Source organism: Kitasatospora sp. NPDC001683, assembly GCF_053596495.1.
The window spans coordinates 1-55,590 of record NZ_JBSFGK010000040.1 but is presented as its reverse complement, the minus strand read 5'-3'; the positions used below and the strand labels follow the sequence as shown (position 1 = coordinate 55,590).

The window sequence follows — 55,590 nt, the reverse complement described above, 5'->3', positions numbered from 1 at the left end:
CAAGGTGGTCTGGGCGGAGCTGGAACTGCCCTTCGGGGCTGCGTAGCCCCTTTCGTAGCCCCGGGGCGCGAGAACGCCCGTTCCCGATTCGGGAACGGGCGTTCTCCTCTCTTTCCCGCGCGTCCGTTTGGTTCCTATGCGCTCACGCGCTCCGGCCGGGGAGCCTCCTCGACCGGCTCGGCCGCCGTCGGGGCGGGGCGCCCGCGCAGCAGCCACCAGGCCAGTGCGGCCGCGCCGACCAGCAGCGCCCCGGCCAGCAGCCCGGCGCTGTTCATGCCGTGCACGAAGGCGTCCTTCGCGCTCGCCACCAGCGGCCGCGCCAGCTCCGGCGACAGCCCCTCCGCCGTCTCCACGGCCGCGCCCAGCGACTCGCCGGCCCGGGCGGCGACCTCCGGGGAGACCCCGGCCGGGACGGCCAGCCCGCTCGCGTAGATCGAGCCGACCACCGAGCCGACCAGGGCGATGCCGAGCGCGGTGCCCAGCTCGTACGCCGTCTCCGAGACCGCTGAGGCGGCCCCGGCCTTGTCGGCGGGCGCGGCGGTCAGCACCAGGTCGGCGCCGAGCGTGTAGACCACGCCCTCGGCCGTACCCGTCACCAGGAAGGAGACGGCCAGCAGCAGGTAGGTGCTGTCCTGCTGCAGCCAGCCCAGTACGCCCGCGGCCAGGCCCATCGCCAGCAGGCTGGCGGCCAGCGCCCGGCGCGCGCCGAAGCGCCGGGCGATCCGGGCGGTGAGCAGCCCGCCCGCCACCGAGCCGGCGAAGGCCGGCAGCTCCGCCAGGCCCGCCTGCAGCGGCTGGTAGCCGCGCACCAGCTGGAGGTACTGCGAGACCACGAAGATCACGCCGGACAGGCCGACCAGGGAGATCAGCGAGGCCGTGACGGCGGCCGTGAACCGCCGGTCGCGGAACAGCCGGACGTCCAGCAGCGGGGTCTCCAGCCGCAGCTGACGGCGGACGAAGAGGGTGAGCGCGGCGGCGCCCAGCAGGAAGGTGACCGGGACTTCCCAGCGGGCGACACCGTGCGCGGCGCCCTCCTTGATCGCGTACACCACGCCGATCACGCCGGCCATCGACAGCCCGACGCTCAGCACGTCCCAGCGCCCCGGCTTCGGATCCCTGGACCCGGGCAGCAGCCAGGCACCGGACACCAGCAGCAGGACCAGCACCGGGATGTTCAGCAGGAACACCGACCCCCACCAGAAGTGCTCCAGCAGCAGCCCGCTGATCACCGGCCCGAGCGCCGCACCGGCGGTGGCGGCCGCGCCCCAGACACCGATCGCGGTGGCGCGCTCCCGGTCGTCCGGGAAGAGGCCGCGGATCAGCGACAGGGTGGAGGGCATGATCGTCGCCCCGGCGACGCCGAGCAGCGCCCGGGCCAGGATCAGCCAGCCCGGTCCCGGCGCGTACGCGGCCAGCAGCGAGGCGGCGCCGAAGGCGGTGGCGCCGGTCAGCAGCAGCTTCTTGCGGCCGATCCGGTCGCTCAGCGCGCCCATGCTGACCAGCAGACCGGCCAGTACGAAGGAGTAGGAATCGCCGATCCAGAGCAGCTGGGTGCCGCTGGGGCGCAGCGTCTCGCTGATCGAGGGGAGGGCGAGGGAGAGCACGGTCGCGTCCAGGGCGACCACGGTGACGGCCAGCACCAGGACGGCGAGGCCGGTCCAGCGCTGGCGGGCCGTCAGGGCGGGAGTACTGCTCATGCGCCCACCTCGCTGCGCTCGGCAGACGCTTCGCTCAATGCGCTGCCCTTTGATGATTCGCTTGCTCACGGGATATCGGTTTCCGGTTTCCGGTCCGAGGAGCGATGGGTCAAAAGGGAGGCGTCCCGGCGCAGCGCGCCGCCGAGGAACAGCTCGGCGAGCGAGAAGGCGGCGTCGCGCGGGGCGAGCCGGCCGTCCTGGATGGCCCAGCCGATGCCGGCCACCAGGTCGAGGAAGGCCTCGCTCAACCACGCGGCACTCAGCTCGATCCGGAAGACGCCCTCGCGCTGCCCGCGCAGGAAGAGTGCGTGCAGCCGGTCGAGCTGGACCTCCCAGAGGTCGTTGATGTCGTCGTGGCCGTAGAGCTGGTTCTCGCCGGCCAGGAAGGCGCAGAGCATGGCGTCGGGGACGGCGGCGTCCACCAGCCGGCGCAGCGCCGCCTCGGTGTCGCCCTCCTCGACGGCGGCGGTGTCCAGGGCGGTGGCGAAGCGCTGCAGTCCGAGCCGGCCGACTTCGCGGATCAGCGCGTCGCGGCCCGGGAACAGCCGGTGCAGGGTGGCCCGGCTGATGCCCGCGGCGCGGGCGATCTCGTCCAGGTGGGCGGTGGGACGGCGGGACAGCACGCCGACGGCGGCTTCCAGAACGGTGTCGCGGTCGGTGGCCATGACTCGAGTGTAGGCCAGATGAGACGTGGAAGTCTCAGATTTGTCCTTGGAATCTCATCTGCGTCATCGGCGAAAGGCATTCGGACGGCAAAAACCGGGGACGGCTGGTGTGCCGCCCCCGGTGGGGTGCTACGCGCTGCGCTCCGGTCAGCTCTGGTTGTAGAACCCGGTGTCGTCGAGCGGGCGGTCGATCACCATCACCTCGACGTCCGCCGGGGTGAGCAGGAAGACCCGGCGGGCGATCCGCTCGATGCCGCCCCGGGTGCCGAAGACCAGCCCGGAGGCGAAGTCGACCATGCGCTTGGCCTCGGCCTCGTCCATCTCGGTGAGGTCCATGACCACCGGGGTGCTCGCCCGGATGTGCTCGCCGACCGTGCGGGCCGCCTCGAAGCCCGTCGGCCGCAGGGAGACGATCTTCGCGGGCGCGGGGACGGCGGGAACCGTCTCCTGATCCACCCACTCGTCGTCGTACACCGCGGCCGGGTAGTTCCCGGAGGGCATCAGCCACCCGTTGTGGTGCTCGTCGCGAAGTGCTCCCATGCCGCGCCTCCCTGCCTCGTCCCGTCTGGTCCCCCGGGGACGCGTGTCCGTTTTTGACACGTCATCCACTCGTCGGAACTGTCCGAGTATCGCACTGTTCACCGGTCCCGTGCCCGCTCGCGGCCCCCGTACGAGTCGCGCCGCACCCGGAAACCCGGGCGGACCCGGGCAAAGAGAGCGACGCGGCGGAGCTCCGTACGGTTGCGCGCGTAGACCATATCGGTCGCGGTCGCCGCGCAATTGACCTTCTGTCAACAATGCGGAAACGATTTCACTCGTCGGTCGAACCGTCCACCAGTTCGTGCAACGAATCCGCGTGGCCGTTGTGTCGCGCGTACTCCTCGATCATCGGATATCAAGCCGGGGATGCCCCCATCTTCGGCCCGGCGGAGGAACCGGCCTTTCCGCGATCGGGGCTCCCCCGGTCGGACCGCCGCGCCGCCCACCGTAGTGAAGCCGGTACGATGGGTGAGCCTCGGTCGGCGATGACCGAACTGACCGGGCCCACCGCCGGGCTGGCGGGAAGTCAGGTCTGTGGAGCCTGTGTAGGACCGATGGGCGGTGCACCGTCCCTCGCTGGTAACCCCAGGTCGGCGACGGGCTGTGAAGCAGAAAGCTCAACCCGCGAGGGAAGAGTCGCTCGCTTCGGTTGGGGAGATGGCAAGTGGACCAGGATCCAGCAGAGCGCACCTCCTGGCCGCGGCGCGGCCGCCTGCCGCTGGTGTCCAGTGGCAGGCGGCCGACGCCTGGCGGGTGGCTCACCGAAGCGACCGGTTGTCAGCCGGCCCTCAGGCCCGGCGGCGGGCCGCGGCCGCCCGCCAGAGCCCGACCAGGCTGCCCAGCACCAGCAGGGCGATCACCCCGGCCGACACCAGGAACGCCGCCGAGCCCGGCTGGTCCGCGCTGGCCGCGGCGGTGACGTACACGGCGGTGGTGGGCACCACGCCGATCGCGGTGGCGAACAGGAAGGGGAGGAAGCGGACCCCGGAGAAGGCCGCGCCGTAGTTGCCCGCCTGGAACGGCAGACCGGGCAGCAGTCGCAGCACCAGGACGCTGCGGAAGCCCTGGTCGGTGAAGCGCCGGTCGAGGGCGCCGAGCACCTTGCCGCGCAGGTACGGCTTCAGCGCCTCGCGGCCCAGTCCCCGGCCGAGCGCGAAGGCCATGGCCGCGCCCAGGGTGGTGCCGAGCACGGCGAGCAGCACCCCCTGCTGGATGCCCAGCAGCAGCCCGGCCACGGCGTTCAGCGCGGGGCGCGGCACGAAGGCGAGCGTGCCGACCGCGTAGACGAGGGTGAACAGCGGCGCGAACCAGTACCCGGGCATCCGGTCCGCCAGGCCGCCGGAGAGCAGGTCCGTCGGGCTCCACAGCAACAGCGAGCCGGCGCAGGCACCCAGCAGCAGCACCAGCAGGCCGAACCGCCACCAGGCCGCGCGGGCCGGGCCGCCCGCGCGCTGCCCGGCGCGGTCGTCGGCGGGCTCGTCGGCGGTCGGGGTGGGGGAGGTCGTCAGGGCGGCGGGCACGGCCAGAGCCTAACCGGTCCCCGGCGCGGGTCGGTCGGGGGTGACGCTCGACGCCGGTGATCGTGATCGGCATGATGGCGGGGTGTCCGGCTGGGCCCACGACCGGGTGGGGCTGGCCACACTCCTGGCCCGGATCAGGGCGGGCGGGGGCTCCGCGCGGTGCACAGTGGGTGCACCGACGGAAGGTGGGGAAGGGCCGTGAGGCGTGTGGGGGCATGGGCGGCGGCAGCCGTGGTGGGGTTCGTCCGGGCGTGCGCGGTCGCGGCGGTGACCCTGCTGGTCCCGGCGGTGTGGGCGGGCGCGGTGGCGCTGGGGTGGTCCTGGGGGCCGGCCAACCCGTGGTCGTGGCTGCTGCCGGTGCTGCTGGTGGGTGCGGGCAGCCTGGTGCTGACCCGCCCGGTGTGCCGGGCGGTGCGCGCCCTGGTCGCGCGCTGGGGCGGCCGTGCCCTACCGGCGGGATACCGGCAGGCCCCGCCGGTGGTCCGGATGTCCACCGGCTTCTGGTGGAACGGCTTCAGCTACGAGAGGACCCGCCGCGACGCCCTGATGGACCAGCACTGGCGGATCCGCTGGCGCGACCCCGCCAACCTGCGCGACCTGCGGTTCGTCGCGGTCGCCGGGTTCACCGCGGGCCCCGTCGCCGCCCTGCCGCCGCTCGCGCTGGCCGCGGCCGCGCTCGGGCTCGCCCGGCCGGAGGCCCCCGCCCGGCTGCTCGGGGCGCTCGGGCTGCTGCTGGCCGTCGGCAGCGCGCCGTACGCCTGGCGGGTGGTGATACCGGTGGCCGAGCGCTTCCTTCGGCCGTCGCGGGCGATGGCGCTGGCCGAGCGGGTGGCGGAGCTGACCGCGCAGCGGGCGGACGCCACCGTCGCCCAGGCCGCCGAGATCCGCCGGATCGAACGGGACCTGCACGACGGCGCGCAGGCCCGGCTGGTGGCGCTCGGGCTCTCGCTGACGACCGCCCAGCTCCTGGTGGAGCGCGACCCGGAGCGGGCCAAGGCGCTGATGCGGGACGCGCAGGACGGGGCGAAGGCCTCGCTGGCCGAGCTGCGCGGACTGATCCAGGGCATCAGTCCGCCGGTGCTGACCGAACGCGGCCTGGTGGACGCGGTCCGCGCCCTCGCCCTGGACCTGCGGCTGAACGTGAGCGTCGAGACCGAGACCCCGGTACGGGCGGACGCGCCGATCGAGTCCGCCGTCTACTTCGGCGTCGCCGAGCTGCTCACCAATGCCGTCAAGCACGGCGGCGCGACCCGGGCCGGGGTCACCTTCCGCCAGGACGACCACGGGCTCGTCGTCGAGGTCGGGGACGACGGTTCGGGCGGCGTCCGGGAACGGCCCGGCGGCGGGCTCGCCGGCCTGCGCCGTCGCCTCGACGCCTTCGACGGCTCCCTCGAGATCACCAGTCCGCCCGGCGGACCGACCCACGTCAGGATGACGGTGCCATGCGAATACTCGTAGCCGAAGACCTCTACCTGCTGCGCGAGGGGATGGTCCACCTGATCGAGGCCTGCGGGCACGAGGTGGTGGCCACCGCCGCCACCGGGCCCGAGACGCTCGACGCACTGCTGGCCCACCGCCCGGACGTGTCCGTGGTCGACGTCCGGATGCCGCCGACCCAGTCGGACGAGGGCCTTCGGGCGGCGCTCGCGGCCCGCCGCGCGCTTCCCGGCCTACCGATCCTGATCCTCTCCCAGCACGTCGAGCAGCTGTACGCCCGGGAGCTGCTCGCCGACGGCTCCGGCGGGGTCGGCTACCTGCTGAAGGAGAGCGTGTTCGACGCCGACCAGTTCATCGGCTCACTGGAACGGGTCGCGGCCGGCGGGACGGCGATGGACCCGGCGGTGATCGCCAAGCTGCTGTCCGCGAGCCCGCCCGAGCGGGGACTGAGCCAGCTCACCGAGCGCGAGTACCAGGTGCTCGGGCTGATGGCGGAGGGCCTGTCCAACCAGGCGATCGGACGGCGGCTGTTCCTCAGCGACAGCGCGATCAGCAAGTACACCACCTCGATGTTCGGCAGGCTCGGCATCGCCGATGACGACGACACCAACCGCCGCGTCCGGGCCGTGCTCACGTACCTGAACCAGCCCTGACGGCCAAGGGACTCCGGCCCCGCGTGGAGAGTTCAGGCCGCCGCGTCGAGGAAGGCCAGCAGGCGGTGCCACGCGTCCCGGGCCGCGGCCGCGTGGTCGACGGCCGACTGTTTGAAGAAGTTGTGCGGGGCGCCCGGGTAGGTGACGAACTCGTGGGGGCAGCCGGCCGCGGTGAGGGCCGCGTCGAAGGCGTCGACGGTGGCGGGCGGGATGTGTTCGTCGGCGCCGCCCCACAGGGCGAGGATCGGGGCGGTGAGGCCGACGGCGAGCTGGGTGGGGCCGGGGGCGCCGTTGATCGCGTCCGGGTAGCCGTAGAAGCCGACCGCGCCGGTGAGGCCGAAGCGGGGTGCGGCGGTGCGGAAGGCCTGGCGGCCGCCGAAGCAGAAGCCGAGGGCGACCACCTCGGCCGGGCCGAGGGTGCGCAGCCGGGTGAGGGCGGCGGTGATGTCGGCGTCCAGGGCTTCCGGGGTGAGGGCGAGGAGGTGGGGGAGCAGGTTCGGGAGTTCGCCGAATTCCGGCGGACGGTTTTCCGGGGTGGTTCCGGCGGTGCGGCCGTAGTAGTCGAGGACGAGGGCCGGGTGGCCCTGTTCGGCGAGCCGGGCGGCGGTGTGGCGGTAGAACGCGGAAAGGCCCTTGTTGTCCGGCAGGACGAGCACGCCGACTCCGGTGGGCGATTCCGGGCGGGCCAGGAAGGCGGCGAATTCGGTGCCGTCGGTTGAAGTGAGGGTCAGGTCGGCGGCCTCGGCCAGGAGTTGGCGGGCGGGGCCGAAAGCGGGCGGTGCGGCGGCCGGGTCGTAGCACATTTCTCGGAATTCCCCTCACGGATCGCGAAAACCGTCGGGCGCTGGAGCGCGCCCGACGGTCGGTGATGCTAGCGGGGAATTCGGTTATTGGTTCGCCATCATATCGTGGAGAGATCTTTTTCAGAAGAGCTTTCCGGTGACATTGCGGTCACGTTGTCGTCGGTGGAATTCGGTTCGGCCCGGCGCAGTGCCCCGGCGCTCAGCAGCAGGGCGAAGGCGAGCAGGGTGACCAGTCCGAAGGAGACGGTGAGCGAGGTGGCCTGGGCGAGGGTGCCGATCACGGCGGGGGCGATCAGGCCGGAGGTGTAGGTGACGGTGGCGACGCCCGCGATGGCCTGGCTGGGGTTGTTGCCGATCCGTCCGGCGGCCGCGAAGGCGAGCGGCACGATCACCGCGACGCCGACGCCGATCAGGGCGAAGCCGGGGATGGCCAGCGCCGGGTGGTCGGCGGCCACCACCAGCAAACCGCCGAGGGTGGCGATCGCCCCGCCCAGCCGGGTGGCGCGGACGGCGCCGAGGCGGCGGATCACCGCGTCGCCGGCCAGTCGGCTGACCGCCATGGTGAGCGAGAAGGCGGTGTACGAGGCGGCGGCGACGGTGGCCGAGGCGCCGGTGACGTCCCTGAGGTAGACGCCGCTCCAGTCCATCGAGGCGCCCTCGCCGAACACCGCGCAGAAGCCGACCAGTCCGATCACCAGCGAACTGCGCGGCGGCAGGGCGAACCGTGCCGGCGCCTCCGCCTCCTCGGGTGCCCGCAGGTCGGGCAGGCCCCGGCCGACCGGCTGGGCGAGGGCGAGCAACACCAGTGCCGTGAGCGCGAGTTGGAGCCGGGCGTCGAGATCGAGATGGGCGGCCAGGATGCCGAAGCCGGAGGCCAGCAGGCCGCCCGCGCTCCACATCCCGTGCAGCCCGGACATGATCGAGCGGCCGAGGCGCTGCTCGATTTCCACGCCCTGGGCGTTCATCGCGACGTCCGCCATGCCGGCCGTGGCGCCGTACACCAGCAGCACCGCGCACAGGGCCGGCAGCGAGGGGGCGAGCGCGGGCAGCGTGAGGGCCAGGCACCAGAGCGAGAGCAGCCCGCGCACCGCCGCCCGGCCGCCGTAGCGGTGGACGAAGCGACCGGCGAGCGGCATCGCCAGGGAGGAGCCGATCGCGGGCATCACCAGGGCCAGGCCGAGCTGGCCGGGGGAGAGGTCCAGCCGGTGCTGGATCCACGGGATGCGGGTGACGAAGGTGCCGCCGACGGCGCCGTGCACGCCGAAGACCAGCGCGATGCTCAGCCGGGAGCGGCGTGGGTCGGCGAGTGGTTCGGGGGTGGTGACTGTCATCCGGCGTTCCCTCCCGGTCGCGCGGTGCGGGGCGCGACGGTGCCCTGTGAGTGGTCTACGTGCAGGCCGATCGGTCCGCGCGGCGGGGTGGGCCCTCCGGCGGATGGTGTGGCGGGTGCGATCGGGTCGTTCGGTGCGTTCGGCTCGTTCGCTTCGATAAATTATCAGGAAGGGACCCTGATAGAAACACTCTGGAAGGATGATCGGTCATGACCACCGCGCGTACGGCCACGCCGAGCACCGCCCGGGCGATCAACGACCGGCTGGCGCTCAACCTCCTGCTCGAACAGGGCCCCCTCACCGCGACCGAGCTGCGCGACCTCACCGGCCTGTCCCGGCCGACCGTCGCCGACCTGCTCGACCGCCTCCAGCGCACCGGCCTGGTCGCCGTCGTCGGCGAACGCGGCGAACAGCGGCGCGGTCCCAACGCCCGGCTGTACGCACTGGTCGCCTCGCGCGCGCACATCGCCGCCTTCGACGTCCGCGAGGGCGGCGCCGGCCTGGTCGTCGCCGACCTCGTCGGGCGCACCCTCGCCACCGCCGAGGTGCCGGTCGAGGCGTCGGGCGGGAGCGCTGCCGCCGCGTCGCCCGAGGGCGCCGCCGCCGCGATCGTCCGCACCCTGCTGGAGACCGCGCGCGACGCCGGCGTCGAGCGGCTGCACACCGTCGCGGTCGGCGCCCCCGGCCTGGTCGACCCCGCCACCGGGCGGCTGCACAGCACCGGCAAGCTCCCCGGCTGGCACGCCGAACTCCTCACGGCACTGCGGGAGTTGCCCGGCACGGACGTCATCCTGGAGAACGAGGTCAACCTGGCCGGCCGGGCCGAGTACCGGGTCGGCGCCGCGCGCGACCGCGACACCTTCGTGCTGATGTGGCTCGGCCACAGCGTCGGCGCCGCCGTCATCCTGGACGGGCGGCTGCGCCGCGGCTTCTCCGGCGGCACCGGCGAGATCTGCTTCCTGCCCGTCCCCGGCACGGTCGGACTGCCCAGCGCGGACAGTTGCGAGGGCGGCTTCCACGGCCTGGTCGGCAGCGCCGCCATCTGCGCACTCGCCCGCGCCCACGGGCTGCCCGCCGACCCGGCCGGGGACGCGTCCGCCGCCGAGGCCGCCGTGCGCACCGCACTGGCCGCCGGCCCGGCGGGCGAACCGTTCCTGGACGAGCTGGCCGAGCGGATCGCGCTCGGCGCGGCCGCGCTCTGCGTGGTGCTCGACCCCGGCTGCGTGGTGCTCGGCGGCGAGATCGGCCGGGCCGGCGGCGCCGAGCTGGCCGGGCGGGTCGAACGGCGGCTGGCCGGGCTCTCCCCGCTGCGCACCGAGGTGCGGGCCGGTACGGCCGGCGGCGGCGCGGTGCTCGCCGGGGCGGTGCTCACCGCGGGGGACGCCGTGCGGCGGGACCTGTTCGGCGAGCCGTAGGGCTTGTCCGCCAATTCCCGCCGGCGCGCGACGCGAATTGTCAGACAAGCCCTTGCGCCCGCCTCCGGACCCCGGCCCCGGGGCGTTTTCCGTTGGCGTCCCCGGTACGGCAGGATGGCGGAGGGGGCGCGTACCCCTTACCTCGAACCACCGTCAGGAGTCGCACATGGGCCAGCCCGAGGTGCCGGTCAACCCGTACCGCATCGGTGAGGCGGCGGCGCTGCTCGGCGTCAGCGCGGACACCATGCGGCGCTGGGTGGACGCCGGACGGCTCGCCGCCGTGCGGGACGAGCACGGGCACCGGATCATCCCCGGCGCCGAGCTCGCCGCCTTCGCCCGCGAGCTGGCCCGGCCGGAGACCGCCGAGGCCGAGGGCCGGCCGTCCTCGGCGCGCAACCGCTTCCCCGGGATCATCACCCATGTGGTGCTCGGCGACGTGGCCGCGCAGGTGGAGGTGCAGGCCGGGCCGTTCCGGGTGGTGTCGCTGATCAGTCGGGAGTCGGCGGAGGAGCTGGAGCTGGTGCCGGGCGCACCGGCCACGGCGGTCATCAAGTCGACCAATGTGATGATCGAGCGACGCTAGCCCCTCCTTGTCGGTCCTTACCGACCACGCCGACCATGCCGACCCGGACCTTCCCGCCGTGCACGACCTCACCCCCTGGCTTTCTGGACTGATTCGATGAGCCTCGCCGCACCCGCCCCCGCCGACCGCCGCCCGGTGCTCGCCGTCGCCCACCGCGGCGACCCGTACCGCCACCGCGAGAACACCCTGCCCTCGGTCGAGTCCGCGCTCGCCGCCGGGGCCGACGCCGTCGAGGTGGACGTCCAGCTGACCCGCGACAAGGTGCCGGTGCTGCTGCACGACCCCACCCTGGAGCGGCTGTGGGGCGACCCGCGCGCGATCGGCCGGGTCACCACCGAGCAACTGGACGAGCTGCGCCAGGGCGAACTGGCCGTCCCCACCCTCGCCGAGGCGATCAAGGCCGTGGCGGCCGCGAACGGCCCCCGGCTGCTCATCGACCTGGACGAGCCCGGACCGGCCGCCGCCACCTGGTCCGTCGTCACCGGGCTCGGCGCCGAGCGGGTGGTCGCCTTCTGCGGCCCCGCCACCGCCATGCTCGCCGTGCGCGAGCTCACCCCGGACGCCGAGATCGCGCTCACCTGGAAGCAGCCCCGGATGCCCGCGCCCGCCCTGCTGCGCGACCTGCGCCCGCGCTTCCTCAACCCGCCGTTCGGTCTGGTCACCCCCCGGTTCGTCGAGGCCGCGGCCGACGAGGGGCTCGCCGTCTCCACCTGGACGGCCGACCTGCGCCGCACCATGCGCCGACTGCGCGACACCGGGGCCGCCTCGATCACCACCAACCGGATCTCCGTACTGCGCTCGGTCGTGGACGGCCGCCGGTGACGGTGCTCGGCACCCGGGCGCTGGGCCGGGCACTGCTGGCCCGTCAGCACCTGCTCGCCCGCACCGACCGGACGCCCCTCGAGGTCATCCACCACCTCGGCGGGCTCCAGGCCCAGGCCGTCCCCCAGCCGCCGTACCTCGGGCTGCTCTCCCGGCTGGACGGCTTCACCCCGGAGCGGCTCACCGAGCTGCTCGAACGGCGGGCGGTGGTCCGGATCGCGCTCCAGCGCGGCACCATCCACCTGGTCACCGCCGAGGACTGCCTGACCCTGCGCCCGCTGCTCCAGCCCGTCCTCGACCAGGCGCTGCGCACCACCTACGGCGAACAGCTGGCCGGACTCGACCTGGCCGCGCTGGCCGCCGAGGCCCGCGCGCTGGTCGAGGAGGAGCCGCGCACCTTCCAGCGGCTCGGCGCGCTGCTGGCAGCCACCCGCCCGGACCGCGACCCGGCGGCGCTGGCCCAGGCCGCACGGTGCCTGCTGCCGCTGGTCCAGGTGCCACCGCGCGGGCTGTGGGGGCGCAGCGGCCCGGCCGCCCACACCACCGCCGAGGCCTGGCTCGGCCGCCCGCTCGACCCCGCGCCCTCGCCGGACGGCCTGGTGCTGCGCTACCTCGCCGCCTTCGGCCCGGCGAGCGCGGTGGACCTGACGAAGTGGTGCGGCCTCACCGGCCTCAGTCCGGTGCTGCGGCGGCTGACGCCGCAGCTGCCGACCTTCCGCGACGAGCAGGGCCGGCTGCTGTACGACCTGCCGCAGGCACCCCGCCCGGAACCGGACGCCCCGGCGCCGGTGCGGCTGCTCGCGCCGTTCGACAACCTGCTGCTCTCGCACGCCGACCGGAGCCGGGTGCTGCCGGAGGAGTACCGGGCGCGGGTGATGACCCGGAACGGCCTGGTGCTCGGCACCCTGCTGGTGGACGGGCTGGTCGCCGGAACCTGGCGGCTGACGGCCGACCAGGAGGTGGTCGTCCAGCCCTTCGCCCGCTTGACACGGACGGACCGCGCGGCGACGGAGGCGGAGGCCGAGCGGGTGCGGGCCTTCGCGGGCGCGGGCGCGGACGGGTCGGTACGGATCGAGCCGGCCGGCTAGCTGCCCATAACGGGCAGATCGTCAGATTCTCTGCTGAGATGGGTCGGTTCGGACTCAACGACGACCCTCGGCGGAGGTGGCCGTGTCCGTGGAGCGCCCGCCCGATGGGCGGCCCGACGACCGCAGGCCGTACCTGATGCTGCCGCCGGCCGTGCGGGGGGCGGCGGCCTGGTCGGCGGCGGTGATCCTGTTGATCACCGTCGGCTCGCTGGTGGTCTTCGCGCTGGTCGAGCTGCGGGCCGCGACGGTGCCGTTCGTCCTGGCGCTGCTGGGGACCTCGCTGCTCCACCCGGTGGTGCCCTGGCTGGTCCGGCGGGGCGTGGGCCGGAGCCTGGCGGCCGGGCTGACCTGCCTGGTGCTGGTGGTCGCGGTGATCGGGGTGATCGCCCTGCTGGTCAACTCCCTGGTGCACAGCGCTCCGCAGATCGCCGCCTCGCTGCCGGGCGCCGGGCAGCGGCTGGCCCGGTGGCTCGGGCCCTTCGGGGCGAAGATCCAGCACGCGCTGGAGAACGCCAAGGGCGAGACCAACGCGCTGGTCTCGACCCTCACCCACGGCGTGCTCTCGGGGCTCGGCCTGCTCACCCAGCTGATCACCGGCGCGGTGCTGGCGCTCGCCCTGGTCTTCTTCTTCCTGCGCGACGGCCACCGCACCGGCGAGGCCATCCGCTCCCACCTGCCCGGGCGCGGCGCCGACACCGTGGTCGCCTGCGCCGACCGGGCCTTCGACGCGATGGCCGGCTTCATGCGCGGCACCACCCTGATCGCCCTGATCGACGCGGGCTTCATCACCGTCGGCCTGCTCGCCCTCGGCGTTCCCGGCGCGCCGGGCCTGGGCGCGCTGGTCTTCATGGGGGCGTACATCCCGTTCGTCGGCGCCTTCCTGTCCGGCACGGTGGCGGTGCTGGTCGCGTTGGCCGACGGCGGCCTCGGGACGGCGCTGTGGGCGCTCGGGGTGGTGCTGACGGTCCAGCTGATCGAGGGCAACGTCCTCCAGCCCGTCATCCAGAGCCGCACGGTGGAGCTGCACCCGGCCACCATCATGGTCGCCGTGGTGGCCGGCTCCGGCATCGCGGGCATCATCGGCGCCCTGCTGGCGGTGCCGGTGTGCGCGGCGGGCGCGGGCGTGATCTCGGTGCTCCGGGGGCTGGCGGGCGGCCGGGAGTAAGGCGGTTGCCCTGGGACGGGCAGGTGTGCGAGCATCATTAATGCGACGAGAGTCGCGATAGTAGCTTCGGAGGGGTGCGGGTTGGAACTGTTCGAGGTGGCCGGCGCGGGGGACGGGCCGTACGGGGTTGCGGTGGGGCCGGACGGGGGCGTCTGGTTCACCCTGGTGCACGCCGGGGAGATCGGGCGGCTGGGTGCTGACGGGGTGGTGGAGCGGTTCGGGCTGGGGGCGCCGGAGTGCGGGCCGTCGGTGATCACCGTGGGGCCGGACGGTGCGCTGTGGTTCACCCGGATGCGGGACCACCGGATCGGGCGGATCACGGTGGACGGGGAGGTCTCGTCGTACGGGGTGCCGACCGCGAACGCCGGGCCGTACGGGATCGCCGCCGGGCCGGACGGAGCGCTGTGGTTCACCGAACTGAGCGCCGACCGGGTGGGGCGGATCACCGTGGACGGGGAGGTGACGGAGTACCCGCTGCCCCTGGGCGGGGCGTTCCCGTCGCTGATCACCGCCGGGGCGGACGGCGCACTGTGGTGCACGCTCAACCAGGCGGACGCGATCGCCCGGGTGAGCGTCCAGGGCGAGGTGACCGTCCACCGGCTGCCCACCGGGGGCACCGCGCCGGTCGGGATCACCGCCGGGGTGGACGGGGCGCTCTGGTACGTCGGGATCGGCGGCGGACTGGTCGGACGGATCACGGTCGACGGGCAGGTGACCGAGTACCCGCTGGCCGACCGCGCTTCCAAACCGCACGCGATCGCCACTGGCCCGGACGGCCGGCTGTGGTTCACCGAGTGGGGCGCCGGCCGGATCGGCGTCCTCACCCCGGACGGCCGGCTGGACGGCCACCCGGTCCCCGGCCCCGGCGCCGAACCGCACGGCATCGCCGTCGGCCCAGGCGGGGCGGTGTACGCGGCACTGGAGCGCGGGCAGATCGCCCGGCTGGCGGGCTGAACCGCGGGGCCCGCCTGAGTTGACGGTACGTCAACTCTCCCGGCCGTAACGGCCGGTGGGCCGACCGGGTCGGGAGGTCCCGGGTGGGGACCCGGGAAGTCGGGCCCAGCGGCCCCGGGCGGGCGGGTCCAAGGGCCCTGGGGCGTGCGGGGTGTGCGTTCGGATCATGGATCGCATCCATTCGCACGACGTTCCTAAGGAGTGCGTCCTTGAGCGCCACCCAGGCACAGGGCGACCCCACCCCGCCGCCAACGGCCTTGCCGCCCAGCCCGGTTCGGGCCGGGCGGCGGCCGGGCTCGGCCCTGGTCGGACTGCTGACCACCACCGACCACAAGACGATCGGCACCATGTACCTGGTGTCCTCGTTCGCGTTCTTCCTGATCGGCGGCATCCTCGCCCTGGTCATGCGTGCCGAACTCGCCCGGCCCGGAACGCAGATCCTCTCCAACGAGCAGTTCAACCAGGCCTTCACCATGCACGGTTCGGTGATGCTGCTGCTCTTCGCGATGCCGCTGTTCACCGGCTTCGCGAACTGGATCATGCCACTGCAGATCGGCGCGCCCGACGTGGCGTTCCCGCGCCTGAACATGCTGTCCTACTGGCTGTTCATGTTCGGCTCGCTGATCGCCGCCGCCGGCTTCCTCACCCCGCAGGGCGCCGCCGACTTCGGCTGGTTCGCCTACGCGCCGCTGTCCGACGCCGTCCACTCGCCGGGCGTCGGCTCCGACATGTGGATCATGGGTGTCACGCTGTCCGGCTTCGGCAGCATCTTCGGCGCGGTCAACTTCATCACCACCATCATCTGCATGCGCGCCCCCGGACTGACCATGTTCCGGATGTCCATATTCTGCTGGAACGTGCTGCTCACCTCGGTGCTGGTGCTGCTGGTCTTCCCGGTGCTGGCCGCCGCGCTGCTCGCGCTCGAGTGCGACCGCAAGTTCGGCTCGCACGTCTTCGACCCGGCCAACGGCGGGGCGATGCTCTGGCAGCACCTGTTCTGGTTCTTCGGGCATCCCGAGGTGTACATCCTGGCGCTGCCGTTCTTCGGCATCGTCTCGGAGGTCATCCCGGTGTTCAGCCGCAAGCCGATGTTCGGCTACGCCGGACTGATCGCCGCCACGGTGGCCATCGCCGGGCTGTCGGTGACGGTGTGGGCACACCACATGTACGTCACCGGGCAGGTGCTGCTGCCGTTCTTCTCCTTCATGACCTTCCTGATCGCCGTGCCGACCGGCGTCAAGTTCTTCAACTGGGTCGGCACCATGTGGAGGGGCTCGCTGAGCTTCGAGACGCCGATGCTCTGGACGGTCGGCTTCCTGGTCACCTTCCTGTTCGGCGGTCTGACGGGCGTGCTGCTCGCCGCGCCGCCGCTCGACTTCCACGTCTCCGACTCGTACTTCGTCGTCGCCCACTTCCACTACACGCTGTTCGGCACGGTGGTGTACGCGATGTTCGCCGGCTTCCACTTCTGGTGGCCCAAGATGACCGGCAAGAAGCTCGACGAGCGGCTCGGCCGGATCACCTTCTGGACGCTCACCGTCGGCTTCCACACGACCTTCCTGGTGCAGCACTGGCTCGGCGCCGAGGGCATGCCCCGCCGGTACGCCGACTACCTCGCCTCGGACGGGTTCACCACCCTGAACACCGTGTCGACCATCGGGTCCTTCCTGCTCGGCCTGTCGATCCTGCCGTTCCTCTACAACGTCTGGAAGACCGCCAAGTACGGCGAGCGCGTCACCGGGGACGACCCGTGGGGCTGGGGCCGCTCGCTGGAGTGGGCCACCTCCTGCCCGCCGCCGCGGCACAACTTCGTCAAGCTGCCGCGGATCCGCTCCGAATCCCCGGCTTTCGACCTCCACCACCCGGACATCGCGGCCCGGGACGTGCTGGAGCACACCGGGAAGCCGGCCAAGCACCTGGGCGAGGTCGAGCCGGTGAAGTACGACCGGCCGCTGACCCGGGCCGAGCGGGCGCAGGCGTCGTCCTCGTCCTCGTCCTTGTCCTCGTCCTCCGCCACGGACGGCTGAGCCCCGGCTCCCCCTGAACGCCGTTCCCGCCCGCGCCGCTGCCCCCGAGCGGGCGGGAACGGCCCCACATTTCGTGATCCGCGCGACACCGGAAGGCCGCCCATGACCCACACCGTCCTCGCCATCAGCACCGCCGCCCTCACCGCGAGCGGCTACGTCTGGTACCTGCCCGCCATCGCCGACCTCCAGGCCGGCGCCGACCGGCCGCGCTCCATCCGCACCGCGGCGGCGGCCTGCGTGCTCTGGTGGGCGGCGCTCGCGCTGGCGGGCGGGCTGCTGCTCGCCCTGTCCGACTGGCGGCCGGCCGCACAGGTGGCGCTCGCCGGGCTGGTCGGCGGCGCGGCCCTGCGGGTGCGGGCCCGGTGGGACCGGCGCGGTGAGCAGCGGGAGAGCGCGGCGCGCTGGGCCGCCCTGGACGTCGGCCCGGCCCGGAGGACGGGCCGCCCGACGGCGGTGACGCTGGCGGGGTGGCTGGTCGTGGGCGCGGCGGTGGCCTCGCTCGGGGCGGTCGCGATCCTGTTTTCGGGCGGGGGCGGCGTCGTGCCGAGGGCGGCGCTTGCGGCGGTCAGCGGCGCGGGGGTAGCGCTCGCGTTCCTGCTGATGGGGCTGGGAAACGTACGGCGGCAGGGACGCTGAGCGCGTGCCCGTCCCGACGGCGGCACCGGGAAAGCCCACTCAATGGGGTCGTTGGGCCCTGGGTCCGTGCTGCCGCGCGGGGGATGATGCGGTGGGCCCCGCCGGGAGCGTGCGGGGATGACGAGGGCGGAGCCGTGTGATGGCGACCAAGCCGGAGGGCGCCGGGGGTACGGCGCCGGTCCGGGTGTTCCTGCTGGACGACCACGAGGTGGTGCGCCGCGGGGTGCACGACCTGCTGGACGGCGAGCCGGACCTGGTGGTGGTCGGGGAGGCCGCGACGGCGGAGCAGGCGCTGGTGCGGGTGCCGGCGCTGCGGCCCGACGTGGCGGTGCTGGACGTTCGGCTGGGCGACGGGGACGGGGTGTCGGTCTGCCGGGAGCTGCGGTCGCGGATGCCGGACCTGGCCTGTCTGATGCTGACCTCCTTCGACGACGAGGAGGCGCTGCTGGACGCCGTGATGGCGGGCGCCGCCGGGTACGTGCTGAAGCAGATCAGCGGCACCGACCTGGTCGCCGCGGTCCGGACCGTCGCCTCCGGCCGTTCGATGCTCGACCCCGGCGCGGCCACCCGGCTGCTGAACCGCCTGCGCAGCGACGCCGTGCCCGCGCAGCCGGCGACCACCGGACCGGCGCTGACGGCGCGCGAGCAGGAGGTGCTGGCGCTGATCGGAGAGGGCCTGACCAACCGGCAGATCGGCGAGCGGCTCTACCTCGCCGAGAAGACGGTGAAGAACCACGTCTCCCGGCTGCTCGCCAAGCTCGGCGTGGAGCGCCGGGTGCAGGCGGCACTGATCGCCACCGAGCTGCGGCAGTCCGCCGCCGCCCAGCCTCCCCACTGCGCGCCGGCCGGCGCTGAGGCCCGGGGCGGAGGGTCGGGGCCAGACTCCTCCCGGACGGCGCCGGGAGCCGGCTCACGACTCGAGCGGCGCCTCCCACACCAGGCGGGTTCCGCCGTCCTCGCCGTCCGCCGGGCCGAGGGTGAGGGTGCCGCCGACCCGGTCGGCGCGCTCGGCGAGGTTGCGCAGTCCGCTGCGCCGGCCGCCCTCGGGGATTCCCACCCCGTCGTCCGCGACGGTGAGCACCACCCGCCCCGCCAGGGCGCGCAGGGTCACCTCGACCCGGGTGGCGCGGGCGTGCCGGGCGGCGTTGCTGAGGGCCTCGGCCAGCACGGCGACCACGTGCTCGGCGAGTTCCTGCGGGACGTCGGTGTCCAGCAGGCCCTCCATGCTCAGCCGGGGTGCGAGGCCGAGCGGGCCCTGGGCCTCGGTGACGACCCGGGTGGCGCGGGCGCGCAGGCCGTGGTCGGGTTCGCTGTGGGCGCGCAGACCGAAGATGGTCGAGCGGATGATCTTGATGGTCTCGTCCAGGTCCGCCACCGCGCGGGCGACCCGGTCGGCGGCGGCCGGGCTGTCGATCAGCCGGCCCGCGCTCTGCAGGGTCATCCCGGTGGCGAAGAGGCGCTGGATGGCCAGGTCGTGCAGGTCCCGGGCGATCCGGTCGCGGTCCTCCAGCAGGTTCAACTGTTCGGCGTCGCGCCGCCGTTCGGCCAGTTCCAGGGCGAGCGCCGCCTGGTCGGCGAAGCCCAGCAGCGGGCCGGTCTCCTCCGGTCCGAAGGGCGGCTGCCCCGGCGCCCGGGCCAGCAGCAGCACGCCGCGCCCGTACCCGGCGCCGGTGCCCAGTGGCACCGCGACGGCCGGGCCCAGCCCGTCGAAGCGGCCCGCCGGACCGGCCGCGAAGCGGGCGTCGCCGGCCAGTTCGTCGCTGGTCACCGGCGAACCGGAGGCGTACGCAGCGCCGGAGAGGGTGCCGTCCACCGGCACCGTCACTCCCAGCCGGGCCGAGGGGTCGGCACCGAGCGCGACCTCCACCGCCAGCTCCTCGGCCCGCTCCTCCGGGCCGGCCAGCGCCACCGAGACGTCCGCCAGCTCGGCGCCGGCGATCTCCCGGGCCCGGCGGGCGATCAGCTCGACCACCTCCAGACGCGGCGCGCCGGACAGCAGACTGCGGGTGATCTCGGTGCTCGCCCGCAGCCAGCGCTGGCGCAGCTGCGCCTCCTCGTACAGCCGGGCGTTGTCGATCGCCACCCCGGCCGCGACCGCCAGGGTGGCGATCACCGCCTCGTCGTCCTCGTCGAAGTCCAGTCCGCCGCGCTTGTCGGTCAGGTAGAGGTTGCCGAACACCTCGCCGTGCACCCGCACCGGCACCCCGAGGAAGGTGTGCATCGGCGGGTGGTTGGGCGGGAAGCCGACCGAGGCGGGGTGCTCGGAGAGCACCGGGCAGCGCAGCGGCTGCGGGTGTCGGATCAGCTCGCCGAGGATGCCCCGGCCGGAGGGCGGCGCGCCGATCCCGGCCCTCTCCTCCTCGGACAGACCGACCGTCAGGAACTGTGACAGGGCGTGCCCGTCCGGGCTGATCACGCCCAGCGCGCCGTAGCGGGCGTCGACCAGGTCGACGGCGGCCTCCACGATCCGGTGCAGCGCCTGGGCGAGATCCAGCTCGCGGCCGACCGCGAGCACCGCCTCCAGCAGGTTGTGCACCCGGTTCTGTGTCCCGCGCGCCGCGTCGATCCGCCACTGGAGCTCTTCCAGCAGCTCGTCCAGGCGCAGCCGGGGCATCCGCGCGCCGCCGCCCGCCGCGCTGCCGTCCACTCCGCCCACCGCAGTCCTCCTCGTCCTCGCCCCGACCGCTGTCGACCCGACCGTCGGCCGGGGCGGCTTCGGTGGTGTCCGACCAGCGGGAATGCCGTGTCCACACGGTAGTGCCCGGGTGTCGGCCGGGTGGAGGCCGGGGTCGTCCGTAAGGTTCGGGCGGGTCTTCCGTCCCGTGGGCTGGGGTGCCAAGTGTTGTCAATTTCATCAGCATTCCTCAATAATTCGAGCATTTCGCCCGGCAGTCGGGGGCGGCCGGTACGGTCGCCCGGTGATCGTGACGCAGGCGTACCGTTTCGCGCTCGACCCGACTGCGCGTCAGGTCGGGGTGTTGCTGCGTCATGCCGGTGCGGCCCGGGTGGCCTACAACTGGGGCCTGGCGCAGGTGAAGGCGAACCTGTCCCAGCGGGAGGCGGAGAGGTCCTACGGTATCGCCGACGGCGACCTGACACCGTCGCTGTCGTGGTCGATGCACTCGCTCCGCAAGGCGTGGAACACCGCCAAGGCGGATGTCGCGCCGTGGTGGGCGGAGTGTTCGAAGGAGGTTTACGCCACCGGTCTTGACCGCCTCGCGACCGGACTCAGGAACTGGCAGGACTCCAGGCAGACCTCCGATGACACCCGGCCACCCGCCCTGCTCAGCGCGGGCGCCCGCCCGGCGGCAGGACCCTGGCGATCAGCCGCAGCGGCGGACTGTGCCGGAAGGTGAGGGTGAAGCCCACCCACCGGCCGGGCCGCAGTGGCGGCGGGGCGGCGATCATCAGGTCGGCGTCCTCGGGGGACATCGCCAGTTCGCCCCGGGCGGGGACGGGCAGGGCGGAGACCGGCTCCCAGCGGCCCGCCGCGCCCTGGTGGACGTGGCGCTTCAGAGTGATCGGTCCGCCGAATTCCCAGCCGGCGCCGGTCAGTTCGTCGGGGACGTCGCCCGGGTTGCGGATCGTGAAGAAGGCCGCGGTGGCCGCGGCGGCGCCTTCCGCCGGCAGCAGCATCCAGCCCGCGTCGGCCTCCACCGGGCGGGGGCCGCCGGCTCCGCCGACGGCCGTCCAGCCGGTGAGCAGGACCAGTGCGAGTGCCGCCGCGCCCACCGGCGGGCCCGCCACCCTGAACCGCTCCAGCGCCGGGACCCTGAACCGCCCCGCCGCCTTGGAGCGCCCCGGCCCCCTCACCGCCGGCCCCCCTTCCGCTGCTGCCCGCGCCCCGGCTCCCAGGTGCGCAGCCGCAGGCTGTTGCCCACCACCAGCAGGGAGCTGAGCGACATCGCGACCGCCGCCAGCATCGGGTTCAGCAGCCCGACGGCGGCCAGCGGGATCAGCACGAGGTTGTAGCCGAAGGCCCAGAGCAGGTTGGCCCGGATGGTGGCGAGGGTCTGCCGGGCGAGCCGTACCGCGTCCACCACGGCCTCGATCTCGCCGCGCACCAGGGTCAGTCCGGCCGCGCCGATCGCGGCGTCGCTGCCGGAGGCGAGCGCCACTCCGAGGTCGGCCGAGGCCAGCGCGACCGCGTCGTTGACGCCGTCGCCGACCACCGCCACCGTCCGTCCGGCGGCGCGCAGTTCGGCCACCACCTCGGCCTTGCGCTCGGGCGAGGCGGAGGCGTGCACCCGCTCGATGCCCAGCTCGGTGGCGACGGCCCGCGCCGCTCCCGGGCCGTCGCCGGTCAGCAGGACGGTCTCCAGGCCCATGCCGCGCAGCCGGTGGAGGGCCCGCCAGCTGCCCGAGCGCAGCGTGTCGCCGACCGCGAGCACGGCCGCGCCGTGCCCGTCCAGCTCCACCAGTACGGCGGTGCGGCCCGCCTCGCCGGCGGCAGTGACGGCCCCGGCGAGCGCCGACGGCAAGGAGCCGTCCGGCCGGACGGCCCGGATCGACCGGCCCTCGACGGTGCCGGACACCCCGAGGCCGGTCGTGGCCGCGAAGCCGTCCACCGGCGGCAGGGCGCCGCAGCGCTCCCGGGCGGCCGCCGCGACGGCCCGTCCGATCGGATGCTCCGAGCGGTGCTCGACCGCGCCCGCCAGCCGCAGCACCTCCTCCTCGGTGAAGCCGTCGGCGACCGTCACCGCGGCCAGCTCCATCCGGCCGGTGGTCAGGGTGCCGGTCTTGTCCACCACCACGGTGTCCACCCGGCGCAGGCTCTCCAGCACCTCCGGGCCGCGCACCAGCACGCCCAGCTCGGCACCGCGGCCGGTCGCGGCGAGCAGCGCGGTCGGGGTGGCCAGGCCCAGTGCGCACGGGCAGGCCACCACCAGCACGGCGACCGCCGCCGTCACCGCCGCCTGCGGGGTCGCGCCCGCGCCCAGCCAGAAGCCCAGCACGCACACCGCCACCGTCAGCACACAGGGCACGAACACCCCGGCCACCGCGTCCGCCAGCCGCTGCGCCCGGGCCTTGCCGGCCTGGGCGTCGGCCACCAGCGCGGTGATCCGGGCCAGTTGGGTGTCGGCGCCGACGGCCGTCGCCCGTACCACCAGCGCCCCGCCGACGTTCACCGTCGCCCCAGCCACCCGGTCCCCGGGGCCGACCTCGACGGGCACGCTCTCCCCGGTCAGCAGGCTCAGGTCGAGCGCCGAACCCCCTTCGACCACCACCCCGTCGGTGGCCACCCGCTCGCCCGGCCGTACCACGAACTCCTGCCCGGGCAGCAGGAGTTCGATCGGTACCAGGCGCTCCTCGCCGTCCTCCGCCCGGACGCACACCTGCTTGGCGCCCAGCTCGGCGAGCGCCCGCAGCGCGGACCCGCTGCGCCGCCGGACCCGCCCCTCCAGCAGCCGCCCGGCCAGCACGAACAGCGGCACGCCGACCGCCGCCTCCAGGTACACGTGTGCCGCGCCGCCGCCGTCGGCGGTCAGCGAGAACGGCATCCGCATGCCCAACCGCCCGGCCCCGCCGAGCAACAGCGCGTACGTCGACCAGCCGAAGGAGGCGACGACGCCCAGGCTGACAAGGGTGTCCATGGTCGCCGTGGCGTGCCGCAGCCCCTGGAAGGCCCGCCGGTGGAAGCCCGCCGAACCCCAGGTCACCACCGGGACGGCCAGCGCGAAGCAGACCCACTGCCAGGCGGTGAACTGCAGCGCGGGCACCATCGACAGGACCAGCACCGGGACGGCCAGCAGGGCGGTGACCAGCAGTCGCCACCGCTCGTCCGGCTCCTCCTCCGGCAACCCGACGGGCACCCCGGCCGACGCCAACTCGGCCGTGTAGCCGGCCCGTTCGACCGCCGCGATCAGCTCGTCCACGGACACCCCGGCCGGGTGCAGCACCCGGGCCCGCCCGGTCGCCAGGTTCACCCCGGCCGTCACCCCGGCGATCCGGCCCAGCCGCTTCTCGACCCGGCCCACGCACGCGGCGCAGGTCATCCCGCCGACCGCCAGATCGGTGGACACCAGGGCCCCGGCATCGGCCCCCGCGACCGGGCTCACCGCATCCCGCCCATGTCGTGCCCACCCGCCCCCGGCGACGCCCCGCCGCTCCGGCTCGGCACCAGCCCCGGCGCCACCGGTCCCGCCTGCCGCCCCACCGCGTACGCCACCACGAACACCACCACCAACAGCAGGGCGAACCCCGCCAACACACTCAACGGCCGGACACCCGGCGATTTCGCACTCACCCCCCACCAGTCGGACACCCGGAGCGGTTGGTTCCCGCGCGTTCCGGAAAGGGTCCGGGCATCACCCGCTGTCCGGGCGGGACGGGTTCCACAGCCGGTCGGCCTCGCCGCGGGCGAGATGGTCCTCGTAGATCCGCACCTTCTCCCGCATCACGTCCAGGGTCTCCTGCAACTCCCGGATCCGCGCCGCCACGTGGTCCTGGTGCCGGCGCAGCAGTTCGAGCCGCTCGTGTTCGTTGCCCGTGCCCTGGCGGGCCAGCTCGACGTACTGCCGGATCGCCGCCAGGGGCATGCCGGAGGAACGCAGCTTGGTGCAGATCGCCAGCCACTCCAGGTCCTCCTCGTGATAGACCCGGCGGCCGTTGGACAGCCGGCGCACCGGGTTGGCGAACAGGCCCTCCCGCTCGTAGAAGCGCAACGCGTGCACGCTCAGCCCACTGCGCTGGGCCACCTCACCGATGCTCAGGTCCATGAGCGCCCCCTCCACCCCACGGTTGTTGATCTAGACCCGACTCTAGGACCTAGCGTCGACCCATCGGAACATCCGAACATCCGAACAGGAGAGAACGTGAGCGTTTGGTTCGTCACCGGGGCATCGCGGGGGCTGGGTGCGGAGATCACCCGTGAAGCGCTGGAGCGAGGACACCGGGTGATCGCCACGGCGCGGGACGTGTCGGCCGTGCTCGAGGCGTACCCGCACCAGCCGGACGGGCTGCTGGCAGTGAAAGCGGACGTGACCGAACCGCAGCAGCTGACGGCCGCCGTGGCGGCCGGCCTGGCCAGGTTCGGCCGGATCGACGTCGTGGCCAACAACGCCGGGTACGGCCTGGTCGGCGCCATCGAGGAGACCCCGGACGAGGCAGCTCGAGCCCTGTTCGACGTCAACGTGTTCGGCGTGCTCAACACCCTGCGGGCGACCCTGCCGACCCTGCGCGCCCAGCGCTCCGGGCACGTCCTGAACATCGGCTCCGTGGGCGGCTTCGCCACCGCACCGGCGGTCGGCCTGTACGGCGCGTCGAAGTTCGCCCTCGAAGGCATCACCGAGGCACTGCACGGCGAACTGGCCCCGCTCGGAGTCCGGGTCACGATCATCGAGCCGGGCGGCTTCCGCACGGACTTCCTGAGCGGCTCCAGTCTCCGCACCGAGCCGGCCACCATCGCCGACTACACCGCGGGTGCGGGACCGGTTCGCGAGGGACTGGCCCAGCACGACGGCCGCCAGCCGGGCGACCCGGCGAAGGCCGCCAGGGCCATCGTCGACATCACCGAGGCCGCCGAGCCTCCGCTGCGCCTGCAACTGGGCGCGGACGCCGTCGAGCGCGTCGAGGCGAAGCTGGAGCTGGTGCGGCGCGAACTCGACCAGTGGCGCCACGTGGCACTCTCCACCGCCATTTGACGCCTCGACAGATCGTCGTACGATCGCTTCGTGTGCCGAAGATCGGCACGGATGCATGAACACCACATGGGGGGACGATGATGAAGCGGACCAAGACGCATGCGCTCGCCGCGGCGGCCGGGGTGCTGGGGGCGTCGCTGGCGCTGGTCGGGACGGCGTCGGCGCAGCCGGCCGACACCCGGGGATCGGGCCCGGACGCGCCGATGGGGCAGCCGGGGACAGGCCAGATCCTGCCGCCGACCCCGGACGAGGACACCTTGTTCTCGATTCCGGACTGGATCGGGAACGGCGGCGCGGTGACGGGTGGGGTGCGCGAGGGTCTGCCGATCACCGTCACGGTCGGTTGCCGGGGTGGCGGTTCGGTGCAGGTGCACGTCGGCGGCCAGCGTCCGGCCGACTTCGCGGTGCAGTGCCCGGTGGACGCCGTCGGCGTCGGCTCGGTGGAGATCCCGGCCCGCGAGGGCTGGGGCTTCGAGTTCGCGGTGCACACCTCGGACCCGTCGATCCACTGGGGAATGAACGCCCTCCAGATCCGCTGACCCGCGGCCCGGTCAGCGCCGGACGCTCCGCGGGCCGGTCACCAAGGCGCCCAACTCGCCCACACGGCCGCGCAGTTCGCGGTCGGCGGTGACCACCAGGCAGGCCCGCGCCGGATGTTCGGCGCGGGCCTCGCGGACCAGCTCCACGATCCGGTCGTCGCCACTGCCGCCCGCCGACACCACCCGGACCTCGGGCAGGCCGGTGACGCCCCGGGCCGCGCCCTCGACCACCAGCACCACCTCCAGCGGTCCGGGGTGCTCCGGCACGCCCCGCTCGGCGACGGCGACCAGGGAGTCCCGCAAGCGTTCGGCGGCGCCGCGCCGGTCGCGCCACCACCCGTCCGGCACCGAGCCGACCACGTTCGCGCCGTCCACCACCAGCAGGGGCGGCGGCGCGGCCTCGTTCTGTTCCATGGCCGCCAAGCCTGCCACGGCGGACGGCGGGCGCGGGCATCAGTGGGCCAGGACGTCGGCCTTGATGTTGCCGAAGGTGTCCGGGCGGTTCCCGATGCCCTCGGTGAAGGCCGCCAGGATGCGGTTCTTGAAGTCGGGCCGAGGGGGCGCGGCGACGACGGCGGCCCGCTGCGCGTCGGTGACCGCGTCGTACCCGATGCCCAGGACGTCCGGTTCCACACCCCGGGTCATCAGGGCGATCTCCGGCGCCATGTGCAGCGGGATCTCCGGGGTGGTGTGCAGGGCGATGGCGGTCCAGACCCGTTGGGCGGGCTCCTCGGCGATGCCGTGCGCGGCGAGGAAGCGGCGGGCCTCGTCGGCGCCGTCGATCTCGAACCGCCGGTCGGTACGGGCGAAGCGCTCGGCGAGCCCGCAACCGTGGGGCGGTCAGTCCGCCAGGGTGATCCGGATGCCGAGGGTGCCGCGCTCGCCGCGGCGCAGTCGGCTGCCGAGCAGGGTGAGCACGCCGAGCAGCCCGTACTTCTGCCGCAGCAGGGTGCGGTAGGCGGCGGTGCGCTCGGGGCCGAGGATCTCGGCGGTGCCGGGGTACTGCTCGCCGGTCGGGCGGCCCTTGACGTCGCAGGGGCCGACCAGGACGTCGGCGCGGTTGCGGATCCGCTTGACCTTCCAGGAGTCCGCGACGGTCCAGATGCCGAGTGCCTCCCCGTCGCGCACCACCCACACCGGGGTCGGCACCGGGGTGCCGTCCTTCTTGTAGGTGGTGACGAGCAGGTAGCTGCCGGCGGAGAGGCTGACGATCCGGGCGAGCCGGTCCGAGGCGGCGGGGTCGGGCGTGGTCATGCCCGGATTCTAGGGCCCGACCCCGGACTCGCGCAGGTCAGTCGTCCCGGCTGGGGCGGCGGCCGTGCAGCAGGGAGCGGGCGCGCCGGGCCAGTCGGCGGTGGCTGCGGCCGCCGACGCCGGTGGAGCCGATGCTGGTGCGCCCGGCGCCGCCGGGGCCGCCGACCAGGGTCGGCGCCATCAGCGCGGTGCGCGCGGTGCGGCGGCGGGCGGCGGTGCGGGCGGTGAGCCAGACGGCGAGCACGGTGGCGAGGGCGGCGCCGGACCACAGGGCGGGCGCCACCCCGGAGGCGCCGTGTATGACCGGCGGCCGGGACCAGGGCGGCAGCCCGGCGTCGCCCTCGCCGGTGGGCTCCGGGGAACCGGCGGACGGAGAGCCGCCCGAGTCACCCGCGGTGGGCTTCGGGGCGAGCTCGTCGACCAGCTGCCCGACCGGCTGGACCTTGCCCGCGGCAGCGAAGCCCCAGTCGAGCAGGCTGGCGGCCTCGTCGTACACCTTGCCCTGGGCCGCGGGGTGCATCACCGTCACCAGCAGGGTGCGGCCGTTCCGTTCAGCCGCGCCGGTGAAGGTGGCGCCCGCGTTGGTGGTGTAGCCGTTCTTGACGCCGATCAGGCCCGGGTACTTGCCGAGCAGCCGGTCGGTGTTGGCGATGTCGTAGGTGGTGCGTTGGCCGGTGGTCTTGTCCAGGCCGCCGGGGAAGGGCGCGGTGCGGGTGGAGCAGTAGGAGCGGAAGTCGGCGTTGCGCAGCCCGGCGCGGGCGAACAGGGTGAGGTCGTAGGCGGAGGTGACCTGGCCGTCCATGTCGTAGCCGTCGGGGGAGATCACCTTGGTGTCCCGGGCCTGCAGCGACTGGGCGCGGGCCTGCATCTCGTCGACGGTCTGCTGGACGCCGCCGTTCATGTGCGCCAGGACGTGCACGGCGTCGTTGCCGGAGCTGAGGAAGACGCCGCGCCAGAGGTCCTCGACCCGGTACGGCAGGTTCTCCTTGACGCCGACCAGGCTGCTGCCGACGCCGAGGTTGGCGAGGTCGTCCGCGGTGACCTGGTGTTCCAGGGAGCGGTCGAACTTGGGCAGCACGGTGTCCGCGAACAGCATCTTGAGGGTGCTGGCCGGCGGGAGCGGCTGGTGGGCGTTGCGGGCGGCGAGCACCTCGCCGGTGCCGGCGTCGGCGACCAGCCAGGAGCGGCCGGTCAGTTCGGAGGGCAGTTTGGGCGCCCCGGCCAGCGGCTCGACCTGGACGTCCGGACGGCCGAGGCGCTCGCCGCCCACGGTGGAGGAGGCGGTGTCCTGGGCGAGGGCCGCCGGGGCACCGGCGGCGAGCACCAGGGCGGCGGCGGAGGCGGCCGCGATCCTGGCGACGGACGGTGTCTTCTGCTGCACACGCTTTGACTGCACACCGCGAACGTACCGGCGCCGCCGCCGGGCCGCCGTGCCTGCTGCTCCGTCCGGACGGAGTGCGGAGCGCGACTTCGGTCGGTGCCGTGCGACTTTGGTCAGGGCCGGTCGCGCCGAAAGTCGGTTGGGCGGGCGGCGCCGGATTCCTAGGCTCGGGGCATGAAGAACCTGCTCGGCTACCTCGGTTTCGTGCTCATCCTGGGCGGCGGCACCGGCCTGCTGTCCGACCGGCTCGGGGGTTTCCGGCTGTTCGGCTTCGTCCGCTTCCTGGTGCCGGACGGCCACGAGACCGCCGGGTACGCCGTGCTGCTGGTGCTCGGCGTCCTGCTCGCGATCCCGGCCGCCCGCCGGGGCTGACCGGGCGCTTCGGGGTCAGCGACCGGCCCCCGACGCCACCCCGTCGAGCAGCACGGCCAGTCCGGTGCGGAAGGCCTCCCGGGCGCTGTCCTCGGGCGGGCCGCCGACGGCGCTCTGCAGGGCGGTCAGCAGCGGGAAGCGCTGCGGGAAGTCCGGTGCCAGCTCGGCGAGTCGGGCCGAGCGGGCGTTCCACCAGTCCTCGTCGGCGACGCCGGTGGCGGCCGCCGCGCCGCGCGTCTCCGCGGCGGTGGCGGCCGTGCCGCGGACGAACTGCCAGAGCGCGGCGACCGCCCCGCGCAGCCGTTCCGGGGCCAGGGTGGCTGGCTGAAGGGCGGTCAACAGTCCTTCCATCGCGGAGAGTTCGGCCGGGCCGAGGACAGGGCGGGCCTGCGAGACCTGGAGCACCCAGGGGTGGCGCAGGTAGCAGGCGTACAGCTCCTCGGCCCAGGCGGTGACGGCGGCCCGCCAGTCGTCCAACGGCGGTGGCTGGCCGGGGAGTTCAGCGAGGACGCGGTCGTGCATCAGGTCGAGCAGCTCGGCCTTGCCGGGCACGTAGGTGTAGAGCGCCATCGCGGTGCGGCCGAGCCGTTCGCCCACGGCGCGCATCGACAGGGCGGCCATCCCTTCGGCGTCGGCCACCGCGATTCCGGCGGACACGATCGCGTCCACACTCAGGCCCGGTTTCGGACCGGTGCGCCCGGTGCGCGCTTCCCCGGGGCGACCCCAGAGCAGGGCGAGTGAGCGATCGGGGTCTCCCTGCCCGGCGTAGACGGTCATCCAGAATCTCCTTATGGCGTAAAGTATCCGTTCCGATGATAACTCTTTATGCCGTAAGGTTATCAGCATTCCGTACCGAAGGGGTTTCGCGATGACACTGCCCGTCACCTTCGTCGAGGTCATGGCGGTCGACCGGATCACGCCGCGCACCGCCCGGGTCACCTTCGAGGCCGAGGACCTGGCCGACACCGTGGGCGCGACGCCCGATCAGCAGCTCAAGCTCTGCTTCCCGCGCCCCGGGCAGCGCGGGCCCGCGCTGCCCGCGCAGCAGGACGACCCGATGGGCTGGCACCAGGCCTACCTGGCCGTCCCCGAGGCCGAACGCCCACTGCTGCGCAGCTTCACCCTGCGCCGCCGGCACCCCGGCACCCGCCGGATCGAGGTCGACTTCGTGCTGCACGGCGACACCGGCCCGGCCGCCGCCTGGGCGCTGCGGGCCGCGCCGGGGGACCGGCTCGGCCTGGTCGGCCCGTCCGCGCTGTACGCGCCGCCGGTCCCGTTCGCCGAGGCCGCGGCGGCGGCCGACCGGGTGCTGCTGGCCGGGGACGAGAGCGCGCTGCCGGCCCTCGCGACGCTGGTGGAGGCGCTGCCCGAGGGGGTGCGGGCGCACGCCTGGATCGAGGTCGCGGACCGGGCGGAACGTCAGGAGCTGTGCAGTCGCGCCGAGCTGGAGGTGCGGTGGCTGTACCGCGACGGCGCGGCCCCGGGCGCCCTGCTGGCCGGGGCGTTCCGCGACGGCGTGCTGCCGGGCGGTCGACCCTTCGTCTGGCTGGCCGGGGAGGCGGGGGCGGTGCGGGCGGTGCGGCGGTGCCTGGTCGAGCAGCACGGGGTGGCGAAGTCGGACATCGACTTCACGGGGTACTGGCGCCACCGGCTGACCCAGGACGACGCGCCGACGGACGAGGACCTGGCGGACGCCCGGGAGCGGCTGGCGGCCTTCTCCTGACGGTGGGAAAGCGCCGGGCGGCCGGGGCGTGGACGAACTCCCCGGCCGCCCGGGCCGGTCCGCCGCACTGTGGTGTTTCGATCGCGGTCGAGGGGGAAGGAAGGGTCGCAGTGTCGACAAGTAGGCAGCCGGTGGCGGTGTTCCGCCGGTGGCCAGAGTTCGCCACTGACGCTTTTTGCTGGCGGATCAGTCAGTTCTCACCGTTCTCTGACCCGTCCTGATCGGCTCTGAATCGGTGAAAATGGGGCGGACGCGGCCGGATTTATACTGTGTATTTTACTTTCTGATGGTCATTTTTACTTCCCGATGGGGATTTCCCCCTCTTGTCGCGGTCGTGGCGGATGCGCTGGAATGCGTCCGCTGTCGGGACGCGCGGTCCGGAGCAACCACGCGTCCGACCAGGATCCGGGTACGCTCAGCCGTGCAACCTGACGTCTCATCAGACGAAAGGATGTCCATTGATCGGCTGGCGCAAGACCCAGCTAGCAGCCGCCGTCACCGTCACCGCCGCGTCCATGGTCCTCAGCCTCGGGACCATCGCGAGCGCAGCTCCGGCCCAGGATCCGCAGAACGCCCAGGCGGCGTCCTCGGACGGGGCGCCGGCACCGGTGATCGTGATCCTGAAGGACCAGATAGCGGACGCCCCGGCCGACCACGGCCACCTGGGCGCCCGCCAGCAGAAGACCGCCAGCTCGCAGGCGCCGCTGCTGGACAAGGTCAAGGCCAACGGCGGCACCAACGTCAAGAGCTTCGTGGTCGGCAACGCCTTCTCGGCCACGGTCAGCCCGGCCCTGCGCGCCAAGCTGCAGGCCGACCCGGCGGTCGCCGCCGTGGTGGCGGACACCCAGGTCCAGGTGGCCCCGGTCGCCGCGACCACCGCCAAGAAGGCGGACACCGCGGCCGCCGCGTCGGGCAAGTCCGACGGCGCCTCGCAGGCCGTTACGGGCAGCAACGGCCAGGCCTCCCAGGAGAACGCGACCAACACGGTCTGCCCCTCCGACCCCGCCAAGCCGCTGCTGGAGCCCGAGGGCCTGTACTCGGTGCGCGCCTACAGCGGCAACGGCAACCCCGGTGTGGAGAACCTGGCCACCGGAAAGGGCGTCAAGGTCGCCTACATCGCCGACAGCCTCGACCCGAACAACCCGGACTTCATCCGGGCCGACGGTTCGCACGCCGTGGTCGACTACCAGGACTTCGCCGGTGACGGCTGGGGCGCGCCGACCGGTGCCGCCGAGGCCTTCGGCGACGCCTCGGCGGTCATCGCCCAGGGCCGTCAGACCTACGACGTCTCGAAGTTCGTCAACTCCTCGCACCCGCTGCCGGCCGGCTGCAACATCCGCATCCGCGGCCTCGCCCCGGACGCGGACCTGGTCGCCCTGAAGGCCGGCGGCGAGATGATGTCGAACTCGTCGATCCTGCAGTCCATCGACTACGCGGTGCGGGTCGCCCATGTCGACGTGCTGAACGAGTCCTTCGGTGGCAACGTCACCCCGGACAGCGGCGCCCACGACACCATCTCGCTCTTCAACGACCAGGCCGTCAAGGCCGGTGTCACGGTCTCCGTCTCCTCCGGTGACGCGGGCATCAGCGGGACCATCGGCACCCCGGCCACCGACCCGAACGTGATCGCGGTCGGCGCCTCCACGGACAACCAGAACTACCAGCAGACCGGTTACGCGGCCTCCCAGTTCTCCAACAAGACCTGGAGCAACAGCCGCATCTCCGCGCTTTCCTCGGGTGGCTTCACCCAGGCCGGCCGGACCGTCGACCTGGTGGCCCCGGGTGAGTCGGACTGGGCGCTCTGCACCCCCGACACCACCAAGTACACCGAGTGCACCGACTTCAACGGCAAGCCCTCGGGGATCCAGCCCTTCGGCGGCACCAGCCAGGCCGCCCCGTTCGTCACCGGGGCCGCGGCCCTGGTCATCCAGGCCTACCGCGACACCCACGGCGGCGACTCGCCGTCCCCGGCGCTGGTGAAGAAGTTCATCACCGGCACCGCCACCGACCTCGGCGTTCCGGCCGAGGAGCAGGGCGCCGGTCTGCTGAACGTCCGGGCCGCCGTCGAGGCCGCCCGCGGCTACGACGACGGCGACGGCACCGACGGTGCCAGGACCGTCGTGGTCAACACCGGCCAGCTGAACATCTCCGGCACCCCGGGCTCGACCCACACCGCCGACATCTCCGTCACCAACACCAGTGACGAGACCCAGACGGTGAGCGCCGCGACCCGCAGCTTCGCGCCGCTGGCGAACAACCAGCAGACCGTCAAGCTGGACTCGGCCTCCACCGACACCTTCAAGTACGCCACCAACGGCGCCACCTGGGTGCAGAAGCAGGTCAAGTTCACCGTCCCGGCCGGCGCCGACCGCCTCGCGGCCTCGATCGCCTGGCACGGTGGCCCGAACCCGGTCACCAACGGTCCCGTGGTCCGCATGACGCTGCTCGACCCGTCGGGCCGCTTCGAGACCAACACCCGTCCGCAGGGCGGCGCCACCCCGGCCAACTTCGGCCTGGTCGACGTCCCGCACCCGGTGGCCGGTGAGTGGACCGCGGTCCTCTACACCCCGGCGGGCAAGGGTTACACCGGTGACGTCCAGTTCGGCACCTCCACCCAGCGCGCGGTTCCGGCCGGCGCGGTGAGCCCGAACAGCACCGACGTCAAGCCGGGTGAGACCAAGACCCTCAAGGTCCAGCTCACCACCCCGGCGACCAGTGGCGACTCGAGCGAGGCGGTCACCGTCTCCAGCTCGAACGGCAACACCACCAGCGTTCCGGTGATCCTGCGCAGCCTGGTCCCGGTCACCAACGGCACCGGCACCTTCACCGGCACCATCACCGGTGGCAACGGCCGCGGTTCCTCGCCGACGCAGAGCTTCACCTACGGCTTCGACGTCCCGAAGGGCCAGAAGGACCTGCGGGTCGGCGTGACCGTCGCCAAGGACGCCAACCTGCTCATGCAGGGCGCGCTGATCAGCCCGAACGGCACCCCGATCGACATCGAGGGCAACGGGCTGTTCGACGCCCAGGGCAACCTGACCGGCACCGGCAACGGCGTCTCGGCCACCACCGTCAACCCGGCCGAGGGCCACTGGCGGTTCGTCCTGAACGTGCTCGGCCCGGTCAGCGGCCAGCAGCTCGCCCAGGACTTCACCGGCACCATCGCGTTCAACCAGAACCAGGCCACCGCGGCCGGTCTGCCGAACGACGCGAAGACCAAGCTGGCGGCCGGCAAGCCGGTCACCGTCACGGTCAACTACACCAACAACACCGCGGCCACCCAGCGGATCGCCGCCGACGGCCGCCTCGACAAGCGCGTCGACCTGCCGCTGGTGCCGCAGGGTGCCTCGGCCTCGGTCAACCTGCCGCTGAGCCTCACCTCCTCGGTGCCGAGCTTCCTGGTGCCGCCGGCGACCGACCAGCTCAAGGCCGTGGCGGCGTCCTCGACGCCGGCGCAGGTCGAGCTGAACGCCACCACCGGCTCGCCGGACCTGTTCGGTGACCTGAAGAAGGCCCAGGACGGCTCGACCATCTCGGTCGCCACCGCCAAGGGCAGCGCCGAGCAGCCGGTCGTCCCCGGTGCCTGGGGCACCTTCGTCCAGCAGATCGGTCCGTTCGGCAACGGCAGCGCGCCGGCCGGCACCTCCACCATCACCGCCACCGCGCACACCCTGGCGTTCGACCCGGCGCTGACCTCCAGCACCGGTGACCCGTACGCCTCCGGTGTCAACGCCTCGGCCGCGGCCGCCGCCCCGGTGACCGTCGCCCCCGGCGCCACCGGCTCGCTGCAGGTGACCGTCACCCCGACCGGCCCGAAGGGCAGCACGGTCAAGGGTGTGCTCTACCTGGTGTCCGGCCCGACCTTCGTGCCGACCGCCAACAACAGCCTCGGCACCACCGGTTCGGTGCTCGCGGCGATCCCCTACAGCTACACGGTGAACTGACGCTCAATCAGCTCAGCGCGTAAGCCTGAGGCCGAGGCCGTCCCGGAGTTCCGGGGCGGCCTCGGCTGCTTGGTTCGGGGAGGAACTCCTGGGGGTTGCGGGGTCGTTGAGCGGGCAGGAGGGTCGCAAGGACTTCGAAGGACCCAACCGACCGATTCTGGAGCGGGAGTTGAACGAGGCGATCAAGCACAGCCACGTCGAGGTGAACGGCGTCCGGCTGCACCTCGCGGAACAGGGCGAGGGGCCGCTGGTCCTGCTGCTGCACGGCTTCCCGGAGAGCTGGTACTCCTGGCGCCACCAGTTCGCCCCGCTCGCGGCGGCCGGGTACCGGGTGGTCGCCCCCGACCAGCGCGGCTACGCCCGCAGCTCGCAGCCGCAGGACGTGGACGAGTACAGCCTGCTGCACCTGGTCGGCGACGTGACCGCGCTGATCGGGGCGCTGGGCGCGGAGCAGGCCGTGGTCGTCGGGCACGACTGGGGCGCGCCGGTCGCCTGGACCACCGCGGCGCTGCGGCCGGACCTGGTGCGCGGGGTCGCCGGGCTGAGCGTGCCGCCGCTGCCGGTCGGCGGGCCGCCGCCGCTGCAGGGCTTCCGGGAGAACTTCGGCGAGGGCTTCTACATCAACTACTTCCAGCAGCCCGGCCGCGCCGACGCCGAACTGGCCGCCGACGTCAGGTCCAGCCTGCGCCGCATCCTGTGCGGCATCCAGCCGGACGGCGTGCCGCGCCCGTGGATCGTCCCCGAGGGCAAGGCCCTGCTGGACACCGTCCCCGAGCCGGAGAAGCTGCCGGACTGGCTCACCGACGCGGACCTGGACGCCTTCACGGCCGACTACGCGACCCACGGCGAGCGGGCCTTCACCGGCGGGCTCAACTGGTACCGCAACATGGACCGCAACGCCGAACTGCTGGCCGCCTTCACCGGCATCACGGTCGAGGTGCCGGCGCTGTACGTCGCGGGCGAGCAGGACCTGGTCAACGCGATGGTCCCGCCGGAGGCGCTGACCCACCTGCTGGGCCGGCTGCCCAGGCTGCACCGGCACCTCCGGCTGCCGCAGACCGGGCACTGGACCCAGCAGGAGCGCCCGGCCGAGGTGACCGAGGCGCTGCTGGACTTCCTGAGCAGCCTGGAGGACTAGGCACGCACTACACCGGCAGCAGGCGGGCGATCAGCTCGCCGAGGCGGCGGGCGTTGCGGCAGGAGTGCATCTCCACGACGTCCGCGTACGCCGGGGCGGCGGAGTCGCCGGTCGACCAGAGGGCGGGCTGTTCGGGGTTGAGCCAGAACACCCGCCGGGCCCGGCCGGCGATCCGGCGCAGTGCGTCCAGGTTGGGGTCGCGGTGGTTGTTGCGGGCGTCGCCGAGGACGAGCACGCAGGTGCGCGGGCCGACGGCGTCCAGGTGGCGCTCGGCGAACTCGCCGAGGGCGGAGCCGTAGTCGCTGTTGCCGTGGTAGCCCATCACCTTGGCCTCGGCGAGGATGCGGGCGGCGAGCCGGGCCGGGTCGTCCTGGCCGCGCCGCAGCAGGTCGGTGACCTCGGCGGTGCGGTTGACGAAGGCGAACACCCGTACCTTGCTGAACTGTTCGGCCATCGCCTGCACCAGCAGCATGGTGAAGTCGGCGAAGCCCGCCACCGAGCCGGACACGTCGCACAGCAGCACCAGCTCCGGCCGGGCCGGGCGGCGCAGCCGGTAGGCCGGGCGCAGCGGCACCCCGCCGGTGGTGAGCGAGCGGCGCAGGGTGCGGCGCAGGTCGATCCGGCCGCGGGCGGCTCGGCGGCGCCGGGCGGCCAGTCGGGTGGCGAGTTTGCGGGCCAGCGGGTGGACGGTGCGGCGCAGTTCGGCGAGCTGCTCGCGGCCGGCGGACAGGAAGTCGATCCGGTCGGCGGTGGGGGCGACGGCGCGCTCCGCGATCCGTTCGGCGCCGCGCAGTTCGGCGACCCGGCGGCGGGCCTCGCCGCTGACCTGGGCGCGGAAGTCCCGGATCCGGCGGCGGATCTCGTCTGCGAGGACGCGGTCGGAGAGGTCCGCCGGGCTCTCCTGGCGCAGGGCGGCGAGGATCCGGGCGAGCAGGGTCTCGGGGGAGAGGCGGCCGAGCGCCTGGTGGGCGGACCAGCCGTCCGAGCCGGGGGCGCTGCCGGTGCCGTACCGGCCGAAGGCCTCGACCACCTCGGCGGCCAGCCGGGCCTGGGCGGCCCGGTCGTCGGCGGCCAGGGCGGCGGCGAGGCGCTCGCGCAGCCGGTCGCGCAGCGGGTCGGGGCGGCCGAAGCGGGGCGGCTCGGTCTCGTCCGGCAGCGACGGCGGGTCGGCGCGCAGGGCCTCGGGGGTGCCGACGCCGAGCGGGAAGAACAGGTCGAAGGCGGCGTCGAAGACCGTCCGCTGGCCGTCCGAGCGCAGCAGGGCGGCGGCCAGCCCGGCCCGCATCTGCTCGCGGTCGGTGAAGCCGAGCACGTCGAGCACGGCGGCGGCGTCCACCGTCTCGGCCGGGCCGATCCGCAGGCCGTGCCCGCGCAGGGCGCGGACCAGGCCGGTCAGCCGGGCGGCGGTGTCGGCTGCTGGTGGGGTGGTCACGCGAGGGTGAGCTTCTGGGCGGCCTTGCGGACGTCGTCCTGGTGCTTGAGGACCACCCCGAGGGTGTCCCGGACGACCGTCTCGTCCAGGCTGTCGGCGCCGAGCGCCAGCAGGGTGCGGGCCCAGTCGATGGTCTCGGCGACGGACGGCGCCTTGCGCAGTTCCATCGTGCGCAGCGCGCCGACCACCCGGACCAGCGAGGCGGCCAGGGTGTCGTCCAGGCCGGGCACTTTGAGCCGGACGATCCGCCGCTCCAACTCGGCGTCCGGGTAGTCGAGGTGGAGGAAGAGGCAGCGGCGGCGCAGCGCCTCGGAGAGCTCACGGGTGGCGTTGGAGGTGAGCAGCACGAAGGGGCGGCGACTGGCGGTGATGGTGCCGAGCTCGGGGACGGTCACCTGGAAGTCGCTGAGCACCTCCAGCAGCAGCGCCTCCACCTCGACGTCGGCCTTGTCCATCTCGTCGATCAGCAGCACCGTGGGCTCCTCGCCGCGGATGGCGGTGAGCAGCGGGCGGGTGAGCAGGAACTCCTCGCCGAAGATGTCGCTGCGGGCCTGGTCCCAGCCCTCGTCGCGGCCGGCGGTGATCCGCAGCAGCTGCTTGGCGTGGTTCCACTCGTAGAGCGCGCGGGCCTCGTCGATGCCCTCGTAGCACTGCAGCCGCACCAGCCGGGCGCGGCCCAGTTCGGCGACGGCCTTGGCGAGTTCGGTCTTGCCGACTCCGGCGGGGCCCTCGACCAGCAGCGGCTTGCCGAGCCGGTCGGCCAGGAAGACGGTGGTGGCCACGGCGGTGGAGGCGAGGTAGCCGGTCGTGGCGAGCCGTTCGGCGGTGTCCGCCACCGAGGTGAAGAAGCCCGTGCCGTCGCCGTTGCCGCTGCTGCCGCTGGCCATCTGACCCGCCCCGTTCCGGTTCGTGGCCCGTTCCTTCGGGCCCGTGCGGCGCCACCCTACCGGCCGGTCACCTGCCTGTCTGCTGGTCGCTGGGGGTGGGCACGCGCGGACTCGCGCGGTTGAGCGGCGTACGGCCCGGGGGGTCGCACGCCGCGCGTGCGTGCTGCGGCCCGGTGGTGTCAGTTGACGTACAGGACCGGGTTGCCGGCGGCCGAGCTGTCGGTGACCGGGCCGTAGGTGGCGCTGAAGTAGCCGGTGGAGAAGCACAGGCCGGGGCCGTCGACCAGGGTGGCCGGCTGGTCGGTGAAGCTGATGGAGCTGTTGCTGTTCGAGGTGGTGCCGGTGATGCCGTTGGGGCTCTGGTAGACGCAGTTGATGGTGCCCAGCAGGGTGTTGAGGACCACCGTGATGCCCACCGGGCCGGCGCTGGTGCCGTTGAGCGAGACGTTGCCGGAGCCGGAGGTGACCGTGTTGGTGTACGGCAGGCTGGTGGCGGTGACGCTCTGCACGCTCATGACGCCCATGACGCTGGAGGTGCAGGAGTCGAAGGACTGGCTGTTGAGCTGCTCGGTCGCGCTGCCGGGGGCGGCCGGGTTGGACGTCACGGTGGCGGAGAAGGAGGAGTTGGCACAGCTGACGCCGTTGGTGCTGCCGGGGCCGTCGGTGAAGGTGGCGGCGGTGCCGGAGGCCAGGTTGGCGACCAGGGTGTCGCCGACGGCGATGGCCGGGCCGCTTGCGCTGCCCTGGGTCATGACGGCGGCGGCGTCGGCCTGGGCGGGTGCCACGGCGGCGCCGGTGAGGGCGATGGCGGCGAGGGATGCGGCTGCGAGCGTGCGACGGATGCGCATGAGGGTGCCTCTCTCCGTCCGGGGACGGGTGGGGGATCCCCGCGTGCGGGTGTGGTGGTGGGCACGGCGGGGGAGGTGCATGGCGTGCCGGAGCTCCGGCGGACCGCGGGTCGGGGCGGGGCCCGGCGCCACGGGCCCGCTCGTGCGGTACGGCGGTGTTGCGTGCAGTGCGGCGGTGTTGGGTTCGGCCGGCGGCGGCCTGCGGCACCAACCGGTTGGAAACCTGGCAGTTTTGTAAACCGGGTGTTGCGTCAAAGTCAATACAGGACACAGGAGTTGGTGATGGATCCCAAGTACCCGAGGAGTGCCGACCTGATCCTGTTGCCGGGTGCCCGGACCGGGCGGGATCCGGCCAGGTCGATCAAGCCGGGCCCGCGCCGGCAGCCCGCCGGAGTGGTCGCCGCGACCCAGCGCGAGCGGCTGTTGGACGGTCTGGTCCGGACGGTGGCCGAACGCGGCTACCAGCGCGCGACGGTGAGCGACATCTGCCGGGCGGCGGGGGTGACCAGGCCGGTCTTCTACGAGCTGTTCAGCGGCAAGGAGGACGCCTTCCTGGCCGCGCACCGGCACGGCACCGGGGTGGTGATCCGGCGGATGGCGGCGGCCTTCGCGGCCGAATCCGACTGGTGTGCCGGGATCCGGGAGGCGCTCGGGGCGATGCTGCAACTCCTCGCCGGGACACCGTCCTTCGCGACCATGGCGGTGATCGAGATCGAGGCGGTCGGGCCGGCCGGTCGGCGCGAGCGTGATCAACTCCTCACCAGATTCCGGGCGTTCTTCGCCGAGGTGCCCCAACTCCCGGGCGGCGTCGGGGTGCAGGAGATGGTGGATGCGGTGGTGGGTGGCGTCTACAGCGCGGTCTACCGGCGGATCGCCTCCGGCCGCACCGATCAACTGACGGAACTGCTCCCGGTGTTGAGCATGTTCTGCCTCGCTCCCTTCCTCGGCCCGGCCGAGGCGGACCGGCGGCTCGGGTCGAGAACTGGTGAAGATCCTTCGTGCACCCGTATTGACCCGGCCACTACCGGGCAGTAGCTTCCCAGTTACTCATCGCGCCCAGACCGGACCCGCTCCGCCGCCCAGCGGCCGAGGGCCCGGTCGGGACGCGCAACGCTGTCCGCGCCAGGGCAACGTGCCAGTGCCTGCACACCCGTTTCCATCCACAGGGAGCACACATGGCCATGTCCGAGGACGCCGCCGCCGCGGCGGAAACCCCGACACCGACCGGAACCAGAAGAGGCCGGGTCCGGATGAAGCGCTCCGCCCTGATGGCCGTACCGGCCATCGCGGTCGGGGGCATCCTGATGACCCTCACCGCCCAGGGCGTGCTCGCCGCGCAGTTCTCCATCTCCGGCATGCCGTTCACCATCACCGCCGACAAGCTGGAGGGCGACGGCTTCGCCCAGTTCGGCTCGTTGGACCACATGATCCCCGGCAGCCCCAACCAGGGCCACACCGGCGGGCAGGTGCTGGTCGCGGTGTCGGCGATCAAGACCGCCGAGATCACCAACCTGTGCCAGAGCGTCGACCTCGGTGGCGTCAACCTGCTGATCCGCGCGGGCGACAGCGGCACCCCGGTGACCGCCTCCGACCTCACCACCGACTCCGATCTGCTCTCCGGCGACGCGGAGTTCAAGAACATCGAGATCGGCCGCGACGCCAGCACCTTCGACAAGGCCGGCGACATCGGCAAGGGCGGCAAGGGCGTCTTCGGCCAGCAGGCCGACCACGTCCAGCTGACCCACCTCAACCAGCACAACTACGCGAGCACCGCCGTCGGGTTCAAACTGCCCAACCTGCGGCTGAGCTTCAGCTCCAAGGGCTGCTGAACATGTCGGAGTCCGTACCGGAGCCGGCCGTGACCGGCGAGGGCGCCGCGGCCCGGACCGAGGCGGTGGCGGCCCAGGGGACGGCCGCCACCCCCGCCGCGGCCACCGCCCCCGCCGTCGACCCCGCCGCAGCTCCCGCTGCGTCCGAAGCGTCCGCTCCGACCGCTGCGCCCGCGAGCCCCGCGGGCCGGGTCAAGCGCGACTGGCGGGGCAGGCGGCCGTTCTGGGGCGGGCTGCTGGTGACGCTCGGCGGCGCCGAGATGCTGTTCACGCTGTGGGCCCCGCTGCCCCTGCTCCTGCACATCTCGCTGGTGGGCCTCGCCGGGTACCTGGTGCCGGTGGTGATGGTGCTGTGCGGCCTGCTGATCCTGTTCAACCCGGCGCAGCGGCTGTTCTACTCCATCCTCGCCGTGCTCGCCTCGCTGGCCAGCTGGGTGACCTCCAACCTGGGCGGCTTCCTGATCGGGATGCTGCTCGGGGTGGTGGGCTCCTGCCTGACCTTCGGGTGGCTGCCCGACCAGCCGCTGCGCCGTGGGCGGCAGCGGCGGGAGGACCGGCGCGCGCAGCGCCGGGCGGCGCGGGCCGGGGTCTGAGGGCAGGGGAGGCTTGCTTCGCCGGGAGTCATCGGCGGCGCCCCGTACGACCGGTGGTGGGAGAGCACCGGTCGTACGGGGCGTTCCGCCTGCCTGCCCGTACGACACGGAGGGTCGATGGTCCCGGGTGCGTCCGGGGCCACCGGCCCTTCTCGCCTTCGGCGGGCGGCAGTTGACTGGTCCGGTCATGGACAACAGCAGCCGGAACGCCATCGCCACCGCCGAGTACGACCGCCTGATCGCCCGCCACCACGCGATGCGACTGCGGCGCCAACTCCTCGCCCCCGCCGCGCCGTCGGGGGCGGGGCCCGCCCCCGACCTCGGGTACGGCGGCTGCGAGGGCTACGACGGCGCCGGGGACCAGCAGCTGATCCGGCGCGACCTCGACCTGGTCGCCCCGCTCCCCGAGCTGATCGACCAGCTGTACGAGGTCATGTTCCGCCGCCGCCCGTACCTGCGCCCGCTCTTCCCCGCCTCCATGGAGTTCCAGCAGGCCCACCTCGAACGCGTCTTCCAGCACCTGATCGACCACCTGCACCAGCCCGCCGACCTGGACCGGATGCTCCGCCAACTCGGCCGTGACCACCGGAAACTGGGCGTCCGGCCGATTCACTACGAGGCCTTCGAGGAAGCCCTCTGCGCCGCCCTCCGGCACCGGGCCGGCGAGCACTGGACCGAGGACCTCGAAGCCGCCTGGGTGCGGATGCTGCGCTTCGCCGTCGGCGCGATGGTCGCCGGCGCCGACGCCGCGCTCACCGAACCCCCGTACTGGCACGCCGTGGTGACCGGCCACGAGCGCCGCCGCCCCGACCTCGCCGTGCTACGGGTGCGCACCGGCGAGCCGTACCCCTACCGGGCCGGGCAGTACGGCACCGTCGAACACCCGGCGCTGCCGCACACCTGGCGGCAGTACTCGATGGGCTGCGCCCCGCGCGGCGACAACGAGCTGGAGTTCCACGTGCGCCGCACCGGCCCCGACGGCGTCAGCGCGGCCCTGGTCGAGCGCACCGCCGTCGGCGACCGGCTGCGCCTCGGCCCGCCGCGCGGCAGCCTGCTGCCCGACGGCGACTCCCGCGACCTGCTGCTGGTCGCGGGCGGCACCGGACTCGCCCCGATGAAGGCGATCATCGAACAGCAGGCCCTGCACCGACCACCGGGCCGCCGCGTCCACCTCTTCGTCGGCGCCCGCGACCGGGCCGACCTCTACGACTGGCAGTCACTCTCCCAACTCGTCCTGCACAAAACCTGGTTGTCCCTCACCCCGGTGACGTCCGGCCGCCTCGCCGACGCCGTCATCGCCGCCGGCGACTGGCGCGAGCACCAGGCCTGCCTCACCGGCCCGACCGGGATGGTCGCCTCGATGCACGCCGAACTGCTGTCGGCAGGCCTGCCGTTGGCGCGGATCCGGTTCGACCAGCTGCTCTCCCGGTAGCCCCTCTTCGCTACCGATGGCACGCTGCCGGCAGCACGTCACCGGTAGCAGTAGGAGTCCGAGGAGGCGTCCCCGCCCGCCAGGTGGGTCTGGTGGACGCGCAGGCCCCGGAAGTCGGCGCCGTGCGGGAAGAAGCGCTCGTCGATGCTCAGGGCGCCCTTGACCGGATCGGCGTCCAGCTTGACCAGCCACGGGTCGATGCCGTCCGGGTAGAACTGGTCGTCCCAGGCGCCGTAGAGGGAGTTGGTGAGGTAGAGCCGCCGCCCGTCCCGGCTGATCTCCACCATCTGGGGCGCCCCGTTCAGCGGCCGCCCCGGCTCGGCCGGGTGCGGGGTCCGGGCGGCGACCCCGCCCAGGCGCACCGAGGAGGCCAGCCGGGGGTGGAACGGGTCGGAGACGTCGTACTGGAACAGTTCGCCGGTGCCCCAGGCCGAGACGTACAGCCAGCGGTCGTCCACCGACAGGTTGATGTCCGTCACCAGCGGTGGCACCGCCCCGAACGGCCGTAGTGCGGGCGGCAGTTCACCGGGCGAGGCCGGCTCGGCCGGGATCTCGATCACCTTGCGCGCGGTGAACGCCGGGCCCTCCCGGTACCACAGCCACACCGAGGAGGAGAGGTCCTCGACGTTCACCACCACACCGGCGAACCCCCACTCCGCCTGCGGGTCGTGCGCCGGGCGCAGCTCCAGCACCATCTGGTACTGGTCCCCGAGGTCGACCCGCTGGAGGTGCCGCCCGGTGCCCAACTCCCAGAAGTGCAGCGCGTGCCCGTACTTGCGGCCGAGCAGCTGCTCGGGCAGCACCCCGTCCTCGACCATCCACGGGGTGCCCCACTCGCTGGTCACCCCGACGTTCGTGCCGAGGTGCCACCAGACGTCGTAGGCGAAGTGCTGCGGCCCGCGTTCCGTCTCCCAGGGGCGCAGCACCTCGAAGGTGGTGTGGTCCAGCAGCGCCACCCCGCCGGGTCCGTCGCCGCCGTCCGCCGACCCGAGGCAGGACAGGAAGACGCCGTCCGGGCCGCAGTGCAGGGTGTGCGGCCGCGAGTAACCCGCTCTCGCCGCAAGCTCCTTGGCCTCGATCGTCTTGACCAGCCGGGGCCGGACCGGGTTTGGCTGGGTGTCCATCACGTGCAGCCGCGAGGAGCGCAGCCCCGGCAGCAGCAGGAACCGCCGCTCCGGGTTCTGGTGGCAGGCGTGCGCCAGGGCGCTCGAGCAGGCGTTCCACCCGAAGTGGTGCAACTCATCGCCGAGGGTCGGCAGTTCGGCGAAGTTGAGCACCTTCCCGTAGCTCGCCGACGCCGGGTCGGTGTCGACGGTGAGCAAGGCGTCCGGCCGTTCCCCCGCCCGGTCGAACCCGGCCACGTACGCCAAGGTCTCCGGCGGCGCCGCGATCGCCTCGGCGGCCGACCGGTAGAGCGATGAATCCATCTGTTCTCCCCAACTCGCCGTGTTCGTCCGGGCAGCGTTCCACACGACCACCGGCGCACAGCAGGCGCACGAGAAGCGCCCGGGAGGCGCGCACGGATACCCTGGTCAGGGGCACGACAGACGCCCCGGTCATGGCCAGCGGGCGCCGCCGCGCGGCGCGTCGCTACCGGCGGGTATGGTCGGGGGCGGAACGGGTGGTCACCCGCCGTGGCGGCGGGCGGAGCAGAGGGACGGGTGCGGCGGCAGATGGAGTTTCGGGAAGACATCCTGGGTGCCCCCTACGAGGCGGCGGAGCTGGAGCTGCGGCCGGACGGCGAGGGGGCGGTGTGCGCGACCCTGGTGCGGCGGCTGGTGCCGGGGGCCGAGCGGGCCGTGCTGTACATCCACGGCTACAACGACTACTTCTTCCAGACCAACCTGGCCGATCACTACGCCGCGCTCGGGTTCTCGTTCTACGCCCTGGACCTGCGCAAGTACGGGCGCTCGCTGCGATCGCACCAGTCGCCGAACTTCGTCCGGGACCTCGCCGAGTACGACGAGGAGATCGACGAGGCGGTCCGGATCATCCGGGAGGTGGACGGCCACCGGCAGCTGCTGCTGAACGGGCACTCCACCGGTGGTCTGGTCGGCGCCCTGTGGGCGGGCCGCCGGGCCGGGCGCGGGGTGGTGGACGGGCTGTTCCTGAACAGTCCGTTCCTGTCGATGCCCGCCGGGGCGGCCGTGCGCACCGCCGGCGGGCCGGTGGTGACGGCGCTCGGGCGGCTGAAGCCGACCCGGATCCTGCCCTCCTCGCTCAACCCCCACTACACCCACAGCCTGCACCGGGACCACAAGGGCGAGTGGGACTTCGACCTCAGGCTCAAGCCCGCCGAGGGCTTCCCGCTGTACGCGGGCTGGCTGGCCGCGATCCACCAGGGGCACCGCCGGCTGCGCTACGGGCTGGGCATCGACGTACCGGTGCTGCTGATGGCCTCGACGAGGTCCATCTCCACCACCAAGTGGCACAACGCCCTGCACCACGCCGACGCCGTGCTGCGGGCCGACGACATCGCCGCACAGGGGCCGAGGCTGGGCCGGCACGTCACGATCGTGCGGATCGAGGGTGGCATGCACGACCTGGTGCTCTCCGGCGAGGCGGCCCGCACCGAGGTGTTCGCCGAGCTGGACCACTGGCTCGCCGCACACCTGGACGTGCGGCCGGTGGGAGAGAACGCGTGACGGACGAGCCGGTGCCGGTCGGCCGGAACACCGACCTCGGCTTCGCCAAGCTGATGCCGGACATCGACCGCGACGGCTGCTGGCTGCTCACCCTGGACGGCACCCCGCAGTCGTACGTCGACCTCGCCGACCCGACCCACCTGGAGTTCGAGTACACCCGCAGGCTCGGCCACCTCGCCGACGCCCTCGCCCCCGCCGGCCGTCCGCTGGACGTGCTGCACCTGGGCGGCGGCGCGCTCACCATGCCGCGCTACCTGGCCGCCACCCGGCCGGGCTCGCGGCAGCGGGTGGTGGACGTGGACGGGCCGCTGCTCGACCTGGTCGCCGAGCACCTGCCCTGGCAGGGCCCCGGCGCGGACATCACCGCGACGGTCGGCGACGCCCGGGCGGCGCTGGCCGCGACCCCGGCCGGCTCGCAGGACCTGGTGATCGCGGACGTCTTCCACGGCTCCCGCACCCCGGCCCACCTCACCTCGGTGGAGTTCCTGCGGCTGGCCGCGACCGCGCTGCGCCCCGGCGGCTGCTACGCCGCCAACCTGGCGGACGGTCCGCCGCTGGCCTTCGCCAGGGCCCAGGCGGCGACGGTGCGGGCGGTGTTCCCGTACGTCTGCCTGGTCGCGGAGGCCCCGGTGCTGCGGGGCCGGCGGTACGGCAACATCCTGCTGGCCGGCTCGACGGTGCCGCTGCCGACGGCGGAACTGACCAGGGTGCTGGCGGGCGACATCTTCCCGGCCCGGCTCACCGAGGGCGAGGAACTGGCCGCCCTGGTCGGCCGGACCGCCCCGGTCACGGACGCGGACGCCACCGACTCCCCGCCCCCGCCGGACGGCGCCTTCAGCATCGGCTGAGGCGGGCGGCGGCGCCCTCGGCGGCCTCGCCCTCTCAGTCCTCGGCCCCACCGCCGTACCGCTCGCCGGCGCCGCCATCGCCTTGCTCACCCTCCCGTCCATCCGCCACACCACCCCAACCCCCACCGTCGCAACCGCCCCCGTAACCCCGGCCGTCCGCTGATCCGCACAATCCCGCAGCGGTCGCCAGGAAGCCCGGAGGCCACCCACCGCCATCCCAACGGACCGGCCCAGGCCACCGCTGCGTCCGGCAGGATCGCCGGGCTGGCACGAGAAGTCGGTGTGGCCGACTTCTGGTGAATTGAGCCGCCGGGAGGCTGACGGTTGGGGAGTGGCGCGGCCCGGGGAGTCGCCGGCAACCGCCATCGCCGCCGATCCCGACCTCTCGCTGACCACGACGGTGGGCCGGGCGATCGCGAGGTTCGTGATCGACGCCTACTCGCTCGCCCGGGAGGCGCCCGATCGGGAGGCCGCGCTGGACGGGATCCACCGGATGATCGAGGCGGCCCGGGCCGTCACCGCCCCTCCGGAGCCTCCGCCGGCACGGCCGGACCGCAGTGGGGAACGGCGCGTCGGGGGGAACGGGCGTGCGGGGTGGGTGTCAGAATCGGCGGGTTCATGCCGGGGCTGTCCACGGAGGAGTCGATATGAGCGGCGGCGGGGAACGGCCGGAGTTGGAGCGGGTGCCGGAGACGGCGTTGTGGACGCTGTGGCACCGGGCGGTGGAGGCGCGGCGGCCGGACGCGGTGCTGCACGATCCCGTGGCGGTCGAGCTGGTGGAGCGGATCGACTACCCGTTCGCGGAGCGGTTCGGCGAGGTGGCGCTGGTGAGCCAGTTGCAGGCGTTGCGGGCGGCGTGCTTCGACCGGGAGGTGGCGGACTTCCTGGGCCGGCACCCGCGGGGCACGGTGGTCGGGCTCGGGGACGGGCTGGAGACGCAGTCCTGGCGGGTGGACAACGGGCGGGCGAGCTGGTTGTCGGTGGACCTGCCGGAGACCGCGCGGCTGCGGGAGCGGCTGCTGCCGCCGGACGGGCGGCGCCGGATCCTCGCCTGTTCGGCGACCGACCACCGCTGGATGGACGAGGTGGACCCGGACCCGGAGCGCGGCGTGCTGATCAGCACCGAGGGGCTGCTGATGTACCTGCGTCCGACCGAGGTCCGGGAGCTGATCGCGGCCTGCGCGGAGCGCTTCCCGGGCGGGGCGCTGGTGCTGGACGCGGTGCCGCGCTGGTTCAGCCGGCGGGCCGTCGCGGGGAAGCTGCGGGACCGGCACTACACGGCGCCGCCGATGCCGTTCGGCATGGACGCGGACGAGCTCGGCAAGCTGGCGGGGGCGCATCCGGCGGTCACGGGTGTGCGGGAGGTGTACCCGGAGGGCGGACGCGGGCTGGTGCGGGTCGTGCTGCCGTTGGCGCGGTGGATCAAGCAGAGGCCGTCGGTGGTCGCACTGCGTTTTGCCCAATCTTGAAGAAAGGCTGGTCGGGCTGGAACCATTGGCGCGGGCGCGCACGTCGTAACCAGGGGTGATCGGCCGGGGGGACGGGCCGTTCGGCACGTTAGGCTGCGCCCCGGGGGAGCGGCCTGGGTGCCGCCATCGGACAACCGCCGGGACGGTCGTTCGGCTCCACGGGGAGCCGGGGCCGTTCCGACCTGCCACGGAGGTGCTGGCCTTGCACATCGACGCCTGGATCGAGAGCGTTCCACCGACCGCGGTGTACGCCCTGATCGGTCTGATCATCGGGATCGAATCGCTGGGCATCCCGCTGCCCGGCGAGATCGCGCTGATCACGGCGAGCCTGATGGCGGTCAAGGGCGTGGTGAGCCCGTGGGGGATCGCGGCCTGCGCGGTCGCGGGCGCGATCATCGGCGACTCGATCGGGTACTCGATCGGCCGCAAGGGGGGCAAGCCGCTCTTCGAGAAGCTGGGACGGAAGTTCCCCAAGCACTTCGGGCCCTCGCACCTGGCCACCGCCGAGCGCTCGTTCCAGAAGTGGGGCATGTGGGCGGTCTTCTTCGGCCGCTTCATCGCTCTGCTGCGCATCTTCGCCGGTCCGCTGGCGGGCGCACTGAAGATGCCGTACTGGAAGTTCCTGATCGCCAACGTGCTGGGCGGCGTGATCTGGGCCGGTGGCACGACGCTGCTGGTCTTCAAGGTGGGCAAGGCCATCGAGCCGTGGCTGTCCCGGGTCTCCTGGGCGGGCCTGGCGGCGGCCGTCGTGGTGGGGGCCACCTCGGCCTGGGTGATGAAGCGCCGGGCGGCCAAGACCCACGCGAGGATCGAGGCGGAGGAGGCGGCGAAGGCCGCCGAGGCGGTCAGGACCCCTGTCGCGGACTGACGGAGCGTAACGAGTAGGCCCGGGCGTCGTCGGGCCCCCGGAGTAGCATCGGCGGGAACCTGCCGATCCTGCACCACTGGAGGGCCCGATGACGCAGCCGACGCAGCCGACGCAGCAGACGACGTGGAACGCGGTGGACGCGTACTTCTCCGAGCAGCTGGTCGGACACGACCCGGTGCTGGACGCCGCCACGGCCGCCGCCGACGCCGCCGGGCTCCCGAAGATCGCGGTGGCGCCCAACCAGGGCAAGTTGCTGCACCTGCTGGCGCTGACCCAGGGGGCGCGCCGGATCCTGGAGGTCGGCACGCTCGGCGGCTACAGCACGATCTGGCTGGCCCGGGCGCTGCCCGCGGACGGCACGCTGATCTCCCTGGAGCTCGATCCCCGGCACGCCGAGGTGGCGCGCGGCAACCTGGCCCGCGCCGGCCTGGGGGAGGTCGCCGAGGTGCGGGTCGGCCGGGCCGCCGACTCGCTGGCGGCGCTGGTGGAACAGGGCGAGGAGCCCTTCGACGTGGTGTTCATCGACGCGGACAAGCCGAGCAACCCCGAGTACTTCCGCCGGGCGCTCCAGCTGACCGGGCCGGGCTCGCTGATCATCGTCGACAACGTGGTGCGCGGCGGCGCGATCGCCGACGCCGCCAGCACCGACCCGGCGGTCGTCGCCACCCGTGCCATGCACGAGCTGATCGCCGCCGAGCCGAGGGTCACCGCGACGTCCGTCCAGACGGTCGGCAGCAAGGGCTACGACGGGTTCACGCTGGTCCGCGTGCAGAGCTGAGACCATCGCGAGAACGAGCACATCGAGGGAACGGAGACATCGTGCGGATCGGACTGCTGGGCACCGGCACCTGGGCCGAGCGGGTGCACGCGCCCGTGCTGGCGGAGCACTCCGGGCTGGAGTTCACCGGCGTCTGGGGCCGCCGGCCGGAGGCGGCCGAGGCGCTGGGCGCGGCGCACGGCGTGCCCGGGTACGGCGACCTCGACCGGCTGCTGGCCGAGGTGGACGCCGTCTCCATCGCGCTGCCGCCGTCCGTCCAGGCCGGGCTCGCGGTGCGGGCCGCCGAGGCCGGCTGCCACCTGCTGCTGGACAAGCCGGTCGCGTTCACGGTGCCGGACGCCCGCGAGGTGGCCGAGGCGGTGCGCAAGTACGAGGTCGCCTCGGTGGTGTTCTTCACCGTCCGCTTCGGCGGCGAGCAGATCCCGTGGATCGAGCGGCAGGCGGAGCTCGGCGGCTGGTTCACCGGCCGCTCGGACTGGCTCGGCTCGGTGTTCGCGCCGGGCAGTACCAGCCCGTACGCGGCCTCCGCGTGGCGCCGGGAGAAGGGCGCGCTGTGGGACGTCGGCCCGCACGCGCTGTCCGTGCTGCTGCCGGTGCTGGGCGACGCGACGCAGGTCACGGCGGTGGCCGGGGCGCTGGACACCGTGCACCTGGTGCTGCGGCACGCCGGCGGCGCGTCCAGCACGCTGGCGCTCAGCCTGACCGCCCCGTGCGAAGGCGGTGGGGTTGCGATGGAGCTGCGCGGCGAGCACGGTGTGGCGCAGTTGCCCGAGCGCGGCGAGGGCCCGACCGTCGGCCTGCACCGGGCGGTGGACGCCCTGCTGGCCTCGGCCGCCTCGGGCGAGCCGCATCCCTGCGGGGCGGACTTCGGTCTGCGGGTGGTGGAGGTCCTGGCGGGGGCCGAGCGCTCGCTCGCGAGCGGTGGACCGGTGGCGCTGTGACGCCGCTGGACCACGCCCCGGGGCAGCTGCTGCGCTGGAACTTCCACTTCGGCGGGCAGCTGACCAGCTGCCTGCCGATGCGGGTGGTCGAGTGCGGCCCGGACGGGCTGCTGCTCTGGCTGGCGGCCGGTTCGCCGCTGTGGAAGGCCGAGCTGCCCGGCGGGCGGCACATCCGGGACATCCCGCCGGAGAGCCGTCCCGCCGGGGGCTACCCGCTGGTGCCCGGGGAGTGGGACGCGGTCAGCGCGCTGATCCACCAGCCGGCCGGTGAGCCGTACGCGGTCTGGTGGATCTTCAAGCCCGGCACCGGCTTCTCGCACTGGTACGTGAACCTGGAGCGCCGGGAGTACCGGGGTGAGGAGGTCGACGTCCACGACCTGGAGCTGGACCTGGAGGTGGACGCGGAACGCCGCTGGCGCTGGAAGGACGAGGAGTCCTTCGCCGCCAAGACCGGGCACCCGGCGTTCTGGAGTGCGGAGGAGGCGCGCGCGATCCGGGCGGGCGGCGAGGCCGTGGCGCGACTGGTCGAGGCGGGGGCGTTCCCCTTCGACGGCACCCACCGCGACTTCGCCCCGCCCGCCGACTGGCCGCTCCCGGCGCTCCCGGCGCGGCCGTAACGTACGGCGGCCGCCCCGGCCGGCGCGGCCCGTCCGTCCCCAGCGGCCTCAGGCCGGCGGCAGCGTCGGTCGGGCGTTGTCCGGCCGGCGGTCGGTGGGGCGGGCCGGCGGGATGACCGGGGCGTGGAAGTCGCGCGGGCCGGTCCACAGTGCGGGGACGGCGTCGCTGCGGCGGGCGAGTTCGTACGCCAGCGCCTCGTAGTTGACGCGCCAGCCGTGGAAGTGCCGCCAGGCGTCCTCGACCGCGCGTTCGCGCGGGAAGCCGGCGGCGGTGATCATGGCGACGGCGCCCAGGTACTCGGCGTAGGTGAGGCGGATCGGGGTGTCCGGGTCCGGGTCGACGTCGAAGTCGACGCGCAGCGAACGGCCGATGTCCCGCATCGCGGTGAACCCGGCCCGGATCACCAGCCGGGCCTCGGGCGGGGCCGAGCGCGGGCAGAGGGCGAGGTGCAGGGCGGCGGCGTCCATCACCGCGATCAGGCCGACCACCCAGCTGCGGTTGGGCTGCGGGGAGCGGAAGGACAGCAGCACCGGGTAGTTGGAGTGGCTCTCGCCGATGTCGGCGGCGAGGCGCTCCCAGTCGCGGTAGAGCTGGGGGAGCGCGGTCTCGGTGTCGACCAGGGACTGACGGGCGAGCAGTTCCGGCCCCCAGGCGGGCTCGCCGGCCCGGGACTGCAGCAGCGTCACCTCGGTCTCGCGCCGCTGGTAGGCGGCGTACAGGGTGGGCAGGTAGGCGATCTGCAGGGCGATCACCAGCGGTCCGCTGGCGGCGGCCAGGAAGTCGATCGCGGACAGCTGGAGCCGCTCGCCGCTGGCGTAGCCGAGGGTGAACAGGCTGGAGCCGGCCTCCCGGACGGACACCGACCAGCTGAGGTCGGAGATGCCGTGCAGCAGCAGGGTGTAGGCGAGCAGCATCCCGCTGAGCCACACCCCGAGCATGCCGAGCAGCACCAGCGGCGCCAGCCAGGTCAGCGCGCGGTCCTGCGCCCGGTAGCTGCCGAACGGCGTGGCCCACAGCCGCAGCGCCGTGCGCAGCACCCGCCAGAGCCGGTGCACCAGGGCCGAGTAGAGCCCGCGCGGGACGACCAGGGTGCGCAGGATGCTGCCCACGACGAGCAGGAGCAACAGCACGCCGAGCAGGGAATGGATCAACCTCATGGCGACATTCTGGCGGTAGGTCGCGGGGGCCGTTGGGCCGGGCAGCGCCGTGTCCGGGCCCCGGTCAGCGCTCGAGACCGAGTTCCCGATCCTGCTATGGCCATGATCACACCCGTTTCGTTGGGCCCTGGGGCGGTCCTGATCGCGTCTAACCCAGTGGAGGGGTCTGTCTCACGAGCGAAGTCCCACGAGCGAAGTCCCACGAGCGAAGTCCCACGAGCGAAGCGGAGAGCGGTCTGTGCGTGAACACCAGGATGGGGAAGTCGAGGAGGCGAAGGCCGGGCGCCGCCGGTGGCGTCCGTTGCGGCGGATCGACTACCCGCGCGGCGGGCGGCGCGGGTTCCGCCGCTGGCTCCCGTCCTGGCGGCAGCTGCTCCTGGTGGTGGGGGTCCCGGTGCTGGCGCTGACCGGGCTGGCGGCCTGGTTCTACGCGACCACCGAGGTCCCGGAGGACCTGAACGCCTTCGCCACCCAGCAGAACAACGTCTACTACTGGGCGGACGGCACCGAGATGGCCCGGATCGGCGACACCAACCGGCAGGAGGTGCCGCTGGACCAGGTGCCGGAGTCGGTGCAGTGGGCCGTGCTGTCCGCCGAGAACGAGACCTTCTACTCGGATCCGGGGATCTCCCTCAAGGGCATCAGCCGCGCGGTCTACGAGATGGTCTCGGGCGGCGACACCCAGGGCGGCTCGACCATCACCCAGCAGTACGTCAAGAACATCTACCTGAACCAGCGCCAGGACGTCTCCCGCAAGCTCAGCGAGATGGTCATCGCGATCAAGCTGGACCAGCGGATGAGCAAGCGGGACATCCTGGCCGGCTACCTGAACACCAGCTGGTTCGGGCGCGGCAGTTACGGAATCGAGCGTGCCGCGGCGGCCTACTACGGCAAGGACGTCTCGCAGCTGAACCCGAGCGAGGGCGCCTTTCTCGCTGCCCTGTTGAAGGGGGCCGGGCAGTACGATCCGGCGCTGAGCGCGGCCAACCACGAGCGGGCCGAGGAGCGCTGGTCCTGGATCCTGGACCGGATGGTGGAGGTCGGCAAGCTGTCCGCCGCCGAGCGCGCCACGTACACGGTGTTCCCGGAGCCCCGGCCGCAGCCGAAGGCCGCCGGGCTGAGCGGGCAGGTCGGGTACCTGGTGGACATGGCCCGGAGCTACGTGGAGAGCCACAGCGACATCACCCCCGCCCAGTTCGACCTCGGCGGCCACCAGATCTTCACCACCTTCGAGAAGCCGAAGGTCAACGCCCTGGCCGCAGCGGTGCAGGAGGCCACCAAGGGCATCGACCCCGGCAGCCGGGAGGCCGACAAGCTGCTGAAGGTCGGCGCCGCGTCGGTGGCCCTCGACGGACGGATCGTCGCGCTCTACGGCGGACCGGACTACCTGAAACAGGGCTTCGACAACGCCAACACCTCGACGGTGCCGATGGGTTCGGCCTTCACCCCGCTGGTGTACGCCGCCGGACTCAGCCAGGGCGTGCAGCGCCAGCGCGGCGGCGACCGGAGCCCGGTGACACCCGGCACCACCTACAACGGCGACAACGGGGTGAACGTGATGACCCCGGAGGGGCCGTACTGGGGGCGGGACGGGAAGATCGTGAAGACCGCCAACGACGGCAAGCGGAACTGGGGCCAGGTGAGCCTGCGCAGCGCGGTGGAGCAGTCCGTCAACGGCCCGATGATGCAGCTCGGCATGGACGTCGGCCTGGACCGGGTGCAGCAGACCGCGGCCGCCCTCGGCCTGCTCCCGGAGAGCATGGGCGAGTTGGTGCCCGCCTTCGGTGTCGGCAACTCCAAGCCGAGCGCGATCCGGGCCGCCGACGCCTACGCCGCCTTCGCGGCCGGCGGCCGCCACACCGACCCGTACTCGGTGCTCCGGATCACCCGCAACGGCACCCAGCTCGACCTGCGGCTGCCGACCGCCGTCCAGGCACTGCCCCCGGCGGTGGCGGCGGACGTGGACACGGCGCTCAAGGGAGCGGTGCGCGGCGGCAGCGCCCAGGCGCTGGCGGCGGCGGGCCCGGGCGTGGCGGCGAAGCCCGGTACCACCCCGGACCGTACGGCCGGGTGGACCGTCGGCTACAAGGGGCAGCTGTCGACGGCGGTCACGGTCTTCCGGGCGGACCTCAAGGACATGAAGCTGCTCTCCTTGGAGGGCCTCGGCGGAGCCTCGCCGGAGACCCCGGACTCCGAACTGCCCGGCCGGATCTGGACCGCCTTCATGAAGACGGCCGGGTAGCGGAGTGATCGGGGCTCCGGCCCGGCGCCCGGCAGGCGACGGGACAGGCTTCGGGCAGGGCGTCGACCACGACGCCGATCGAGGGGCGCGCGGCCGAGGCGGACCGCCAGACGACGAAGATCCGGCGACGAGGGCCGTCCGCCAGAGGCACGAACCGCACCGGAGCGGAGGCCGGTTCACGTCCCAGGCGCGGGATGAGGGCGACGCCCAGCCCGGCCGCGACCAGCGCGAGCTGCGTCGGGTGTTCCGCGGCGGTGTGGGCGATGCGGGCGCCCCTGAGATTGCGCACCAGCCAGGTGTGGCACAGCTGTCCGTCGTTCGAGGTGATCCATTCCTCGTCGCGGAGCTCGTCCAGGCTGAGCCTCGGACGGTCGGCGAGCCGGTGGTCCCCGGGCAGGGCGATGTCGTAGGTGTCGTCCACGAGGGCGCGCTGCTCCAACCCCGGGGGCAGGACGAGCGGATCGTCGATCCACTCCTCGACGACCGCCAGGTCGACCAGCCCTCGGCGCACCGCCGGGATCGCCTCGTACGGCTCCTGCTCCCGCGCCGACACGGTCAGACCCGGGTACCGCGACCGTAGGGCCCGCAGTGTCGGCGGGAGCAGCCCGCGGGCTGCGGTGGGGAAGGCCGCGATGGTGAGACTCCCGCTCACCACTGTGCGGTGCTGCTCCATCGTCGCCATGACGCGCTCGGCCTGCGCCAGCAGTCCCGCCGCCTGGTCGGCCAACAGGACGCCGGCCTCGGTCAGGCGGATGCCGCGTCCCTGACGTTCCGACAGGTGAGTACCGGTCTCCTGCTCCAGCCGGGCCATCTGTTGTGAGATTGCCGACGTGGTGACGTGCAGGAGTCGTGCTGCGCCCACGACCGATCCGGTCGTGGCAACCGCGTGCAGCACGCGCAGGCGCTCGAGGTTCAACATCTCAGTGATGCTACGAGATGCAGTCCACATATAGTCACTTGTGTCTGCTGGTGATCGAACACCAGAGTGAGCGTCTGCTCGTGACGAAATTACAGCAGACCCAACGTCAGTGCCCGCACAACCAGGGTGCCTCCCCACGCTCGAACACCAGGAAGGCAGCATCACCATGTCCAGTCTGCGCAAGAAGATCGCGCTGATCGCCGCCGCGTCCGGCCTCGCCGTCAGCACGGTGGCCCTCGCCACCCCGGCCAGCGCCGACGTCATCACGGGGGGAGGAGATCGGGGCCTTTGCCAGTACCGAGTCTGCATGTCGTACAACGGCGGCGGCGAGGGCGCCTGGTTCAGGTCGAACTACGCAGAGGTGACCGACCTGGCCGGCTGGGAATTCGGCCTGGGCGCCTTCAACAACTCCAACCAGTGGAACGGTGACGGCCTGCCCGTCAAGAATGCCGCGGCCTGGATCGTCAACACCGGCTCCCAGGACATCTACGTGTACGTCAACAGCAAGGCCTACGGATGGGGCGCCTACGACGTGGTCTACCCCGGGAATGCCGGCGACCTGCAGGTCACCCGCAACAACGAGGCCTCGTACTCGGTCAACGTCTACTCGTGATCGTCGACGGCTGACGGCTGACGGCTGACGGCTGACGGTCGTCGGTTCCAGGCCGAGGTCGGCGCAGTACTTCTTGGCCCGCTCGACGCCGTCCCGCAGGTGGCTCGGCTGCACCCGGGAGGACCCGAGGATGGTGCCGCC

53 protein-coding genes and 2 pseudogenes (1 of these 55 only partly in view) are annotated in these 55,590 nt (G+C 73.4%); 32 read left to right on the top strand and 23 right to left on the bottom strand.

Annotation, left to right across the window (positions count from 1 at the left end):
* Positions 1-46 carry the final stretch of a SpoIIE family protein phosphatase gene (locus ACWCYO_RS22020; protein ID WP_449785157.1) on the top strand. Its footprint begins 2,420 nt before the window's first position, so only the last 46 of its 2,466 coding nucleotides appear in the window; the start codon falls outside the window, past its left edge; it ends in the stop codon at positions 44-46.
* 88 nt (positions 47-134) lie between these two features.
* Here ACWCYO_RS22020 and ACWCYO_RS22015 read toward each other — a convergent pair whose 3' ends face one another.
* The 5 genes from ACWCYO_RS22015 to ACWCYO_RS21995 form a co-directional block, all read right to left on the bottom strand.
* Positions 135-1,697 (bottom strand): MFS transporter, encoded by a 1,563-nt coding sequence (locus ACWCYO_RS22015; RefSeq protein WP_449785156.1) that lies wholly within the window; start codon positions 1,695-1,697, stop codon positions 135-137.
* A gap of 65 nt (positions 1,698-1,762) precedes the next feature.
* Positions 1,763-2,362 (bottom strand): TetR/AcrR family transcriptional regulator, encoded by a 600-nt coding sequence (locus ACWCYO_RS22010; RefSeq protein WP_449785155.1) that lies wholly within the window; start codon positions 2,360-2,362, stop codon positions 1,763-1,765.
* A gap of 147 nt (positions 2,363-2,509) precedes the next feature.
* Positions 2,510-2,902, bottom strand: coding sequence for a cell division protein SepF (locus ACWCYO_RS22005; RefSeq protein WP_270149306.1), 393 nt, complete (start codon positions 2,900-2,902; stop codon positions 2,510-2,512).
* 271 nt (positions 2,903-3,173) lie between these two features.
* Entirely contained in the window at positions 3,174-3,251 is a 78-nt protein-coding gene (locus ACWCYO_RS22000) for a mycothiol transferase (RefSeq protein WP_348532731.1), read from the bottom strand.
* A 439-nt stretch (positions 3,252-3,690) separates the two neighbouring features.
* The gene (locus ACWCYO_RS21995) at positions 3,691-4,422 is read right to left on the bottom strand and encodes a TVP38/TMEM64 family protein (protein WP_270149308.1); all 732 of its coding nucleotides are present in this window, start codon (positions 4,420-4,422) and stop codon (positions 3,691-3,693) included.
* 198 nt (positions 4,423-4,620) lie between these two features.
* On the opposite strand from ACWCYO_RS21995, the gene ACWCYO_RS21990 reads away from it, so the two are divergent.
* Positions 4,621-5,880, top strand: a complete 1,260-nt coding sequence (locus ACWCYO_RS21990) for a sensor histidine kinase (RefSeq protein ID WP_449785154.1) — start codon at positions 4,621-4,623, stop codon at positions 5,878-5,880.
* Positions 5,865-6,512, top strand: a complete 648-nt coding sequence (locus ACWCYO_RS21985; RefSeq protein ID WP_270149313.1) for a response regulator transcription factor — start codon at positions 5,865-5,867, stop codon at positions 6,510-6,512. The genes ACWCYO_RS21990 and ACWCYO_RS21985 overlap by 16 nt, the downstream gene beginning before the upstream one ends.
* 32 nt (positions 6,513-6,544) lie before the next feature.
* Here the strand turns inward: ACWCYO_RS21985 and ACWCYO_RS21980 are convergent, their stop codons facing one another.
* Both ACWCYO_RS21980 and ACWCYO_RS21975 read right to left on the bottom strand, forming a co-directional pair.
* Positions 6,545-7,315: a dienelactone hydrolase family protein gene (locus tag ACWCYO_RS21980; RefSeq protein WP_449785153.1), complete on the bottom strand. Its 771-nt coding sequence runs from the start codon at positions 7,313-7,315 to the stop codon at positions 6,545-6,547.
* 98 nt (positions 7,316-7,413) lie between these two features.
* On the bottom strand, positions 7,414-8,646 hold the full coding sequence (locus ACWCYO_RS21975) for an MFS transporter (RefSeq protein WP_270149316.1): 1,233 nt from the start codon (positions 8,644-8,646) through the stop codon (positions 7,414-7,416).
* A 209-nt stretch (positions 8,647-8,855) separates the two neighbouring features.
* Between ACWCYO_RS21975 and ACWCYO_RS21970 the strand changes: the two genes are divergently transcribed.
* The 9 genes and pseudogenes from ACWCYO_RS21970 to ACWCYO_RS21930 form a co-directional block, all read left to right on the top strand.
* A complete protein-coding gene (locus ACWCYO_RS21970; RefSeq protein WP_270149317.1) occupies positions 8,856-10,061 on the top strand; it encodes an ROK family transcriptional regulator in 1,206 nt (401 codons plus the stop codon).
* A 166-nt stretch (positions 10,062-10,227) separates the two neighbouring features.
* Positions 10,228-10,644 (top strand): TOBE domain-containing protein, encoded by a 417-nt coding sequence (locus ACWCYO_RS21965; RefSeq protein ID WP_270149318.1) that lies wholly within the window; start codon positions 10,228-10,230, stop codon positions 10,642-10,644.
* 96 nt (positions 10,645-10,740) lie between these two features.
* Positions 10,741-11,466 (top strand): glycerophosphodiester phosphodiesterase, encoded by a 726-nt coding sequence (locus ACWCYO_RS21960; protein ID WP_270149319.1) that lies wholly within the window; start codon positions 10,741-10,743, stop codon positions 11,464-11,466.
* The gene (locus ACWCYO_RS21955) at positions 11,463-12,554 is read left to right on the top strand and encodes a winged helix DNA-binding domain-containing protein (protein WP_449785152.1); all 1,092 of its coding nucleotides are present in this window, start codon (positions 11,463-11,465) and stop codon (positions 12,552-12,554) included. Before ACWCYO_RS21960 ends, ACWCYO_RS21955 begins: the two co-directional genes overlap by 4 nt.
* 82 nt (positions 12,555-12,636) lie before the next feature.
* The gene (locus ACWCYO_RS21950; protein WP_449785151.1) at positions 12,637-13,719 is read left to right on the top strand and encodes an AI-2E family transporter; all 1,083 of its coding nucleotides are present in this window, start codon (positions 12,637-12,639) and stop codon (positions 13,717-13,719) included.
* A gap of 81 nt (positions 13,720-13,800) precedes the next feature.
* Positions 13,801-14,673 carry a Vgb family protein gene (locus tag ACWCYO_RS21945; protein WP_449785150.1) on the top strand — a complete coding sequence of 291 codons (873 nt, stop codon included), beginning with the start codon at positions 13,801-13,803 and terminating at the stop codon, positions 14,671-14,673.
* A gap of 257 nt (positions 14,674-14,930) precedes the next feature.
* Positions 14,931-16,700 carry an aa3-type cytochrome oxidase subunit I gene (gene ctaD / locus ACWCYO_RS21940; protein WP_449785168.1) on the top strand — a complete coding sequence of 590 codons (1,770 nt, stop codon included), beginning with the start codon at positions 14,931-14,933 and terminating at the stop codon, positions 16,698-16,700.
* A gap of 102 nt (positions 16,701-16,802) precedes the next feature.
* A complete protein-coding gene (locus ACWCYO_RS21935) occupies positions 16,803-17,336 on the top strand; it encodes a hypothetical protein (RefSeq protein ID WP_270149324.1) in 534 nt (177 codons plus the stop codon).
* A gap of 139 nt (positions 17,337-17,475) precedes the next feature.
* Positions 17,476-18,162, top strand: a pseudogene (locus ACWCYO_RS21930) (response regulator); the annotation flags it as partial.
* 84 nt (positions 18,163-18,246) lie between these two features.
* Here ACWCYO_RS21930 and ACWCYO_RS21925 read toward each other — a convergent pair.
* Positions 18,247-19,950 (bottom strand): sensor histidine kinase, encoded by a 1,704-nt coding sequence (locus ACWCYO_RS21925; RefSeq protein WP_449785167.1) that lies wholly within the window; start codon positions 19,948-19,950, stop codon positions 18,247-18,249.
* A gap of 304 nt (positions 19,951-20,254) precedes the next feature.
* Here ACWCYO_RS21925 and ACWCYO_RS21920 point away from each other — a divergent pair, with 304 nt between their 5' ends.
* Positions 20,255-20,692: a helix-turn-helix domain-containing protein gene (locus tag ACWCYO_RS21920; protein WP_270149328.1), complete on the top strand. Its 438-nt coding sequence runs from the start codon at positions 20,255-20,257 to the stop codon at positions 20,690-20,692.
* On the opposite strand, the gene ACWCYO_RS21915 is transcribed toward ACWCYO_RS21920, so the two are convergent.
* The 4 genes from ACWCYO_RS21915 to ACWCYO_RS21900 form a co-directional block, all read right to left on the bottom strand.
* A complete protein-coding gene (locus ACWCYO_RS21915) occupies positions 20,622-21,083 on the bottom strand; it encodes a copper chaperone PCu(A)C (protein ID WP_449785149.1) in 462 nt (153 codons plus the stop codon). The genes ACWCYO_RS21920 and ACWCYO_RS21915 overlap by 71 nt on opposite strands.
* 62 nt (positions 21,084-21,145) lie before the next feature.
* The gene (locus ACWCYO_RS21910) at positions 21,146-23,332 is read right to left on the bottom strand and encodes a heavy metal translocating P-type ATPase (RefSeq protein WP_449785166.1); all 2,187 of its coding nucleotides are present in this window, start codon (positions 23,330-23,332) and stop codon (positions 21,146-21,148) included.
* Positions 23,333-23,391: 59 nt separating this feature from the next.
* Entirely contained in the window at positions 23,392-23,553 is a 162-nt protein-coding gene (locus ACWCYO_RS21905; RefSeq protein ID WP_270149332.1) for a hypothetical protein, read from the bottom strand.
* Between the two features lie 91 nt (positions 23,554-23,644).
* Positions 23,645-24,055: a MerR family transcriptional regulator gene (locus tag ACWCYO_RS21900; RefSeq protein ID WP_449785148.1), complete on the bottom strand. Its 411-nt coding sequence runs from the start codon at positions 24,053-24,055 to the stop codon at positions 23,645-23,647.
* Between the two features lie 96 nt (positions 24,056-24,151).
* Between ACWCYO_RS21900 and ACWCYO_RS21895 the strand changes: the two genes are divergently transcribed.
* Positions 24,152-24,979, top strand: coding sequence for an oxidoreductase (locus tag ACWCYO_RS21895; protein ID WP_449785147.1), 828 nt, complete (start codon positions 24,152-24,154; stop codon positions 24,977-24,979).
* Positions 24,980-25,056: 77 nt separating this feature from the next.
* On the top strand, positions 25,057-25,518 hold the full coding sequence (locus ACWCYO_RS21890; RefSeq protein ID WP_449785146.1) for a hypothetical protein: 462 nt from the start codon (positions 25,057-25,059) through the stop codon (positions 25,516-25,518).
* Between the two features lie 12 nt (positions 25,519-25,530).
* Here ACWCYO_RS21890 and ACWCYO_RS21885 read toward each other — a convergent pair whose 3' ends face one another.
* The 4 genes and pseudogenes from ACWCYO_RS21885 to ACWCYO_RS21870 all read right to left on the bottom strand — a co-directional run bounded on the left by ACWCYO_RS21885 (position 25,531) and on the right by ACWCYO_RS21870 (position 28,168).
* Complete coding sequence (locus ACWCYO_RS21885; protein ID WP_449785145.1) at positions 25,531-25,932, bottom strand: NTP pyrophosphohydrolase; 402 nt, start codon at positions 25,930-25,932, stop codon at positions 25,531-25,533.
* 42 nt (positions 25,933-25,974) lie between these two features.
* Positions 25,975-26,352: pseudogene (locus ACWCYO_RS21880) on the bottom strand (diguanylate cyclase); the annotation flags it as partial.
* A gap of 6 nt (positions 26,353-26,358) precedes the next feature.
* Complete coding sequence (locus ACWCYO_RS21875; protein ID WP_270149334.1) at positions 26,359-26,772, bottom strand: PPOX class F420-dependent oxidoreductase; 414 nt, start codon at positions 26,770-26,772, stop codon at positions 26,359-26,361.
* 37 nt (positions 26,773-26,809) lie between these two features.
* Positions 26,810-28,168, bottom strand: coding sequence for a D-alanyl-D-alanine carboxypeptidase family protein (locus ACWCYO_RS21870; RefSeq protein WP_270149336.1), 1,359 nt, complete (start codon positions 28,166-28,168; stop codon positions 26,810-26,812).
* A gap of 159 nt (positions 28,169-28,327) precedes the next feature.
* Between ACWCYO_RS21870 and ACWCYO_RS21865 the strand changes: the two genes are divergently transcribed.
* The gene (locus ACWCYO_RS21865; protein ID WP_270149338.1) at positions 28,328-28,525 is read left to right on the top strand and encodes a hypothetical protein; all 198 of its coding nucleotides are present in this window, start codon (positions 28,328-28,330) and stop codon (positions 28,523-28,525) included.
* Between the two features lie 15 nt (positions 28,526-28,540).
* On the opposite strand, the gene ACWCYO_RS21860 is transcribed toward ACWCYO_RS21865, so the two are convergent.
* The gene (locus tag ACWCYO_RS21860) at positions 28,541-29,302 is read right to left on the bottom strand and encodes a TetR/AcrR family transcriptional regulator (protein WP_449785144.1); all 762 of its coding nucleotides are present in this window, start codon (positions 29,300-29,302) and stop codon (positions 28,541-28,543) included.
* Between the two features lie 91 nt (positions 29,303-29,393).
* Between ACWCYO_RS21860 and ACWCYO_RS21855 the strand changes: the two genes are divergently transcribed.
* The 3 genes from ACWCYO_RS21855 (at position 29,394) to ACWCYO_RS21845 (ending at position 35,330) form a co-directional block, all read left to right on the top strand.
* The gene (locus ACWCYO_RS21855) at positions 29,394-30,248 is read left to right on the top strand and encodes a siderophore-interacting protein (RefSeq protein ID WP_449785143.1); all 855 of its coding nucleotides are present in this window, start codon (positions 29,394-29,396) and stop codon (positions 30,246-30,248) included.
* 458 nt (positions 30,249-30,706) lie between these two features.
* Positions 30,707-34,192 (top strand): S8 family serine peptidase, encoded by a 3,486-nt coding sequence (locus ACWCYO_RS21850; protein WP_449785142.1) that lies wholly within the window; start codon positions 30,707-30,709, stop codon positions 34,190-34,192.
* Positions 34,193-34,361: 169 nt separating this feature from the next.
* Positions 34,362-35,330 (top strand): alpha/beta fold hydrolase, encoded by a 969-nt coding sequence (locus ACWCYO_RS21845; protein WP_449785141.1) that lies wholly within the window; start codon positions 34,362-34,364, stop codon positions 35,328-35,330.
* Between the two features lie 7 nt (positions 35,331-35,337).
* Here the strand turns inward: ACWCYO_RS21845 and ACWCYO_RS21840 are convergent, their stop codons facing one another.
* The 3 genes from ACWCYO_RS21840 to ACWCYO_RS21830 form a co-directional block, all read right to left on the bottom strand.
* Entirely contained in the window at positions 35,338-36,762 is a 1,425-nt protein-coding gene (locus ACWCYO_RS21840) for a vWA domain-containing protein (RefSeq protein ID WP_449785140.1), read from the bottom strand.
* Positions 36,759-37,649, bottom strand: coding sequence for an AAA family ATPase (locus ACWCYO_RS21835; protein WP_449785139.1), 891 nt, complete (start codon positions 37,647-37,649; stop codon positions 36,759-36,761). The genes ACWCYO_RS21840 and ACWCYO_RS21835 overlap by 4 nt, the downstream gene beginning before the upstream one ends.
* A gap of 179 nt (positions 37,650-37,828) precedes the next feature.
* The gene (locus tag ACWCYO_RS21830) at positions 37,829-38,497 is read right to left on the bottom strand and encodes a Tat pathway signal sequence domain protein (RefSeq protein ID WP_270149353.1); all 669 of its coding nucleotides are present in this window, start codon (positions 38,495-38,497) and stop codon (positions 37,829-37,831) included.
* A 282-nt stretch (positions 38,498-38,779) separates the two neighbouring features.
* Between ACWCYO_RS21830 and ACWCYO_RS21825 the strand changes: the two genes are divergently transcribed.
* The 4 genes from ACWCYO_RS21825 to ACWCYO_RS21810 all read left to right on the top strand — a co-directional run bounded on the left by ACWCYO_RS21825 (position 38,780) and on the right by ACWCYO_RS21810 (position 42,351).
* Positions 38,780-39,532 carry a TetR/AcrR family transcriptional regulator gene (locus ACWCYO_RS21825; RefSeq protein ID WP_270149354.1) on the top strand — a complete coding sequence of 251 codons (753 nt, stop codon included), beginning with the start codon at positions 38,780-38,782 and terminating at the stop codon, positions 39,530-39,532.
* Positions 39,533-39,672: 140 nt separating this feature from the next.
* The gene (locus ACWCYO_RS21820) at positions 39,673-40,326 is read left to right on the top strand and encodes a DUF6230 family protein (protein WP_270149355.1); all 654 of its coding nucleotides are present in this window, start codon (positions 39,673-39,675) and stop codon (positions 40,324-40,326) included.
* Between the two features lie 2 nt (positions 40,327-40,328).
* A complete protein-coding gene (locus tag ACWCYO_RS21815; protein WP_333493526.1) occupies positions 40,329-40,919 on the top strand; it encodes a DUF6114 domain-containing protein in 591 nt (196 codons plus the stop codon).
* Positions 40,920-41,106: 187 nt separating this feature from the next.
* Positions 41,107-42,351 (top strand): globin domain-containing protein, encoded by a 1,245-nt coding sequence (locus ACWCYO_RS21810; RefSeq protein WP_270149357.1) that lies wholly within the window; start codon positions 41,107-41,109, stop codon positions 42,349-42,351.
* Positions 42,352-42,389: 38 nt separating this feature from the next.
* Here the strand turns inward: ACWCYO_RS21810 and ACWCYO_RS21805 are convergent, their stop codons facing one another.
* The gene (locus ACWCYO_RS21805; protein WP_449785138.1) at positions 42,390-43,778 is read right to left on the bottom strand and encodes a selenium-binding protein SBP56-related protein; all 1,389 of its coding nucleotides are present in this window, start codon (positions 43,776-43,778) and stop codon (positions 42,390-42,392) included.
* Between the two features lie 246 nt (positions 43,779-44,024).
* Between ACWCYO_RS21805 and ACWCYO_RS21800 the strand changes: the two genes are divergently transcribed.
* The 7 genes from ACWCYO_RS21800 (at position 44,025) to ACWCYO_RS21770 (ending at position 50,517) form a co-directional block, all read left to right on the top strand.
* Complete coding sequence (locus ACWCYO_RS21800) at positions 44,025-44,996, top strand: alpha/beta hydrolase (RefSeq protein WP_270149361.1); 972 nt, start codon at positions 44,025-44,027, stop codon at positions 44,994-44,996.
* Between the two features lie 53 nt (positions 44,997-45,049).
* The gene (locus tag ACWCYO_RS21795) at positions 45,050-45,844 is read left to right on the top strand and encodes a spermidine synthase (RefSeq protein ID WP_270151422.1); all 795 of its coding nucleotides are present in this window, start codon (positions 45,050-45,052) and stop codon (positions 45,842-45,844) included.
* Between the two features lie 647 nt (positions 45,845-46,491).
* Positions 46,492-47,313 (top strand): class I SAM-dependent methyltransferase, encoded by an 822-nt coding sequence (locus tag ACWCYO_RS21790; RefSeq protein ID WP_270149363.1) that lies wholly within the window; start codon positions 46,492-46,494, stop codon positions 47,311-47,313.
* Between the two features lie 202 nt (positions 47,314-47,515).
* Positions 47,516-48,181: a DedA family protein gene (locus tag ACWCYO_RS21785; protein WP_270149364.1), complete on the top strand. Its 666-nt coding sequence runs from the start codon at positions 47,516-47,518 to the stop codon at positions 48,179-48,181.
* An 88-nt stretch (positions 48,182-48,269) separates the two neighbouring features.
* Complete coding sequence (locus ACWCYO_RS21780; protein WP_449785137.1) at positions 48,270-48,959, top strand: O-methyltransferase; 690 nt, start codon at positions 48,270-48,272, stop codon at positions 48,957-48,959.
* Positions 48,960-49,000: 41 nt separating this feature from the next.
* The gene (locus tag ACWCYO_RS21775; RefSeq protein WP_449785136.1) at positions 49,001-49,900 is read left to right on the top strand and encodes a Gfo/Idh/MocA family protein; all 900 of its coding nucleotides are present in this window, start codon (positions 49,001-49,003) and stop codon (positions 49,898-49,900) included.
* Positions 49,897-50,517, top strand: a complete 621-nt coding sequence (locus tag ACWCYO_RS21770) for a DUF402 domain-containing protein (RefSeq protein WP_270149369.1) — start codon at positions 49,897-49,899, stop codon at positions 50,515-50,517. Before ACWCYO_RS21775 ends, ACWCYO_RS21770 begins: the two co-directional genes overlap by 4 nt.
* A 48-nt stretch (positions 50,518-50,565) precedes the next feature.
* On the opposite strand, the gene ACWCYO_RS21765 is transcribed toward ACWCYO_RS21770, so the two are convergent.
* Complete coding sequence (locus tag ACWCYO_RS21765; RefSeq protein WP_270149371.1) at positions 50,566-51,675, bottom strand: hypothetical protein; 1,110 nt, start codon at positions 51,673-51,675, stop codon at positions 50,566-50,568.
* A gap of 238 nt (positions 51,676-51,913) precedes the next feature.
* Here ACWCYO_RS21765 and ACWCYO_RS21760 point away from each other — a divergent pair, with 238 nt between their 5' ends.
* On the top strand, positions 51,914-53,917 hold the full coding sequence (locus tag ACWCYO_RS21760) for a transglycosylase domain-containing protein (RefSeq protein WP_449785135.1): 2,004 nt from the start codon (positions 51,914-51,916) through the stop codon (positions 53,915-53,917).
* On the opposite strand, the gene ACWCYO_RS21755 is transcribed toward ACWCYO_RS21760, so the two are convergent.
* On the bottom strand, positions 53,898-54,836 hold the full coding sequence (locus tag ACWCYO_RS21755) for a LysR family transcriptional regulator (protein WP_449785134.1): 939 nt from the start codon (positions 54,834-54,836) through the stop codon (positions 53,898-53,900). The genes ACWCYO_RS21760 and ACWCYO_RS21755 overlap by 20 nt on opposite strands.
* A 166-nt stretch (positions 54,837-55,002) precedes the next feature.
* On the opposite strand from ACWCYO_RS21755, the gene ACWCYO_RS21750 reads away from it, so the two are divergent.
* Complete coding sequence (locus ACWCYO_RS21750) at positions 55,003-55,449, top strand: hypothetical protein (RefSeq protein WP_270149377.1); 447 nt, start codon at positions 55,003-55,005, stop codon at positions 55,447-55,449.
* Positions 55,450-55,590 lie beyond the last annotated feature (141 nt).

Coding starts and splice junctions, on each gene's coding strand:
- ACWCYO_RS22015 (WP_449785156.1), bottom strand. CDS start 1,697: ATGAGCAGTACTCCCGCCCTGACGGCCCGCCAGCGCTGGACCGGCCTC.
- ACWCYO_RS22010 (WP_449785155.1), bottom strand. CDS start 2,362: ATGGCCACCGACCGCGACACCGTTCTGGAAGCCGCCGTCGGCGTGCTG.
- ACWCYO_RS22005 (WP_270149306.1), bottom strand. CDS start 2,902: ATGGGAGCACTTCGCGACGAGCACCACAACGGGTGGCTGATGCCCTCC.
- ACWCYO_RS22000 (WP_348532731.1), bottom strand. CDS start 3,251: ATGATCGAGGAGTACGCGCGACACAACGGCCACGCGGATTCGTTGCAC.
- ACWCYO_RS21985 (WP_270149313.1), top strand. CDS start 5,865: ATGCGAATACTCGTAGCCGAAGACCTCTACCTGCTGCGCGAGGGGATG.
- ACWCYO_RS21980 (WP_449785153.1), bottom strand. CDS start 7,315: ATGTGCTACGACCCGGCCGCCGCACCGCCCGCTTTCGGCCCCGCCCGC.
- ACWCYO_RS21975 (WP_270149316.1), bottom strand. CDS start 8,646: ATGACAGTCACCACCCCCGAACCACTCGCCGACCCACGCCGCTCCCGG.
- ACWCYO_RS21970 (WP_270149317.1), top strand. CDS start 8,856: ATGACCACCGCGCGTACGGCCACGCCGAGCACCGCCCGGGCGATCAAC.
- ACWCYO_RS21965 (WP_270149318.1), top strand. CDS start 10,228: ATGGGCCAGCCCGAGGTGCCGGTCAACCCGTACCGCATCGGTGAGGCG.
- ACWCYO_RS21960 (WP_270149319.1), top strand. CDS start 10,741: ATGAGCCTCGCCGCACCCGCCCCCGCCGACCGCCGCCCGGTGCTCGCC.
- ACWCYO_RS21935 (WP_270149324.1), top strand. CDS start 16,803: ATGACCCACACCGTCCTCGCCATCAGCACCGCCGCCCTCACCGCGAGC.
- ACWCYO_RS21925 (WP_449785167.1), bottom strand. CDS start 19,950: ATGCCCCGGCTGCGCCTGGACGAGCTGCTGGAAGAGCTCCAGTGGCGG.
- ACWCYO_RS21910 (WP_449785166.1), bottom strand. CDS start 23,332: ATGACCTGCGCCGCGTGCGTGGGCCGGGTCGAGAAGCGGCTGGGCCGG.
- ACWCYO_RS21900 (WP_449785148.1), bottom strand. CDS start 24,055: ATGGACCTGAGCATCGGTGAGGTGGCCCAGCGCAGTGGGCTGAGCGTG.
- ACWCYO_RS21890 (WP_449785146.1), top strand. CDS start 25,057: ATGATGAAGCGGACCAAGACGCATGCGCTCGCCGCGGCGGCCGGGGTG.
- ACWCYO_RS21885 (WP_449785145.1), bottom strand. CDS start 25,932: ATGGAACAGAACGAGGCCGCGCCGCCGCCCCTGCTGGTGGTGGACGGC.
- ACWCYO_RS21875 (WP_270149334.1), bottom strand. CDS start 26,772: ATGACCACGCCCGACCCCGCCGCCTCGGACCGGCTCGCCCGGATCGTC.
- ACWCYO_RS21865 (WP_270149338.1), top strand. CDS start 28,328: ATGAAGAACCTGCTCGGCTACCTCGGTTTCGTGCTCATCCTGGGCGGC.
- ACWCYO_RS21860 (WP_449785144.1), bottom strand. CDS start 29,302: ATGACCGTCTACGCCGGGCAGGGAGACCCCGATCGCTCACTCGCCCTG.
- ACWCYO_RS21855 (WP_449785143.1), top strand. CDS start 29,394: ATGACACTGCCCGTCACCTTCGTCGAGGTCATGGCGGTCGACCGGATC.
- ACWCYO_RS21835 (WP_449785139.1), bottom strand. CDS start 37,649: ATGGCCAGCGGCAGCAGCGGCAACGGCGACGGCACGGGCTTCTTCACC.
- ACWCYO_RS21830 (WP_270149353.1), bottom strand. CDS start 38,497: ATGCGCATCCGTCGCACGCTCGCAGCCGCATCCCTCGCCGCCATCGCC.
- ACWCYO_RS21825 (WP_270149354.1), top strand. CDS start 38,780: ATGGATCCCAAGTACCCGAGGAGTGCCGACCTGATCCTGTTGCCGGGT.
- ACWCYO_RS21820 (WP_270149355.1), top strand. CDS start 39,673: ATGGCCATGTCCGAGGACGCCGCCGCCGCGGCGGAAACCCCGACACCG.
- ACWCYO_RS21815 (WP_333493526.1), top strand. CDS start 40,329: ATGTCGGAGTCCGTACCGGAGCCGGCCGTGACCGGCGAGGGCGCCGCG.
- ACWCYO_RS21810 (WP_270149357.1), top strand. CDS start 41,107: ATGGACAACAGCAGCCGGAACGCCATCGCCACCGCCGAGTACGACCGC.
- ACWCYO_RS21805 (WP_449785138.1), bottom strand. CDS start 43,778: ATGGATTCATCGCTCTACCGGTCGGCCGCCGAGGCGATCGCGGCGCCG.
- ACWCYO_RS21800 (WP_270149361.1), top strand. CDS start 44,025: ATGGAGTTTCGGGAAGACATCCTGGGTGCCCCCTACGAGGCGGCGGAG.
- ACWCYO_RS21795 (WP_270151422.1), top strand. CDS start 45,050: ATGCCGGACATCGACCGCGACGGCTGCTGGCTGCTCACCCTGGACGGC.
- ACWCYO_RS21790 (WP_270149363.1), top strand. CDS start 46,492: ATGAGCGGCGGCGGGGAACGGCCGGAGTTGGAGCGGGTGCCGGAGACG.
- ACWCYO_RS21780 (WP_449785137.1), top strand. CDS start 48,270: ATGACGCAGCCGACGCAGCCGACGCAGCAGACGACGTGGAACGCGGTG.
- ACWCYO_RS21765 (WP_270149371.1), bottom strand. CDS start 51,675: ATGAGGTTGATCCATTCCCTGCTCGGCGTGCTGTTGCTCCTGCTCGTC.
- ACWCYO_RS21755 (WP_449785134.1), bottom strand. CDS start 54,836: ATGTTGAACCTCGAGCGCCTGCGCGTGCTGCACGCGGTTGCCACGACC.
- ACWCYO_RS21750 (WP_270149377.1), top strand. CDS start 55,003: ATGTCCAGTCTGCGCAAGAAGATCGCGCTGATCGCCGCCGCGTCCGGC.